This is a genomic window from Streptomyces sp. NPDC051976 (genome assembly GCF_040680795.1).
GTDB lineage: Bacteria > Actinomycetota > Actinomycetes > Streptomycetales > Streptomycetaceae > Actinacidiphila.
On record NZ_JBFAXL010000025.1, the window covers coordinates 55,807 to 110,440 of the forward strand.

Annotated in this window: 60 protein-coding genes, 1 tRNA gene and 1 pseudogene (2 of these 62 running past the window's edge); 37 read left to right on the forward strand and 25 right to left on the reverse strand. The window is 71.1% G+C overall.

Translation table 11 applies throughout. From position 1 onward, the window contains the following. Both AB0M29_RS23985 and AB0M29_RS23990 read left to right on the forward strand, forming a co-directional pair. On the forward strand, positions 1-909 hold the 3' portion of the coding sequence (locus AB0M29_RS23985; protein ID WP_365385785.1) for a PE-PGRS family protein. It extends 504 nt beyond the left edge of the window; only the last 909 of its 1,413 coding nucleotides appear in the window; its start codon lies off the left edge, out of view; its stop codon occupies positions 907-909. An 11-nt stretch (positions 910-920) separates the two neighbouring features. Next, positions 921-1,487 carry a hypothetical protein gene (locus AB0M29_RS23990; RefSeq protein WP_365385788.1) on the forward strand — a complete coding sequence of 189 codons (567 nt, stop codon included), beginning with the start codon at positions 921-923 and terminating at the stop codon, positions 1,485-1,487. Here AB0M29_RS23990 and AB0M29_RS23995 read toward each other — a convergent pair. From AB0M29_RS23995 to AB0M29_RS24005, 3 genes are all read right to left on the reverse strand, one after another. Then, a complete protein-coding gene (locus tag AB0M29_RS23995) occupies positions 1,425-2,282 on the reverse strand; it encodes a hypothetical protein (protein ID WP_365385790.1) in 858 nt (285 codons plus the stop codon). The two genes, AB0M29_RS23990 and AB0M29_RS23995, sit on opposite strands and share 63 nt — an antisense overlap. Next, positions 2,283-2,531, reverse strand: coding sequence for a hypothetical protein (locus tag AB0M29_RS24000; RefSeq protein ID WP_365385792.1), 249 nt, complete (start codon positions 2,529-2,531; stop codon positions 2,283-2,285). Positions 2,532-2,598: 67 nt separating this feature from the next. Then, on the reverse strand, positions 2,599-3,873 hold the full coding sequence (locus AB0M29_RS24005) for an MFS transporter (protein WP_365385795.1): 1,275 nt from the start codon (positions 3,871-3,873) through the stop codon (positions 2,599-2,601). 102 nt (positions 3,874-3,975) lie between these two features. Here AB0M29_RS24005 and AB0M29_RS24010 point away from each other — a divergent pair, with 102 nt between their 5' ends. Continuing rightward, entirely contained in the window at positions 3,976-4,737 is a 762-nt protein-coding gene (locus AB0M29_RS24010) for a phosphoglyceromutase (protein WP_365385798.1), read from the forward strand. Positions 4,738-4,824: 87 nt separating this feature from the next. On the opposite strand, the gene AB0M29_RS24015 is transcribed toward AB0M29_RS24010, so the two are convergent. Continuing rightward, positions 4,825-5,856, reverse strand: coding sequence for an FUSC family protein (locus AB0M29_RS24015; protein WP_365385800.1), 1,032 nt, complete (start codon positions 5,854-5,856; stop codon positions 4,825-4,827). A 620-nt stretch (positions 5,857-6,476) separates the two neighbouring features. After that, entirely contained in the window at positions 6,477-7,157 is a 681-nt protein-coding gene (phoU, locus tag AB0M29_RS24020; RefSeq protein WP_365385802.1) for a phosphate signaling complex protein PhoU, read from the reverse strand. Positions 7,158-7,339: 182 nt separating this feature from the next. On the opposite strand from phoU, the gene AB0M29_RS24025 reads away from it, so the two are divergent. Next, complete coding sequence (locus AB0M29_RS24025) at positions 7,340-8,635, forward strand: ATP-binding protein (protein ID WP_365385804.1); 1,296 nt, start codon at positions 7,340-7,342, stop codon at positions 8,633-8,635. Then, on the forward strand, positions 8,632-9,312 hold the full coding sequence (locus AB0M29_RS24030; RefSeq protein WP_093716893.1) for a response regulator transcription factor: 681 nt from the start codon (positions 8,632-8,634) through the stop codon (positions 9,310-9,312). The genes AB0M29_RS24025 and AB0M29_RS24030 overlap by 4 nt, the downstream gene beginning before the upstream one ends. Before the next feature lie 105 nt (positions 9,313-9,417). On the opposite strand, the gene AB0M29_RS24035 is transcribed toward AB0M29_RS24030, so the two are convergent. Next, positions 9,418-10,044 (reverse strand): DUF461 domain-containing protein, encoded by a 627-nt coding sequence (locus AB0M29_RS24035; protein WP_365385806.1) that lies wholly within the window; start codon positions 10,042-10,044, stop codon positions 9,418-9,420. Positions 10,045-10,594: 550 nt separating this feature from the next. Between AB0M29_RS24035 and AB0M29_RS24040 the strand changes: the two genes are divergently transcribed. From AB0M29_RS24040 to AB0M29_RS24070, 7 genes are all read left to right on the forward strand, one after another. Then, entirely contained in the window at positions 10,595-11,077 is a 483-nt protein-coding gene (locus AB0M29_RS24040) for a CarD family transcriptional regulator (protein ID WP_033174074.1), read from the forward strand. A gap of 343 nt (positions 11,078-11,420) precedes the next feature. Then, positions 11,421-12,152 (forward strand): 2-C-methyl-D-erythritol 4-phosphate cytidylyltransferase, encoded by a 732-nt coding sequence (ispD, locus tag AB0M29_RS24045; RefSeq protein WP_365385935.1) that lies wholly within the window; start codon positions 11,421-11,423, stop codon positions 12,150-12,152. Then, positions 12,142-12,705 (forward strand): 2-C-methyl-D-erythritol 2,4-cyclodiphosphate synthase, encoded by a 564-nt coding sequence (gene ispF, locus AB0M29_RS24050; protein WP_365385809.1) that lies wholly within the window; start codon positions 12,142-12,144, stop codon positions 12,703-12,705. The genes ispD and ispF overlap by 11 nt, the downstream gene beginning before the upstream one ends. An 11-nt stretch (positions 12,706-12,716) precedes the next feature. After that, on the forward strand, positions 12,717-13,106 hold the full coding sequence (locus tag AB0M29_RS24055) for a PPOX class F420-dependent oxidoreductase (protein ID WP_365385811.1): 390 nt from the start codon (positions 12,717-12,719) through the stop codon (positions 13,104-13,106). A 92-nt stretch (positions 13,107-13,198) separates the two neighbouring features. Then, entirely contained in the window at positions 13,199-14,593 is a 1,395-nt protein-coding gene (gene cysS, locus AB0M29_RS24060; protein WP_365385813.1) for a cysteine--tRNA ligase, read from the forward strand. 112 nt (positions 14,594-14,705) lie between these two features. After that, positions 14,706-15,665 carry a 23S rRNA (guanosine(2251)-2'-O)-methyltransferase RlmB gene (gene rlmB, locus AB0M29_RS24065; protein WP_365385815.1) on the forward strand — a complete coding sequence of 320 codons (960 nt, stop codon included), beginning with the start codon at positions 14,706-14,708 and terminating at the stop codon, positions 15,663-15,665. Between the two features lie 153 nt (positions 15,666-15,818). Beyond that, positions 15,819-17,504 (forward strand): DoxX family protein, encoded by a 1,686-nt coding sequence (locus AB0M29_RS24070; protein ID WP_365385816.1) that lies wholly within the window; start codon positions 15,819-15,821, stop codon positions 17,502-17,504. A 139-nt stretch (positions 17,505-17,643) separates the two neighbouring features. Here AB0M29_RS24070 and AB0M29_RS24075 read toward each other — a convergent pair whose 3' ends face one another. The 3 genes from AB0M29_RS24075 to ugpC form a co-directional block, all read right to left on the reverse strand. Then, the gene (locus tag AB0M29_RS24075; protein ID WP_365385818.1) at positions 17,644-18,390 is read right to left on the reverse strand and encodes a nucleotidyltransferase family protein; all 747 of its coding nucleotides are present in this window, start codon (positions 18,388-18,390) and stop codon (positions 17,644-17,646) included. 272 nt (positions 18,391-18,662) lie between these two features. Beyond that, positions 18,663-19,091, reverse strand: a complete 429-nt coding sequence (locus AB0M29_RS24080) for a hypothetical protein (protein WP_365385820.1) — start codon at positions 19,089-19,091, stop codon at positions 18,663-18,665. A gap of 268 nt (positions 19,092-19,359) precedes the next feature. Next, complete coding sequence (gene ugpC / locus AB0M29_RS24085; RefSeq protein ID WP_365385823.1) at positions 19,360-20,484, reverse strand: sn-glycerol-3-phosphate ABC transporter ATP-binding protein UgpC; 1,125 nt, start codon at positions 20,482-20,484, stop codon at positions 19,360-19,362. 183 nt (positions 20,485-20,667) lie between these two features. On the opposite strand from ugpC, the gene AB0M29_RS24090 reads away from it, so the two are divergent. After that, positions 20,668-20,741, forward strand: a tRNA-Thr gene (locus AB0M29_RS24090). Positions 20,742-20,853: 112 nt separating this feature from the next. Here AB0M29_RS24090 and AB0M29_RS24095 read toward each other — a convergent pair. The 4 genes and pseudogenes from AB0M29_RS24095 to AB0M29_RS24110 all read right to left on the reverse strand — a co-directional run. After that, positions 20,854-21,255: a DUF6193 family natural product biosynthesis protein gene (locus AB0M29_RS24095; protein ID WP_365385824.1), complete on the reverse strand. Its 402-nt coding sequence runs from the start codon at positions 21,253-21,255 to the stop codon at positions 20,854-20,856. 73 nt (positions 21,256-21,328) lie between these two features. Continuing rightward, positions 21,329-22,477 carry a tyrosine-type recombinase/integrase gene (locus AB0M29_RS24100; RefSeq protein ID WP_365385826.1) on the reverse strand — a complete coding sequence of 383 codons (1,149 nt, stop codon included), beginning with the start codon at positions 22,475-22,477 and terminating at the stop codon, positions 21,329-21,331. Next, the gene (locus AB0M29_RS24105) at positions 22,477-22,680 is read right to left on the reverse strand and encodes a helix-turn-helix domain-containing protein (protein WP_365385829.1); all 204 of its coding nucleotides are present in this window, start codon (positions 22,678-22,680) and stop codon (positions 22,477-22,479) included. Before AB0M29_RS24105 ends, AB0M29_RS24100 begins: the two co-directional genes overlap by 1 nt. 2 nt (positions 22,681-22,682) lie before the next feature. Further along, positions 22,683-23,321: pseudogene (locus AB0M29_RS24110) on the reverse strand (replication initiator); the annotation flags it as partial. Positions 23,322-23,501: 180 nt separating this feature from the next. On the opposite strand from AB0M29_RS24110, the gene AB0M29_RS24115 reads away from it, so the two are divergent. Further along, entirely contained in the window at positions 23,502-23,873 is a 372-nt protein-coding gene (locus AB0M29_RS24115; protein ID WP_365385831.1) for a hypothetical protein, read from the forward strand. A gap of 365 nt (positions 23,874-24,238) precedes the next feature. Here the strand turns inward: AB0M29_RS24115 and AB0M29_RS24120 are convergent, their stop codons facing one another. Beyond that, the gene (locus tag AB0M29_RS24120; RefSeq protein WP_365385834.1) at positions 24,239-24,565 is read right to left on the reverse strand and encodes a hypothetical protein; all 327 of its coding nucleotides are present in this window, start codon (positions 24,563-24,565) and stop codon (positions 24,239-24,241) included. Positions 24,566-25,090: 525 nt separating this feature from the next. Here AB0M29_RS24120 and AB0M29_RS24125 point away from each other — a divergent pair. The 5 genes from AB0M29_RS24125 (at position 25,091) to AB0M29_RS24145 (ending at position 29,143) form a co-directional block, all read left to right on the forward strand. Continuing rightward, a complete protein-coding gene (locus AB0M29_RS24125) occupies positions 25,091-25,315 on the forward strand; it encodes a hypothetical protein (RefSeq protein WP_365385835.1) in 225 nt (74 codons plus the stop codon). A 345-nt stretch (positions 25,316-25,660) separates the two neighbouring features. Beyond that, complete coding sequence (locus AB0M29_RS24130; RefSeq protein ID WP_365385838.1) at positions 25,661-26,167, forward strand: hypothetical protein; 507 nt, start codon at positions 25,661-25,663, stop codon at positions 26,165-26,167. A gap of 201 nt (positions 26,168-26,368) precedes the next feature. Further along, entirely contained in the window at positions 26,369-26,857 is a 489-nt protein-coding gene (locus tag AB0M29_RS24135; protein ID WP_365385841.1) for a hypothetical protein, read from the forward strand. 149 nt (positions 26,858-27,006) lie between these two features. After that, on the forward strand, positions 27,007-28,533 hold the full coding sequence (locus tag AB0M29_RS24140; protein WP_365385843.1) for a hypothetical protein: 1,527 nt from the start codon (positions 27,007-27,009) through the stop codon (positions 28,531-28,533). A 112-nt stretch (positions 28,534-28,645) separates the two neighbouring features. Then, positions 28,646-29,143, forward strand: coding sequence for a hypothetical protein (locus tag AB0M29_RS24145; RefSeq protein ID WP_365385845.1), 498 nt, complete (start codon positions 28,646-28,648; stop codon positions 29,141-29,143). 30 nt (positions 29,144-29,173) lie between these two features. Here AB0M29_RS24145 and AB0M29_RS24150 read toward each other — a convergent pair whose 3' ends face one another. From AB0M29_RS24150 to AB0M29_RS24160, 3 genes are all read right to left on the reverse strand, one after another. Then, the gene (locus tag AB0M29_RS24150) at positions 29,174-29,503 is read right to left on the reverse strand and encodes a transcriptional regulator (RefSeq protein WP_365385846.1); all 330 of its coding nucleotides are present in this window, start codon (positions 29,501-29,503) and stop codon (positions 29,174-29,176) included. After that, positions 29,500-29,964, reverse strand: a complete 465-nt coding sequence (locus AB0M29_RS24155) for a hypothetical protein (RefSeq protein ID WP_365385849.1) — start codon at positions 29,962-29,964, stop codon at positions 29,500-29,502. Before AB0M29_RS24155 ends, AB0M29_RS24150 begins: the two co-directional genes overlap by 4 nt. Before the next feature lie 65 nt (positions 29,965-30,029). Beyond that, positions 30,030-30,815: an oxidoreductase gene (locus AB0M29_RS24160; RefSeq protein ID WP_365385851.1), complete on the reverse strand. Its 786-nt coding sequence runs from the start codon at positions 30,813-30,815 to the stop codon at positions 30,030-30,032. Between the two features lie 309 nt (positions 30,816-31,124). On the opposite strand from AB0M29_RS24160, the gene AB0M29_RS24165 reads away from it, so the two are divergent. Further along, entirely contained in the window at positions 31,125-32,255 is a 1,131-nt protein-coding gene (locus AB0M29_RS24165; protein ID WP_365385852.1) for a serpin family protein, read from the forward strand. A gap of 100 nt (positions 32,256-32,355) precedes the next feature. Here the strand turns inward: AB0M29_RS24165 and AB0M29_RS24170 are convergent, their stop codons facing one another. From AB0M29_RS24170 to AB0M29_RS24185, 4 genes are all read right to left on the reverse strand, one after another. After that, complete coding sequence (locus AB0M29_RS24170; RefSeq protein ID WP_365385854.1) at positions 32,356-32,811, reverse strand: tellurite resistance TerB family protein; 456 nt, start codon at positions 32,809-32,811, stop codon at positions 32,356-32,358. A gap of 137 nt (positions 32,812-32,948) precedes the next feature. Continuing rightward, a complete protein-coding gene (locus AB0M29_RS24175) occupies positions 32,949-33,950 on the reverse strand; it encodes a zinc-binding dehydrogenase (protein WP_365385856.1) in 1,002 nt (333 codons plus the stop codon). A 102-nt stretch (positions 33,951-34,052) separates the two neighbouring features. Then, positions 34,053-34,541 (reverse strand): hypothetical protein, encoded by a 489-nt coding sequence (locus AB0M29_RS24180; RefSeq protein WP_365385858.1) that lies wholly within the window; start codon positions 34,539-34,541, stop codon positions 34,053-34,055. 145 nt (positions 34,542-34,686) lie between these two features. Then, a complete protein-coding gene (locus AB0M29_RS24185) occupies positions 34,687-35,262 on the reverse strand; it encodes a TerD family protein (protein ID WP_365385859.1) in 576 nt (191 codons plus the stop codon). A 173-nt stretch (positions 35,263-35,435) separates the two neighbouring features. On the opposite strand from AB0M29_RS24185, the gene arfB reads away from it, so the two are divergent. After that, entirely contained in the window at positions 35,436-35,873 is a 438-nt protein-coding gene (gene arfB, locus AB0M29_RS24190) for an alternative ribosome rescue aminoacyl-tRNA hydrolase ArfB (RefSeq protein WP_365385861.1), read from the forward strand. A gap of 64 nt (positions 35,874-35,937) precedes the next feature. On the opposite strand, the gene AB0M29_RS24195 is transcribed toward arfB, so the two are convergent. Beyond that, positions 35,938-36,456, reverse strand: coding sequence for a flavin reductase family protein (locus tag AB0M29_RS24195; protein ID WP_365385863.1), 519 nt, complete (start codon positions 36,454-36,456; stop codon positions 35,938-35,940). A gap of 336 nt (positions 36,457-36,792) precedes the next feature. Between AB0M29_RS24195 and cdgB the strand changes: the two genes are divergently transcribed. From cdgB to AB0M29_RS24210, 3 genes are all read left to right on the forward strand, one after another. Continuing rightward, entirely contained in the window at positions 36,793-38,451 is a 1,659-nt protein-coding gene (gene cdgB, locus AB0M29_RS24200) for a diguanylate cyclase CdgB (protein ID WP_365385864.1), read from the forward strand. Positions 38,452-38,618: 167 nt separating this feature from the next. Continuing rightward, positions 38,619-39,821, forward strand: a complete 1,203-nt coding sequence (locus tag AB0M29_RS24205) for a histidine kinase (RefSeq protein WP_365385865.1) — start codon at positions 38,619-38,621, stop codon at positions 39,819-39,821. A gap of 85 nt (positions 39,822-39,906) precedes the next feature. Further along, a complete protein-coding gene (locus AB0M29_RS24210) occupies positions 39,907-40,587 on the forward strand; it encodes a response regulator transcription factor (RefSeq protein WP_365385867.1) in 681 nt (226 codons plus the stop codon). A 66-nt stretch (positions 40,588-40,653) separates the two neighbouring features. On the opposite strand, the gene AB0M29_RS24215 is transcribed toward AB0M29_RS24210, so the two are convergent. Further along, entirely contained in the window at positions 40,654-40,977 is a 324-nt protein-coding gene (locus tag AB0M29_RS24215) for a helix-turn-helix domain-containing protein (RefSeq protein ID WP_365385869.1), read from the reverse strand. A gap of 249 nt (positions 40,978-41,226) precedes the next feature. Between AB0M29_RS24215 and AB0M29_RS24220 the strand changes: the two genes are divergently transcribed. After that, positions 41,227-42,201 (forward strand): zinc-binding dehydrogenase, encoded by a 975-nt coding sequence (locus tag AB0M29_RS24220; RefSeq protein ID WP_365385872.1) that lies wholly within the window; start codon positions 41,227-41,229, stop codon positions 42,199-42,201. 30 nt (positions 42,202-42,231) lie between these two features. On the opposite strand, the gene AB0M29_RS24225 is transcribed toward AB0M29_RS24220, so the two are convergent. Continuing rightward, positions 42,232-43,368 carry a beta-eliminating lyase-related protein gene (locus AB0M29_RS24225; protein WP_365385874.1) on the reverse strand — a complete coding sequence of 379 codons (1,137 nt, stop codon included), beginning with the start codon at positions 43,366-43,368 and terminating at the stop codon, positions 42,232-42,234. A 136-nt stretch (positions 43,369-43,504) separates the two neighbouring features. Between AB0M29_RS24225 and AB0M29_RS24230 the strand changes: the two genes are divergently transcribed. The 11 genes from AB0M29_RS24230 to AB0M29_RS24280 all read left to right on the forward strand — a co-directional run bounded on the left by AB0M29_RS24230 (position 43,505) and on the right by AB0M29_RS24280 (position 52,413). Then, entirely contained in the window at positions 43,505-44,287 is a 783-nt protein-coding gene (locus AB0M29_RS24230; RefSeq protein ID WP_365385877.1) for a maleylpyruvate isomerase N-terminal domain-containing protein, read from the forward strand. A gap of 221 nt (positions 44,288-44,508) precedes the next feature. Beyond that, positions 44,509-45,435, forward strand: a complete 927-nt coding sequence (locus AB0M29_RS24235; RefSeq protein ID WP_365385880.1) for a DUF2520 domain-containing protein — start codon at positions 44,509-44,511, stop codon at positions 45,433-45,435. Beyond that, complete coding sequence (gene panC / locus AB0M29_RS24240; protein WP_365385882.1) at positions 45,432-46,265, forward strand: pantoate--beta-alanine ligase; 834 nt, start codon at positions 45,432-45,434, stop codon at positions 46,263-46,265. Before AB0M29_RS24235 ends, panC begins: the two co-directional genes overlap by 4 nt. After that, a complete protein-coding gene (locus AB0M29_RS24245; protein WP_365385884.1) occupies positions 46,262-48,028 on the forward strand; it encodes an L-aspartate oxidase in 1,767 nt (588 codons plus the stop codon). Before panC ends, AB0M29_RS24245 begins: the two co-directional genes overlap by 4 nt. Then, a complete protein-coding gene (gene nadC, locus AB0M29_RS24250) occupies positions 48,025-49,059 on the forward strand; it encodes a carboxylating nicotinate-nucleotide diphosphorylase (RefSeq protein ID WP_365385886.1) in 1,035 nt (344 codons plus the stop codon). Before AB0M29_RS24245 ends, nadC begins: the two co-directional genes overlap by 4 nt. Positions 49,060-49,065: 6 nt before the next feature. Beyond that, a complete protein-coding gene (locus AB0M29_RS24255; RefSeq protein ID WP_365385887.1) occupies positions 49,066-49,860 on the forward strand; it encodes a type III pantothenate kinase in 795 nt (264 codons plus the stop codon). 137 nt (positions 49,861-49,997) lie between these two features. Further along, positions 49,998-50,705, forward strand: coding sequence for a hypothetical protein (locus AB0M29_RS24260; RefSeq protein WP_365385888.1), 708 nt, complete (start codon positions 49,998-50,000; stop codon positions 50,703-50,705). Positions 50,706-50,787: 82 nt separating this feature from the next. Then, a complete protein-coding gene (locus tag AB0M29_RS24265) occupies positions 50,788-50,964 on the forward strand; it encodes a hypothetical protein (RefSeq protein WP_365385891.1) in 177 nt (58 codons plus the stop codon). A 68-nt stretch (positions 50,965-51,032) separates the two neighbouring features. Further along, positions 51,033-51,428, forward strand: coding sequence for a BlaI/MecI/CopY family transcriptional regulator (locus AB0M29_RS24270; RefSeq protein ID WP_365385893.1), 396 nt, complete (start codon positions 51,033-51,035; stop codon positions 51,426-51,428). A gap of 9 nt (positions 51,429-51,437) precedes the next feature. Next, the gene (locus AB0M29_RS24275; RefSeq protein WP_365385895.1) at positions 51,438-51,956 is read left to right on the forward strand and encodes an amino-acid N-acetyltransferase; all 519 of its coding nucleotides are present in this window, start codon (positions 51,438-51,440) and stop codon (positions 51,954-51,956) included. 121 nt (positions 51,957-52,077) lie between these two features. Beyond that, the gene (locus AB0M29_RS24280; protein WP_365385937.1) at positions 52,078-52,413 is read left to right on the forward strand and encodes an Lsr2 family protein; all 336 of its coding nucleotides are present in this window, start codon (positions 52,078-52,080) and stop codon (positions 52,411-52,413) included. Here AB0M29_RS24280 and AB0M29_RS24285 read toward each other — a convergent pair. After that, positions 52,344-52,928, reverse strand: coding sequence for an SCO3374 family protein (locus AB0M29_RS24285; RefSeq protein ID WP_365385898.1), 585 nt, complete (start codon positions 52,926-52,928; stop codon positions 52,344-52,346). The genes AB0M29_RS24280 and AB0M29_RS24285 overlap by 70 nt on opposite strands. 420 nt (positions 52,929-53,348) lie before the next feature. Here AB0M29_RS24285 and AB0M29_RS24290 point away from each other — a divergent pair, with 420 nt between their 5' ends. Continuing rightward, positions 53,349-54,634: the 5' portion of an ATP-dependent Clp protease ATP-binding subunit gene (locus tag AB0M29_RS24290; protein ID WP_365385899.1), read on the forward strand. 1,237 nt of this gene lie beyond the right edge of the window; only the first 1,286 of its 2,523 coding nucleotides appear in the window; it begins with the start codon at positions 53,349-53,351; the stop codon falls past the right edge of the window.

Below are 54,634 nucleotides of genomic sequence, written 5' to 3' on the forward strand. Positions count from 1 at the left end.
CGGGTGATCTTTCACGGCACGGCCTTGACGAAGGTCCTCGTCGGGAATTCGTTCAAGAGGGGGTGGGGGGCGCGGTGGAAGGGGTGGGCGGCGAGTAGCTTGCAGCGCAGCAGCGTGGGGTGGGTCGAAGGCAGGGGCGACTGGCTGGCGGAATGGGACCCCAAGATCCGCTCCCTGAGTGCCCCAGGCTCGTGGATGCCCAGCAGGCTCACGGCGTCTCTGGTGCGTATTCCGGGCACGGGTGGGATGATCGCTGACCGCACGGGAGACGTCTGGAACGTGCTCCGGAGCCAAAGCTTCATGGATGTACCTCTGCTGGGGAACATCACCGTGAACAGGGCGATCGACTTCGTGGCCGGATCCGACAGACTGGCAGCCCAGTTCGGCGGCCTGTCACACGCAGGCACAGAGGTCATCCGAGCAGGCTCGGCCAGCCTTTACAAGGTCACGAGGAACGCCTTCGAGGCAGCTCGTACGGGTGACGAGGCCGAGGGTATTTCCGCTGCAAGCCGTAGTGCCTCCCTCCTTCGCGGGCTCACTGTCGCCAGCAAGGTCGCCGGAGCGTTCCGGGGCGTCGGCATCGTCAGTGGCGTCGCCTCCACGGCCTTCAGTTCGGCGAATCTCGTATCTGATGGCAACCCGATCAAGGCGTACAAGCGCAAGGGCACGAGCTATGTCGCCGACGTCGCCGATGTCGGCTTCAACGCGTCCCTTACGTCGGCCATGATCGCACCGAACCCGGTGAGCTTCGGGTTCGTCATCGCGACTGGCACGATCTACGGGACGGCCGAAGTCGTGCAGCACTGGGGTGACATCCCCAAGGCCGCGCATTGGGTGGACCACACTGCGAGCGACATCGCTGGAGAGGCCAAATCCGTGGCGAAGAAGCTCAACCCGTTCGACTGGTGAGGGAAAGCACAATGGGCGACTTCACGTTCGAGTTGGAGCCATTCGAGAACGGTGCTCAGCGCGGAAAGCGCGGCACTGTGGGACCGTTCGGGGACGTCATGGTCTTCTACGTCAAGCCCGTTCGGCAGCAGTCGCAGGCGATGCCGAGAACGGAACTGATCGCTGAGCGTTTGCCGCAGACTTCCGTCACTGGGGTTGGTGCGTGCGGACGACCTTCGCTGACCAGGGCAGTGATGGAGGTCGGTGATGTCGCGGTGACGCTGAAGTACAACTCGTTCGGGATCCGGCGTGCGTCGCGCGCACTGCACATCACGTACGCGAACCGGGATTACACCTACACCTACACGAAGAGCATGGACATCGAGCTGCGCCGTGAGGGAGCGCGCGTCGCCATCAAGCGGGGCAGGTTCGTCCAGGGCGTCGGCCGCTATCGGACGGGATCGGTTAACGGCGCTGTGGACGAGGTCGACCTTGCTATCGCGATCGTCTTCGAGGCCGTGGACACCGATTCCCTGTCATTGGGGACCGCGCTCGCCTCGGCGCCGTTCCGAGGCGGTGCCGAGCCCGTCGGCGAGTAGTCCCTCACTCTCGTCGACCAAATCCCCCTCCCCCGGGAGCAGATCCCCCAGCCGTTCCCAGATCTCCGCCGCTGTCGAGCGGGTCAGACGCAGGGGGGTCGTAGGGGAGAGCCGTCCGGGAAGGACCGGCTCTTCGGGGAGGTCGCGGATCCAGTAGCCGAGGGGGCCGCAGTCCCAGACGGCGAGGGCGCGGAGGTGGGCGGCGGGGGCGCCGTCGTGGGCGCCGTCCCAGACGGTGGTGACGCGCCAGGTGGAGTTGAGGGCGGCGACGAGGTCGGCGAAGAGGGAGAGGGCGGGTTCGGCGAGGCCGCCCGCCGCGGAGGCGACGTCGGCGTCCGGGGACCCGGCGAGGGCGGCGTCCAGGGCGCCCATCGTGGTCTCGATACGGCGGACCGGCGGATCGACGGCCTCGGCCGTACGGAGGTTGACCTTGCGGGCGAGTTCCCAGACGAGGGTGCCGGGCTCGATGGCGAGGTATTCCGACTCCTCCTCGCCCGGCCAGCCGTCGTGGGCGACGACGGTGCGGCGGCCGACGACCACGCCGTGGGTCACGGGGCCGTGCTCGCCGGTGACCTCGACCTGGATCATGACCATGGGGTCGGCGAGGGTGGTGAGCAAGTCACTTAATAAAGGCGAGAGTTCGCCCTCCTGGCCGACCAGGCCGAGCTGCTGGAGTTCACCCAAAGAGGGGACGAACTCCGCGGGCGGACTCTCTCCGTCCATCAGGTGACCGAGTACGGAGATGTGCCGGTCGGCGAGCCGGAAGCGGGCACGCGCACTGTCGTAGGACGGCATCTACCTGAGGTCCCTGGCCTTCTGCTCGCAGGTCCGCGCCTCGCCGCGCAGGCTGTCCGCGACGGACCGGCACTTCGTACGCCACGCGCCCAGATCACCGCGGATGCGGTCGGCGTGCGGGCCCGACCAGTCCTTCATGGTCCGGGTGGCGAACGTTCTGACCTGGTCGGGGAGTGCCTCGACCTCGTCGGCGAGGCTGCGCAACGCACTTGCCCGTGTGGTGAGTTCCTGCGCGCCGGGTGATCCCACGGGCGCCCCCTCCCTGAACGCCCCCGCGCCAGAACCGTCAACTCCCATAATAATGGGCGATTGCGGGCTATGAGGAGGACGTCGTGCGGGCGGCCGGGGCGGTGTCGAGCGGGCCCGAGACGATGACGGTCGGGCGGGGGCGGAGCAGCAGGTAGTAGCCCGCGCCCGCGACGCTGCCGACGAGCGCGCAGCCCACCCAGACCGCGTCGCGGCCGAGGTGGTCGAGGGTGAGGCCGCCGACCAGCGGGCCCGCGAAGGTCGCGGCGGACCAGGACAGGGTGTACATCCCCTGGTAGCGGCCGCGGGCGGTGGCGGGGGCGAGGTCGGCGACGACCGACATCGAGGCGGGCGCGTGCACGATCTCGCCGAGCGTCCAGACGACGACGGTGAGGGCGTAGAGGCCGACGGAGCCGGCGAAGGCGGTGAGGCCCATGCCCCAGGCGAGCAGGAAGGAGCCCGCGGCGAGCAGGCCCGCGCTGGAGCGGGCGCGCAGCGCGCGGGTGACGGGGATCTGGAGCACCACGATCACCAGGCCGTTGATGGCGGCGACCAGACCGTACTGGCGGGCGGTGAGGCCGTGTGCGCCCATGTCCACAGCGAGGGTGGACGAGCCCTGCTGCATTACGGAGCCCAGGAGGAAGGTCAGGCCGACCAGGGCCATGAAGCGCTGGTCGCGCAGCACGGCCATCAGCCCGACGTGGGGTTCCGAGGGGCCCGACGCCTTCCCGACGTCGGCCGCATGGCCCTCCCACCGCGGCAGCGTCTCCTTCACCTTCGCGAAGACGAGCACCGCGCACAGCACCGTGGTGAAGGCGTCACCGAGGAACAGCCACAGGTAGCCCGCCGAGGCGATGAACCCCGCGGCGGCGGCCGAGACGCCGAAGCCGATGTTGATCGCCCAGTAGTTGAGGGAGAAGGCGCGTACCCGGTCCTCGGGGCGTACGAGATCGGCGAGCATCGCGGACAGCGCGGGGCGGGAGGCGTTGCTGGTGAGGCCGACGAGGGTGGCGACGACGGCGATGGCCAGCGGGTGGGTCACGAAGCCGAGCACCGCGGTGGTGACGGCGCCGCCGAGCTGCGCGACCAGCATCGTCGTACGGCGGCCGATCCGGTCGGCCAGCACGCCGCCGACCACGGCGCCCGCCGCGCCGCCGAGCCCGAAGAGCGCGGCGACCAGGCCCGCGTACGAGGCGGAATAGCCGCGCTGCACGGTCAGGTAGAGGGCGAGGAAGGTGACGACGAAGCCGCCGAGACGGTTCACGAGGGTGCTGGTCCACAACCACCAGAACTGGCGGGGGAGCCCTGAGACCGTCTCCCTCACCGCACGACTCACGGCCGTCACCGCATCCCCCTCAGTCCAGCGTTGGTAATGGTCCCTGCCCTCTCGCGCAGATTACACAGGGCGGCCGACGGGCGCCAGGGGATTTCGATTAGGCTCAGGCCCATGGCTGCTGCTCCGTACAAGCTGATCCTGCTCCGCCACGGCGAGAGCGAGTGGAACGCGAAGAACCTGTTCACCGGCTGGGTGGACGTCAACCTCAACGACAAGGGCGAGAAGGAGGCGGTCCGGGGCGGCGAGCTGCTCAAGGACGCCGGGCTTCTGCCGGACGTCGTCCACACCTCCCTCCAGAAGCGCGCCATCCGCACCGCGCAGCTCGCGCTGGAGGCCGCTGACCGCCACTGGATCCCGGTCAACCGCACCTGGCGGCTGAACGAACGGCACTACGGCGCCCTCCAGGGCAAGGACAAGGCCCAGACGCTGGCCGAGTTCGGCGAGGAGCAGTTCATGCTCTGGCGCCGCTCGTACGACACCCCGCCGCCGCCGCTGGCCGACGGCACCGAGTTCTCGCAGAGCGACGACCCGCGCTACGCCACCATCCCGCCGGAGCTGCGCCCGCGCACCGAGTGCCTCAAGGACGTCGTCGTCCGGATGCTCCCGTACTGGTACGACGGGATCGTCCCCGACCTCCTGGCCGGCCGCACGGTCCTCGTCGCCGCCCACGGCAACTCCCTGCGCGCCCTCGTCAAGCACCTCGACGGCATCTCCGACGCCGACATCGCGGGCCTCAACATCCCCACCGGCATCCCCCTCGCCTACGAGCTCGACGCCGACTTCCGCCCCGTCACCCCCGGCGGCCGCTACCTCGACCCGGACGCTGCCGCGGCGGCCATCGAGGCCGTGAAGAACCAGGGCAAGAAGAAGTAGGAAACGCGATCATGCCTCCCGCCCGCGCGAATGGCGCGGGAGGGAGGCATTTTCACGACCTGGGCGGTCACCCGTCTGCAGGGTGGCTCAATGAGTGCGGGCGGTGCGCTTGCCGAGCAGACCGGCCAGCAGCATGACGAGCACACCGATCCCCACGCCGCAGAACGTCCACAGAATCCGGTAGCCCTCGGCGGAGTAGTCGGAGGGCTGCGTGAGATCGATCAGGACGAGCGCCCCCGCCGCGATGGCCGCACAGTAGAGCGCGTAGTTCAGGAAGCGGATCCCCACCCCGTGCATGAACAGCACGAGCGCGACCACTTCGAGTCCGCGGTCGACGGCGAACAGCCGCAGTCCGTGTTCACTGGTGGGGATCAGCAGCAGCAGGCCGGCCGCGACGGCACCGATCAAGGCGCCGGAGAGGCGCTGCACGGCGAAGAGCGTGCTCTGCTCCAGGCTCGGTCTCAGCGCGATCATGGTCGCGATCGGCAGCCAGAGGCCGTGCGACAGGTTCAGCCCGAACGCGAGCGCGATCGTGCCGGCGATGGCCAGGGCGCGGATCACCGCGAACATGACGACCGGGCGGGTCAGCTTCCGGGGCGACGTGTCGCCGGGGAGTTCCGCGATCGGCTGGGGCTGGTCCCCGCGCCCGAGGATCAGCCATACGAGGAACGCCACCACGATCCACAAGGCGGACCCCCCGGCCCAGGCGACGACCTGGGCCCAGGTGTAGTTGGTGACGCGGGAATGCTGGTGGAGGCTGAACGCGAGCGAGAGCGCCAGGATGAACCAGACGTTGAGCAGCAGGGCGGTCACGAATCTGCGCACCCCGAAAGCGACCGCCAGCCCGGCCACCAGGGTGACGGCGAAGGCGACCAGTACCAGCCAGCCCCAGGCCTCCCCGCCGATGCCGAACCCCAGTGCGGTCAGTCCCGCTCCGATCAGCGCGAAACCGGCGACGTGTGAGGCACGGTGCCCGAAGCCCCCGCCCGGGTCGGCCAGCCAGGCGAACAGCAGACCGAACAACGAGCTGAGCAGGTACTGCTCGTACCCGATCGCCCAGAAGACGATCAGTGGCACCAGCGCGATGTCCAGGAACAGCACCGCTCGCGGCCAGTTCACCTGATCGGGGTGGAGCTCGAACACCTTCGACGCCCAGTCCCTGACCTTCCCCGTGTGAACGGGCTGTCCCTCTGGTGCGCTCGTCCTGGCCATCGTCACCCTCACCGCCGGATATGTCGCCCCTGTTCGGTATTCTCCGATTCCAGCGGCAGCGGCGCAGGGCGACCCGCCGCCCCGGGCCCGGGCCAAGAAGAAGAGGCGGCGCCACGGCATGCCAACGCCCCCTGACCGCCGCGGGTGTTCGCGGGAGGCAGGGGGCGTTGGTGGGCGTGGTGGTTACGGGGCGCAGCCGCCGCATTGGCATGCGCCGCCGGACTGGCATCCGCAGCCGCAGCCTGAGCCGCAGCCGCACGCGCCGAGCAACGGAAGCGGGACCCGGGACTGCGGGGCTCCGTCGAGCGGGGACGGGTCGTGTACGGGCTGTGGTGTGGGGGATTCCTGCATCAGTACACCCTCCTCAGGCTTGCCTACACACCAGTGAACGGCACGGCCAGCAGCGCATCAACGGCGCACGAGGGCACTGCGGCGCCATCCGGCCACCCCGCACGCCCCCGTCCCGCCGTCGGGCTCCGGCCGCGCCCGGCCCGCCGCCCTCCGCCGCCCTCCGCCGAGCGTGAGCGCTACGCGCCCTCGACCTGCGTCGGCGCCGGCGTCATCTCGTCCGCGTGCTCGCCGGTCACCAGGTAGACGACGCGCTTGGCGACGGAGACGGCGTGGTCGGCGAAGCGCTCGTAGTAGCGGCCCACGAGGGTGACGTCGACGGCGGTCTCGATGCCGTGCTTCCAGCGGTCGTCCAGAAGGTGCTGGAAGAGGGTGCGGTGGAGTTCGTCCATACGGTCGTCGTCGGCCTCGAGCTGCAGCGCGTCGTCGACGTCCTTGCTGACGATCACCTCGGCGGCCTTCGCGACCAGCCGCTGGGCGAGCTGGCCCATCTCCAGGATGGTGCTGTGCAGGTCGCGCGGCACGGCGGAGTCGGGGAAGCGCAGCCGGGCGAGCTTGGCCACGTGGCGGGCGAGGTCGCCGGAGCGCTCCAGGTCGGCGCTCATGCGCAGCGACGTGACGACGATCCGCAGGTCGGTGGCGACCGGCTGCTGCCGGGCGAGCAGGGTGATCGCCCGGTTCTCCAGCTCACGCTGGAGGTCGTCGACCTTCTCGTCCGCGGCGATCACGCTCTCCGCGATCTTCAGGTCCGCGTCGAGCAGCGCGGTGGTAGCCCGGCCGATGGCGGAGCCGACGAGCCGTGCCATCTCGACCAGCCCGTCACCGATCGTGTCGAGCTCCTCGTGGTATGCGTCCCGCATCGCGTTCCTTCCCTATGTACAGAGGATTCTCCTCCACGCTGCCACGCTGATGGTCGTACGCGTACCAGCCGCGCACCCGGAGTGAATCACCACCTACGTGAAGGTGAACTCTTGGCAACGTGCGTCCGAGAGGTAGCTCTCAGGGTTGTGATTCGCTTGTCGGACCCACCTAACCTGGGGCTATGGACGTGAACGCGGCAGTCGCCGCAGCCAGTGCGATCGCCGGTCTGCTGACCGGTGTGATCGCCGTGCTCGCGTTCCGCTGGAGCGAGCGGGAACAGGCCCGCCCCACGCGTACCTCCCTGCACACCGACGCGGTACTGCCGCCCGGCGTGGACACCGTGCTCTCGGTGCTGCGCTCGTCGGCTGTCGTCCTCGACGAGGGTGACACAGTGGTGAAGGCCAGTTCCGCCGCATACGCCCTCGGGCTGGTACGCGGCGGCCGGCTGGCCGTCGACCAGATGCTGCAGATGGCCCGCGAGACCCGGCGGGACGGCGAGATACGGCAGGTGGAACTGGACCTGCCACGCCGTGGTGCCGGGCGCGGCGAGGGCCTGGCGGTCTCCGCCCGGGTCGCCCCGCTGGGCTCCCGGCTGGTGCTGCTGCTGGTCGAGGACCTCACCGAGGCCCGGCGGATCGAGGCGGTACGCCGGGACTTCGTGGCGAACGTCAGCCATGAGCTGAAGACCCCCGTCGGAGCGCTCTCGCTGCTCTCGGAGGCCGTCATGGACGCCTCCGACGATCCCGAGGCGGTAAACCGTTTCGCCGGTCGGATGCAGATCGAGGCCACCCGCCTGACCAGCCTCGTGCAGGAGATCATCGACCTCTCCCGGGTCCAGGACGACGACCTGCTCGACGACGCCGAGCCCGTCGCCGTGGACGACCTGGTCGCGGAGGCGGTCGACCGCTGTCGGCACCAGGCCAACACCAAACAGATCACCATGGCCACCGGAACCACCCCTGACCTGCACATCTGGGGCAACCGTGGCCAGCTCGCCGCAGCTCTCGGCAACCTCGTCGAGAACGCGGTCAACTACAGCCCGGCCCGTACCAGGGTCGGGATCGCCGGGCGCCGGATCAACGCCCCGGGCGGGGACCTCATAGAGATCTCCGTGACGGACCAGGGCATCGGCATCTCCGAGAAGGACCGCGACCGGGTCTTCGAACGCTTCTACCGGGTGGACCCGGCGCGTTCGCGGGCCACCGGCGGCACCGGGCTCGGCCTGTCCATCGTCAAGCACGTGGCCGCCTCGCACGGCGGAGAGGTCACGGTATGGAGCGCTGAAGGCCAGGGCTCCACCTTCACCCTGCGGCTTCCCGAGGCCGGGATCGCCCGCGACCGCGCACTGCCGCCCGGCACCGATCCCGAGGCCGAGGCGGACGCCTACGCCGACAACGAGTCGGCCGACGAGCCGTCGGACGACCAGCTCTTCCCCTCTCTCCCCGAACACACCCCCGCCCCGGAGGTCCTTCCGTGACACGCGTACTCGTCGTCGAGGACGAAGAGTCCTTCAGCGACGCGCTGTCGTACATGCTCCGCAAGGAGGGCTTCGAGGTCGCCATCTCGGCGACCGGGCCCGACGCGCTGGACGAGTTCGAGCGCAATGGCGCCGACCTGGTACTGCTCGACCTCATGCTGCCGGGGCTGCCCGGCACCGAGGTCTGCCGCCAGCTCCGGCTCAAGTCCAATGTCCCGGTGATCATGGTCACCGCCAAGGACAGTGAGATCGACAAGGTCGTCGGCCTGGAAATAGGCGCGGACGACTATGTGACGAAGCCGTTCTCCTCGCGGGAGCTCGTCGCCCGCATCCGCGCGGTGCTGCGCCGCCGCGGGGAGCCCGAGGAGATCTCGCCGGCCGCGCTGGAGGCCGGTCCGGTACGGATGGACGTGGACCGCCACGTCGTCACCGTCTCCGGGGGCAAGGTCGACCTGCCGCTCAAGGAGTTCGACCTGCTGGAGATGCTGCTGCGCAACGCGGGCCGCGTGCTGACCCGTATGCAGCTCATCGACCGGGTCTGGGGCGCGGACTACGTCGGCGACACCAAGACCCTGGACGTCCACGTCAAGCGGCTGCGCGCCAAGATCGAGCCCGACCCGGGCGCGCCGCGCTACCTGGTGACGGTCCGCGGCCTGGGCTACAAGTTCGAGCCGTAAGCCGCGGAACCGCACGAGCCGCGGGACCGGCGGCACGGGGAGCACGGGGGAAGCAGAAGGGCCCGGAGGCGGATTCGCCCCGGGCCCTCAGTGCTGCCGTGAACGCTACTGCTTGGTGGTCGTCGTGTCCGTCGGCGTCGCCGTGCCCTTGGGGGTGGCGGTGCCCTTCGGGGTGGCGGTGTCGGACGGCGTGACCCGCGCGCTGGGCGACGGGGCGGCCGTGGTCGGGATCGAGGCGGGGCCGTAGGGCTCCCAGTAGCCGGTCGCCGGGATCACGTTGAGCGGCAGCGCGACCGCGCCCGTGGTGCTGAAGTTGAACACCGCGTTCTGCACGTCGCCGTCCTGGAACGCCTCACCGCTGTTCTCCACGACCGCGGCCGGGTTGCCGCTCCCGCCGAGCAGGACGGAGCCGCCCGCGGGCACGGTGATGGTCTGGCCGCCGTCCGCGCCGACGAGCTTCGCCGGGGTGCCGGAGCCGATCTGCACGGCCTGCAGCGTCTGGTCGGTGGTGCCGTTGTTGAACAGCCGGGCCGAGATGGTGGCCGGGCCGCTGCCCGAGGTCTGGGTGAGGATGACCCCGTTCTGCACCCTGATGTTGCCGACCGTCACGGCCTGGCTGTCCGGGCGCACATGGTTGGTCTGTGCTCCGTTTCCGGCGGCGCATGCGGCAAGCGGGGCGAGCGAGAGCGCGAGTACGGCGGCGAGTGCGCCGCGTCGGAAGCTGCGGACCACGGCGGCGGCATCTCCTTGGCAGGTTCGGAAGCTCTTCCAGCGGCCCGAGGGCCGGTCCGGTCGATCACAACGCCCGGACTGGCCATAGATTACCGAGCCGTTGAGACGCCCACACACCGGGTGGCCCCTCAGCGGCCCCGGCTCACCCGACCGGTGGCAACGTGGCGCCTCTCACAGATTGCATTCCGGCATTCCCGCACGGTGATTACGCGGCCTCCGCCATGATCGACGCGGACGGTTTTCCACGACTGTGCAAAATTGGATCACCTGGCGGCCGGTTCCCGAACGGAGTAGCGAAGATCCACTCGTCCGGGAGAGACAAATGGGGACGTAATGCCCCTTGTTCAGGGTCTCGTGGCGCTGTAACGGGTACGTTTCACCCCCGCCGCATACCCGCTCCCACCTGCGAATACCTCGCCGCAGAGGCACCCTCCAGCACGTCCCGGGGGCCGTTGTCAAGCCCTGAGATATGCCCTGACCTGCGAAAACGCCATTCAGATGAGGCCGTTCCCGTGTTACCCTGGATAGCCACGGAAGGGGTACCTGTCACATGACGTTCAAGGTTGGCGACACCGTGGTCTATCCCCATCACGGGGCCGCGCTGATCGAGGCAATCGAAATTCGCCAGATCAAAGGCGTGGACAAGACCTACTTGGTGCTCAAGGTCGCCCAGGGCGACTTGACGGTACGTGTGCCCGCGGACAATGCGGAGTTCGTCGGCGTACGCGACGTGGTCGGTCAGGAGGGTCTGGACCGGGTCTTCGAGGTGCTGCGCGCGCCGTACACCGAGGAGCCCACCAACTGGTCCCGGCGATACAAGGCAAATCTGGAGAAGCTCGCCTCCGGCGATGTCATCAAGGTCGCAGAGGTAGTGCGCGACCTGTGGCGTCGTGAGCGCGAGCGCGGCCTGTCGGCAGGCGAGAAGCGCATGCTCGCCAAGGCCCGGCAGATCCTGGTCAGCGAACTCGCACTTGCGGAGAACACCAACGAGGACAAGGCCGAGGCGCTGCTCGACGAGGTCCTCGCGTCCTAAGATCCTCGGCGCGCCCACCCGTGCCATCGAGGTTCTCGTTCAGCGACACGACGACTGTCGGCGCACACGCATCCGTACGGGCCCGTACGGATACATCCGCCGCTGACACCGCCGCGACGTACGGCGACGCAACTCCTGCCCCGGAACACTCCGGGGACCACCGCAGCACCCGGTCGGGCATGACGACCGGGTGCTGCGGCATGCTTGTCCACGCGTACGCGTGTACGTGCCGCCCACCGGTGCACCGGGCAGCGCAGCATTCCCACGGACTTCACGGAAGGGGTCCGCAGGAACGCCTCGTGCCCGGCACTCCCCTGGCCTTGGCCGGGGGTACCTCCAGGCGATACCCATCTCATACAAGGACACAAACCTGCGTACCGCAGCAGTCATTCCCGCCGCCGGACGTGGCGTCCGGCTCGGCCCCGGCGCGCCGAAGGCGCTGCGCACCCTCGGCGGGGTGCCGATCCTCGTGCACGCCGTCCGCGCCATGGCCCGCGCCCGCACCGTCTCGGTGATCGTCGTGGTCGCCCCGCCCGAGGACACCGCGGATGTCAGAGCCCTGCTCGACGCCCACGGCCTGACCGAGTCCACCGACATACGCGTCGTCCCCGGCGGCGAGGAGCGGCAGCACTCGGTGCGGCTCGGCCTCGCCGCGCTCCCCGACGACGTCGACGTGGTCCTCGTCCATGACGCCGCCCGCCCGCTGGTGCCGGTCGAGACCGTCGAGGCCGTGGTCGACGCGGTACGCGGCGGCGCCCCCGCCGTGGTGCCGGCGCTGCCGCTGGCCGACACCGTCAAGGAGGTCGAGCCGACCACCCACCTGGTCACCGGCACCCCCGAACGGGCCCGGCTGCGCGCCGTGCAGACCCCGCAGGGCTTCGACCGGGCCACCCTCGCCAAGGCGCACGCGACCGTCACCCGCGACGTCACCGACGACGCGAGCATGGTCGAGCAGCTGGGCGTCCCCGTCCTGGTGGTGCCGGGCCACGAGGAGGCGTTCAAGGTGACACGTCCGCTGGACCTCGTACTCGCCGAGGCCGTACTCGCCCGCAGGAGGGCCACCGATGGGTACTGAGCCGCTCGCCATGCCGCTGCCGCTGCCCCAGGTCGGCATCGGCAGCGACATCCACGCCTTCGAGGAGGGCCGCGAGCTGTGGTGCGCGGGACTGCTCTGGGAGGGCGAGGGGCCGGGGCTCGCCGGGCACTCCGACGCCGACGTGGTCGCGCACGCCGCCTGCAACGCGCTCTTCTCGGCCGCCGGGCTCGGCGACCTCGGCGCCCACTTCGGCACCGGGCGCCCCGAGTGGTCGGGCGCCTCCGGCGTCACCCTGCTCACCGAGGCGGCCAGGATCGTGCGCGACGCGGGCTTCGCCATCGGCAACGTGGCGGTGCAGGTGATCGGGCAGCGCCCCAAGATCGGCAAGCGCCGCGAGGAGGCACAGGCCCTGCTGTCGGCCGCCGTCGGCGCCCCGGTCTCGGTCAGCGCCGCCACCACCGACGGACTCGGCTTCACCGGCCGCGGCGAGGGCCTGGCCGCCGTCGCCACGGCGCTCGTCGTACGCGACCCGGCATCGTCCCCCGGCGGACGGGTGGACGACAATGCCGGTGACCACCCGTACGGCAGGTGAAAGGACCCCTCATGGCCGCCCTCTCCGAGCAGGCACGCGCCCTCATCGACGGCAAGAACTTCGCCACTGTCGCCACCATCCAGCCCGACGGCCGGCCGCAGCTCTCCGTGGTCTGGGTGAAGCGGGACGGCGACGAGGTGCTCTTCTCCACCCTCGAAGGCCGCAGGAAGCACCTCAACCTGGTCAGGGACCCGCGGATCACGCTGCTGGTCTACCCGGCGGACAACCCGTACGCCTACCTGGAGGTCCGCGGCACCGCCACGCTGGTCAGCGAGAACGCTCCCGAGCTGATCGAGGAGCTGAGCCAGAAGTACACGGGCGAGCCGTTCAGGAAGGAAGGCCCCGAGGCCGTCCGCGTCATCGTCCGCGTCGCGGCCGACCGCGTCGTCGAGCACGGCTGAGCGGACCCGCGCGTCCCGCGTAATGTCACCGTTGTGTGTGCCCTGTGCCAGAGGGCACAAGGCACACGCTCCGGGCCACTACCCTAGTTGGCGTGACTATTCGCCTGTACGACACCAACGCGCGCCAGGTCCGTGACTTCGCCCCGCTCACGCCGGGCCGCGTCTCGATCTACCTGTGTGGCGCCACCGTGCAGGCGGCCCCGCACATCGGCCATGTGAGGTCCTACCTCAACTTCGACATCATGCGCCGCTGGTTCCTCCACCGGGGCTACGACGTCACCTTCATCCGCAACGTCACCGACATCGACGACAAGATCATCGCCAAGGCCGCCGAGCAGAACCGGCCCTGGTGGTCGATCGGCTACGAGAACGAGCGCGCCTTCAACACCGGCTACGACTCGCTGGGCTGCCTGCCCCCGACGTACGAGCCGCGGGCCACCGGTCACGTCCCCGAGATGATCGAGATGATGCGCGGCCTGATCGAGCGCGGCCACGCCTACGAGTCCGAGGGCAACGTCTACTTCGACGTGCGCTCGTACGAGGGCTATCTCTCGCTGTCCAACCAGGAGCTGGACAATCTGCGCCAGCCCGAGAGCGAGGGCGAGACCGGCAAGCGCGACCAGCGCGACTTCGCCATGTGGAAGGCCGTCAAGCCCGGCGAGCCGTCCTGGGAGACGCCCTGGGGCCGCGGCCGTCCCGGCTGGCACCTGGAGTGCTCGGCGATGGCCCACAAGTACCTGGGCAGCGCCTTCGACATCCACGGCGGCGGCATCGACCTGATCTTCCCGCACCACGAGAACGAGATCGCCCAGGCCAAGGCGTTCGGCGACGACTTCGCCGCCTACTGGGTGCACAACGCCTGGGTCACCATGAGCGGCGAGAAGATGAGCAAGTCGCTCGGCAACTCGGTGCTGGTCTCCGAGATGACCAAGCGCTGGCGGCCCATCGTGCTGCGCTACTACCTGGGCACCCCGCACTACCGGTCGATGATCGAGTACAGCGAGGAGGCCCTGCGCGAGGCCGAGTCCGCGTTCGCGCGGATCGAGGGCTTCGTCCAGCGGGTCACCGAGAAGGCGGGGGAGACCGTCCCGCCCGCCGCCGACGTGCCGCCCGCCTTCGCCGAGGCGATGGACGACGACCTGGGCGTCCCGCAGGCGCTCGCCATCGTCCACACCACCGTCCGGCAGGGCAACAGCGCCCTCACCGCCGACGACAAGGAAACCGCGGTCGCGCGCCTGGCCGAGGTCCGTGCGATGCTCGGAGTACTGGGCCTCGACCCGCTCGACCCGCAGTGGGTGGGCGGCGACCACGGCGACGACCTGCACGGCGTCGTGGACTCCCTGGTCCGGCTGGTCCTCGACCAGCGGCAGTCGGCCCGCGCCCGCAAGGACTACGCGACCGCCGACGCGATCCGCGACGAGCTGGTCCAGTCCGGTCTGGAGATCGAGGACACGCCCTCGGGCCCGCGGTGGGTGCTCCGAGGGTGAAGCGGCGCCGGTAGGGGCCGACCGGCAGGGCGTCCGCCCCGTCCGCGGATGCGGCCCACCCCCAGTACGTAGTGATGTCTGACGAGTTTGACCGAAGAAGTGAGAGTGCCCCATGGCCGGGAACAGCCAGCGCAGGAACCGCCGTACGTCCAACAAGAAGGGCGCCACGGTCGGCAGCGGCGGGCAGCGGCGCAGGGGCCTGGAGGGCAAGGGCCCGACGCCGCCCGCCGAGGCGCGCAAGGGCCACAAGAAGAACCGCATCGCGAACGCCGCGGCCAAGCGGACAGTCTCGGCGCAGTCCCGCCGCCCGTCGGGCCGCGGCTCCAAGTCCACCTCCGAACTGGTCGTCGGCCGCAACCCGGTGGTCGAGGCGCTGCGCGCCGACATCCCGGCGACCGCGGTCTACGTCCAGCAGTTCATCGAGAACGACGACCGCGTCCGTGAGGCGCTGCGGCTCGCCACCGACCGCGGCGTACCGCTGCTGGAGGCGCCCCGGCCCGAGCTGGACCGGCTCACCGCGGGCCTGAACCACCAGGGCCTGGTGCTGCAGATCCCGCCGTACGAGTACGCGCACCCCGACGACCTGACCGCCGACGCGCACGACAGCCGCGAGGAGCCGCTGATCGTCGCCCTCGACGGCGTCACCGACCCGCGCAACCTGGGAGCCGTCGTCCGCTCGGTCGCCGCGTTCGGCGGACACGGTGTCGTGGTCCCCGAGCGCCGCGCCGCCGGCATGACCGCGGGCGCCTGGAAGACCTCCGCGGGCACCGCCGCCCGGGTCCGCGTCGCCCGCGCCACCAACCTCACCCGCACCCTGGAGGCGTACCAGAAGGCGGGCCTTGTGGTGGTCGGCCTGGCCGCCGACGGTGACGTCGAACTGCACGAGCTGGAAGCCCTGTCGGGCCCGGTCGTCATCGTCGCGGGCAGCGAGGGCAAGGGCCTGTCCCGGCTGGTCGGCGAGACCTGCGACTACCTGGTCCGCATCCCGATGCCGGGCGGCGCCGCGGAATCCCTCAACGCCGGTGTGGCGGCGGGTGTCGTGCTGTACGAGGCGTCGCGCCGGCGCGCGTGACGCGGGGTCCGCGGCCGGTGTGACGTCTGGCTCGGGGCGGGTGTGACGTCCGGCTCGCGGACGGCGTATTTCGGGGCAAGTCAACGGGGTTGACGGGTCTCGGACATCCGGGACGTTCCGAGGCAGTGTCCTAAACGTGTGTCACTCGGTTAGATGAGTGTGGACACCAGAACACCCCGCACTCCCACGGGGGGAGGGTTGCCCGGCTTCGACGAGCCTGCTGCATCGATGAGCATGGCACGAGTGCCGAGCGATCCCGCCCAGGTCATCGTCAACCATGCGAGCTTCAGGGTGCAGCTCGGCGCGACCTCGGCCCGTGCCCTCAGTCTCGACGACACCGCGAGGATCCCCGTCGTACCCCGACACCCCGCGACGGCCGGTGCCGGCGCGGGCCGCCGCAAGCTGGCGCCTGTCGTGTGGTCCGGGCACAGCGCGCCGGGCGATCCGGCCGCAGGAGAGCTGCTGCGCGCGGTCCGCCGCGCGGGCGCCACCGTCGGCGGAGGGGGAGGCGGCGGCGAGCCGATCGCCGGAGCCACCCAGGTGCTGCCGCGGATCGACGAGACGATGACGCGGCCGCCGACAGTGGTGGGCCAGCGGGCGGCGCAGTCGCCCACCGGCCTGCTCAGCGGCGTACGCCCGGCACGCGGCGCCTACGACGAGGACGGACCGGACGAGCCGGAGGTCGGCTGGACCGGCGGCGCGGGCGGTGAGGACGACGGCCGCGAGGCGGAGTTCGACAACCGGCCGCGCAACCGCCGCGGTGAACCCGTACGCCAGGCCTGGTACCCGGGCCACCGGATGAACCTCGGCATCGTGCTGCTGCCGCTGCGCATCTTCCTCGGCTTCGTGTGCATCTACGCGGGCATGGGCAAGCTCTGCGACCCCGTCTACTTCGACGGCGGCAAGCGCGGCTCCATGGTCAAGTGGCTTACCTCGCTGCACCCGTGGGCCCTGGCCGAGCCGCTGCGCGACGCGGCGCTCAACCACCCGGTGGGCGCGGGGCTCAGCATCGCCTTCCTCCAGGTCGTCGTCGGCGTGCTCACCATCTGCGGTCTGTGGCAGCGCGTGGCGGCCGTGTTCGGCGCGACCCTGTCCATCGCCCTTCTGGTGACGGTGAGTTGGCGGACCGTACCGGTCTACGACGCCCCGGACTTCATCTACCTGGCCGCCTGGAGCCCGCTGATCATCGCCGGCGCTCCCGTCTACTCGATCGACGGCCACCTGGCCAGCGACGCCTGGCGGCGGCTCGGTCCGCGGGTCCCGCTGTGGGACCTGCGCCGCCGCGTGCTGCGCCGCGGCGTGGTGCTGGCCACCGTGATCGCCGGTCTGACGCTGATCGTCGGCTCGGTGCTGGGCGCGGCCGTCCGCGCCACCAGCACCCGGCACGACGACCGGCCGGGCCCGACCGTGGCGCCGACCAACAACCTGCCCGGCTCCCCGCTGCCCGAGGTGGCGGGGGACGGCGGCACCCAGGGCGCCTCGCCCTCGCCGTCGGAGTCCGCGCAGGCGAGGAAGAAGCACCACAAGAAGGCCGTCCAGACGCCGGCCACGACGTCCGGCAGCACCTCGACCGGCGGCACCAGCCCGACCCGGGGCCACGGCGGCACCAGCAGCACCACGCCCGGCGGCTCCGGCGGGTCCAGCGGCACCTCGCACGTCCCGGCCCCGCCGCCGCCGACCGCGCAGGCGCCCGCCCCGCCGCCGCCCGCGTCCCCCAAGCCCACCCAGGGCGCGATCGGCGGGCTGCTCGGCAGCCACTCGCCGACCGGGCTGCTGCTCGGGATGGGTCACCAGGGCAGCGACGGCGGCGCCACCGGCACGCCCCCCGGAGGCGCCTGACAGCCCCCCGTCCCCTCCCGCGGTCGGCCCCTGGCGGCGGACCCGACGACGGCGGCCCGTACCGGCCCTTCCCCGGTACGGGCCGCCGTCGTGTGTGCGGTCCGATGGTCTGTCGCCGGTGCCTACTCCCGGGCCGCTGCTACGACTTGAGAGCGCCCAGCTCCTTCGCGGCCTCGGTGAGGTCCTTCGCGGTGTCGATGGCCCGCCAGTAGGCGCCCTGCGGGATCGGGAACCCGGCGAGCCTGCGCTCGCGGGCCAGCCGCGGGAAGGTGGTGCGCTCGTGGTCGCCCAGATCGGGCAGTTGGGCGGCGAAGTCGGGCGCGAAGACGTAGACGCCCGCGTTGATCAGGAAGGGCGACGGGGGCGCCTCGATGAAGTCCATCACCTGGCCGAACTCGTTGGTCTCCACGGCGCCCCACGGGATGCGCGGGCGGGCCAGGGCCAGGGTGGCGGTCGCGTCCCGCTCCTCGTGGAAGGCGGCCATCTCGCGGAGCGAGAAGCGCGTCCAGATGTCGCCGTTGGTGGCGTACCAGGGCTCGTCGGCGCGGGGCAGCGAGGCGGCCGCGTACTTCAGGCCGCCGCCGCGGCCGAGCGGCTGGTGCTCGACGACGGTCGTGACGTTCAGCGGCAGCGGTGTGCTGTCCAGCCACTCCTCGAGCACCTCGGCGAGATGCCCGCAGGAGACGACGGCGTCGGTGACGCCCTCCGCGGCGAGCCAGGCGAGTTGATGGCCGATGATCGGCGTCCCGGTGCCCGGGATCTCGACCATCGGCTTGGGCCGGTCGTCGGTGTAGGGCCGCAGCCGCGAGCCCTGGCCTCCGGCGAGGAGCACGGCCTGGGTGACCGGGGTGACGTCATGGGTGGTGGGGTGGTCGGCGCGCGTCATGCAGCGCACCTTATGCGACGGCGGAGGCGTGGGCCGTCGCGGCGGTCAACGCGTCGAGGTGGCGCGTCGAGGTGGCGGGTCGACGTGGGGGCGTCCGGCGCGGACATGCGTGCGGACGTACGCGCAGACGTACGGGGTGGACGGCCGCGCCGGACGTCCGCACGTACCTGCGCACGTACCGCGTCGGCCGGACGGACCGCGGGGTCCGTCCGGCCGGGCGTGCTCGTTCCGGTACGGGTGCTGGTGCGCGTGCGGGTGCGGGTGCCGCCGCGTCAGCCGACGGAGGCGACGCCGGTCGCGAAGGCCGTGTCGCACACCGGGCGGGACCATGCCTGGGCGCGCTGCGTGGCGCCGTCGTACTTGGCGACGGCGGCCCGGCCGAGCGAGCGGGCGATCGAGGCGCAGTACCGCGCGAGCGACGGCTGGTGGGCCATCGCGACCTGCAGATGGGTCAGGGCCACTCCCGGGTCCTTGTCCTGGAGTTCGGCCAGCAGACGGCGGCGCAGCACCTCCTGCGGCGCCCTGGACACTTCCTTGCCGGCGACCTCGTCCTGCGACTTCGCGGAGGCGGTCAGCACCTGCGCGTCCGAGGATGAGGCGGCCCACGGGACGCGGGTGACGGCGAGCGTTCCCGACAGGACGAGAACGACCGGAAGAACGAGCGCGAATGTCTTGCCGAGACGGCGAGCTACCTGGTTCACGCATCGGATCGTAGCGACTGGTAATGATTTGGCGACATTTAGTCACCCTGACGAGGGAGTGAAATCGCTGAGCCGGGTGTTCGGGTGTTGACGAACATACCCGAAAGGCCGGATATGCGTATGTATTTGTCGACACCGTATACGAGCGAAGCCCGAAGACCCCCGCCGAAGGCCGACGGCCCGGCGGTAGCGGATCGGTGAGGATCCGTACCGCCGGGCCGTCGGCGTGCGCTCTGTCGGCAGGCGCTGGTGCCCTGCCGTGGTGGCGTCAGTCGCTGAGGCGCTCGCCCGAGGAGGTGGCGAAGACGTGCGTCTCACCGGCGCGCGGCACCACGTGCAGCACGGAACCCTTCTCAGGGATGGAGCGGCCGCCGACGCGGATCACGACGTCCTTGTGCTCGCCGCCGACCTCGGCGGAGCCGTAGACGAAGCCGTCGGCGCCGAGCTCCTCGACGACGTTCACCGTCACGGCCAGGCCCGCCGGGGCGTCCTTGGTGAGGGTCTTGGCGGTGTTGTCGCCGTTCACGATGTCGAAGTGCTCGGGACGGACGCCGACGGTCACCGTACGGTCGCCCTTGTCGGCCGCCGCCTGCACCGCGTCACGCTCGACGTTCACGATCGCGTTGCCGAACTTCACGCCGCCGTCGATGATCGGCACCTCGATGAGGTTCATCGCGGGGGAGCCGATGAAGCCGGCCACGAACAGGTTCGCGGGGCGGTCGTACATGTTGCGCGGGCTGTCGACCTGCTGCAGCAGACCGTCCTTGAGCACCGCGACGCGGTCGCCCATGGTCATGGCCTCGACCTGGTCGTGGGTCACGTACACCGTGGTGACGCCCAGGCGGCGCTGCAGGCTGGCGATCTGCGTACGGGTCTGCACGCGGAGCTTGGCGTCGAGGTTCGACAGCGGCTCGTCCATGAGGAACACCTGCGGCTCACGCACGATCGCGCGGCCCATCGCCACACGCTGGCGCTGACCACCGGAGAGCGCCTTCGGCTTGCGCGCCAGGTACTCGGTGAGGTCCAGGATCTTGGCGGCCTCTTCGACCCGCTTGCGGATCTCGGCCTTGTTCACGCCCGCGATCTTCAGGGCGAAGCCCATGTTGTCCGCGACGGTCATGTGCGGGTAGAGCGCGTAGTTCTGGAACACCATGGCGATGTCCCGGTCCTTCGGCGGCAGGTGCGTGACGTCGCGGTCACCGATGCGGATGGCGCCGGCGTTGACGTCCTCCAGACCGGCCAGCATGCGGAGCGAGGTCGACTTGCCGCAGCCGGAGGGCCCGACCAGAACCAGGAACTCGCCGTCCCCGACCTCGATCTCCAGCCCGTCCACGGCGGGCTTGTCGCCACCGGGGTAGATCCGTGTCGCCTTGTCGAACGTGACAGTAGCCATAGCTGTGCTGTCCCTTCACCGGCAGGAACGTGCCGGACGATCCGAGTAAAGGAATGGAGTGGTCCAGTCCACATCAGAGCGGACTCCCGGTGACGCTACCTGGCGTTCCGCTGCTTGTCACCAGCCCACCGCCCCCGATTTTCCCCCCACCCCCCTCCCCCCGCCCGCTACACTTTCCCCCGCGCCTCCTTAGCTCAGCTGGCCAGAGCACCGCTCTTGTAAAGCGGGGGTCGTCGGTTCGAACCCGACAGGGGGCTCAAGGGAAAGGGCCAGGCCGGAGTGTTGTCTCCGGTGCCTGGCCCTTCGTCGTGCCCGAGGGCGTGCCACTCACGTGCCAGTCCAGGGAGCGCTCCACCATGCGGCCCCGGATCAGCGGTCAGGTTCAGCGTCCCCGCTGAGCCTTGCCGCGTGCTTGGCCAACTCGTGTTTGTTGCCGATGAAGGCAGGCCCGCAGCCGGGCGGCAGGCGTTCAACAACCGTGGCGACAGCCGCCTCAGCCGTGGCAGCAGGGCCTACCACCTCTGATCGGGACGGACCTGCAACGAGGAAGCCGCCGCCCTTCAGCGGGGCGATGTAGGGGATGTCCCAGGTCTGCGGATACTCCGTGCACCGGCTGAAGTGCAGTTCCCACATACCGACCCAGGGGGAGAGCTGCCGGAGCCGAGGCTCGGCATACGCAGCCTGCACCAACCTGTGATCCACCCGATCGCTGATGAGCAATTCTTGCCATGCCGACTCGACGGCATCCACCTCTGACGCGCCTTCTGCCATGTCGGCATTGTGTCTGTCGTCAAGCGCCACGGACCAGCCCGAGGCAGGAGGCTCGAAACTGGTCCGATCCCGGTCATGCATCCTCGTGCCTGGGCGACGTGCCCGTGGGGGTCGCACTCCGGATCATGGCGCCGAGGCGATCCGCGATGGCTCGGTCCCGGTCGCTGGTCATGTGCTGATAGATCAGCGCGGCCCGCGTGGTGTTGTGCCCCATCCGCGTCATGAGTTCACGGGTGCTGGCCCCCGCGTTCGACGCCAGGGTGTTGCCGGTGTGACGCAGATCATGAAAGTGCACGTCGCCGGAGACACCCGCCTTCTCGCGCGCGGCGATCCAGTCGTCCCGGAAGTTGCTCCGCCGCAGCAGTCCGCCCTTCGGCCCCTGGAAGACGTGTCCGTCCTGCCCCTTGCTCGCGTAGCGCTCCAGGTGGTGCAGCACATCGGGCAGCAGCTCCGCGGGGAAGGCGACCGGCCGCACGCCAGCGGCTGACTTGGGAGCCTTGTCGGCCAGTTTGCCGCTCTGCATCTCGGACTGTGCCCGACGGACATGGACGACCAGCCTTTCGGTGTCGATGTCCCGGCGCCGCAGCGCCGCCAGCTCCCCGAATCGCAGCGTCGTGAAGGCCGCAACCAGAACCAGGAGCCGGTATCGGTCCAGCACCGCATCAGCAACGGCGTAGACCTCGGCCACGGTGAGGACGGGTCGCTCCGGCACGTCGTACCGGTCGGCGCCCTTGATCCGGCACGGATTGCGGCGGATCAGTTCGTCATCCACGGCCGTGTTCAGGATCGCGCGCAGAAGCTGATACGCCTTGACCATGGTCGGCTCACCAACGCCGTCAGCCAGCAGCCGCGTGCGCCAGGCCCGCACAGCAGGGGTCTTGATGTCGGCGACCGCGCCAGCTCCGAAGGTCGGTTTGATGTGGAGCCGGATCACCGACTCATTGCGTTCCCGCGACCGGTCGGCCAGTTTACGATCCCGTAGCGAGGCGTCCGCGAAGTCGCCGAACCTGACCTTCCCGGCGTCGGGATCGGCCCACTGGCCGCGCGTGATGTCTGCCTCGATCAGGGACAGCGCCACCTCGGCATCCGTCTTGGTGGGGTACGTCGTCTCCGCCGACCGGAGTTGACCCGTCCCCGGGTCGCGGTACCGCACCTGCCAGCGTCCCGAGCGCAGTTGCCGCACGGAGCCGAACCGCCGACGAGAGCCCTTGCCGTTCGTCATCAGGCCACCACCCGCAGACCACGCACGACCGGCGAGACCGTGTTGGCCAGCACCCAGGCGTCCAAGGCGCTCTCGGGGATGCGGACGTGTCGGCCGACCTTGACGAAGGTGATGCGCCGTTCCTCGATCAGGCGCCGGGGGAAGCGCACTCCGGTGCCGAGGCGATCGGCGACCTCCCCAACGGTCAGAAGTCGATCAGCCATGGTCACCACTCCTCATCGTCGGCGAGTTCGGCGAGTGCTTCGCGTGCTGTCTGTCGTCCCTCGGTGATGTCGCGGTGGATCTGTGCGGCGAGCCAGGACTCACCGGGGGTGTGGCCGTGTCCGGCGTAGGCCCAGTGCGCGAGGGTCAGCGTGGAGCCCTCCGGGGTGTCGTCCAGGTCGGGCAGGCACCGTTCCCGGCGTTCCTGGCGGGCGCGGTAGTCGGCGCGGACCTGGCGGAGCGCCCCGAGGGTCGTGCTGTAGTGGCGGGACTTGGTGGAGAAGTGGCCCCGGAAACCGAGCATGTGAGCCCACTGGGCGAGCTTGCGGTCCGGGTGGTCGCCGTCCAGGTCGAAGCAGGCTTCGATCAGGCGCCGGGCATGCAGGGGCAGCGTGGGCAGCTTGTCGAGTTCCGGGAGCTCCCCGATCCGGCGGTCCACCGTGCCGGTGGTCTCGGCTGCTTTGGTGGCGTACTTGGCCACGTACGAGGCCACCGCTTCCTCTGTCAGCTCCTGGCCGTCGCCCGCGGTGCTGCCGATGGGCTTCACGTCGACCTGAGCGCCCCAGCGCAGCACCAACGCAGGGCGGTCACCCGAGGCCGCCACGGGCACGGTCACGCGGGCAGCAGCCGCCGTGATGGCCTCGTGCGCGCGCCCGCGAGGGGAGGCTGGCAGCATGAGCTTGTGCCGAGGCTCGGTAGTTGTCACCGACGGCACCGAATAGCCTGCGCAGGAACCAAGCCGAAGCAGCCGGACAGTCACCAGAGAGGCGCTGCAGTTGTCACACCCGACCGATCGCCGGTGCTCTTGTCACCAGGACGTAGCGTGACGCGCGACGACCTCATTGGCATGATCGGCGAACAGACTCCGGCGTGCGGACCCGCACGCGATGCTTTGATCGCCGGGGGTAACTTCGTCATCTGGGACGGCCTAACCCCCGCCAATCAGCACGCAGGTGTCTTCCGGCGTCGGCTGCGCCGCTCCGAGCAGCGTGGCCACGCGTTCGAGGGCCTTGCCGCCTCCGTCGACATCTTCCAGCAGGCCGGGGACGAACTCCTCCGCGCCGGCTGCATTGAGCCGGTGGACAAGTCGCCGGTGTTCATGATCTTTCTGGACTCTACAGCGACTGCAGTGGTGGCCTGCAATCGCATGCGTCGGCCCACCACCCCGCAGACGCCGGCAGACGCCTCCGAGTGACAACAAACGCGCCTTTGTGGCAACTATCGCGCTTCGGCTCAGAGGTGATCCCGCACAGTCGAGGTCCAAGCGGTGCCTCCGGCGGGCGCGCTCAGGCTCCGAGATGGACCAAGGCCCGGCCGGCGACCGCGCGTTCGTCGTGGGAGGGGTGCGGGAGGTTCCATCCCGCCAGCCATCGACCCGGGCAAGCCGAGCAGTCGCGGCCCAGGGCGTCAAGGTCGTTCGTACAGTGGCGCGCTCCACCTTGACGCCCTGAACCACGCCTGCTCCACAGGAGTGCGGGCCGACGGCAGACGGGATGGGAGCAGGGCAGGTGGCTTGACGTTGAGTCCCGACGTCCGACGAGCTCAGTCCCCGAAGTACACCTACGCATGGTGGGAGTCATCCTGGGGGTCCTGACTCCGCTGACGCGCCAATGACGACGGGCGAGCAGAGAGACGCAGTTCACCGCCCGGATGGAAGTCCAAGGTCACAGCGTCGAGAAGAGTCCCGATCGGCGGGAACTCATCCGGGGTGAGGTGTCTGTCCTCGTCGGTCAACAGCACGAAGTCGATGAACGCCGGGACGTCAGACCGGGGCTCAGTGATGGCGACATCGACGCCGAACCGCCCCCGGTGTCCGATCACCTCGCATCGGACAATCTGGAACTGCCGAAGTCCGCTTGTCGACCAAGGTCGGCTCTCGTCTGTCATGGGTCTTCATCTTCCACGAGCTCGACCTGGCTTGGACGGGCGGGCAGTCCCCGTCTAGTCAAAGCAGCTAGGGACTGTGCGCACATGGACCCCAGCGCCTTTCCGACAGGCCCCCTATCCACCGAAGACGCCAGCAGTTCGTCAACCTCCTGCGCCGCTTCATGGCGCACGAACTCGACCAGTTCGAGTTCCTTGTGACCGAGACCGAGTGCGGACCGGTCTACGCGATCTTCTCGAACAAGCTCCCCGAAGGTTGGCCAGCCGAGGCGTTCAACTCGTTCTAACGCGATCAGGGGCCCGTGCCCCGCGTGCCCGCTGCGTGCCCGTCTGGCGGGTACGCAGCAGGGTCTCACGGGGAACACAAGCGGGCCGTGCACCCCGAGGGCCCTGTACGGGGCCGTACGAGGCCAGCACAGGACCACCGCACTGGTCTTCCAACCAAGTGCCCAACATGCAGCAAGAGAGTATTAGGGAAAGCTAGGACATCCCACGCCCACGCCCTACCCTGCTGCCCAGGGGGTGCATATGAGTGACCGAGACCTATCCGAGTATGAGCGGATGTGGACCCGCGAACGCGACCTGTGGGTGCTCTTTCGAAGCGATACCGGCTACCTGCCCATCCTCAAAGGCAGTCCGCCAATGGCCAAGGTGATCTGCGACCAGGAGCTGGAAGAGCTTGTGGTTTCCAGGATGATCGCCGCAGGAGTGGCAGTCGTAGCCGACCTGGGCGACTGTCAAGCCGTCGGGTGATGTCTCAGCGTGCCACTACCGCGCCAGATGGGGCGGGGAACCACGGGGAACAGAGGCGAACGGCGGGGGACGATCCCGGCGTCAGCTCAGCAAGCCGAAACGCAGGTCACGGGACCGATCGGCTACCCGCTCTTGTAAAGCGGGGGTCGTCGGTTCGAACCCGACAGGGGGCTCTCTGCAATGACCAGGACGAAGCCCCGGACCCATCAAGATTCGGGGCTTCTGCGTGCCGGATGACATCCCGGGCTGACGTCAACGGGGGCGGTCAGCCGAGGCGAGGCGAGGCGACGCTGCGAGGATCGAGCGCACGCCGCAATCGTCGCCGACGGGGGAGGGGCTGCGGAAGTGACTGAGGACGAGGCGATCGAGCAACTGCGGATGATCGCCCTCTCGCAAGCGATCGGGCACTTCACCAGCTCCGACGTCCTCATCCAGGCGGGCCTTGACGCGCTTCTGGCGGGGGCCGATACACCGTCCCTGCCGCTTCTCGCCGGGCTGGGGCGTCGAGAGGGGCCGGAGGCCCATGAGCTGTTCGACCAGGTGGTAGAGGAGCTGGGCTTCACCTTCGAGGAGCTGCCGCCGGATGCCGCGGCAGCCAGGTGGACGGTTGCCTATGTGCTGGCCGAGCAGATCTCGGAAGGGTTTCTGGATCCTGCCGAAGGCGCCGACCTGATCTGGGTGGAGGCTGCCCTGGAGCTGGGTTACCCGGTCGAGTTGCGGCCGTTCGTCCAGTGCGCCATGGAACTGGCCGACTGGGACGAGGAATGGAGTCGGCCGGTGGACGAGATCCGCAAGCAGGCGCTGCAAGCCGCCCGCGAGTTCTTGGACAACCGGCCGCCGACCACCACGTAGCTCTGAGGTGCCGAGCGTCATGGAACTGGATCGGGCGAAGGTCTCGCCCGCCCGGGCGCTTGGGTCTCTGCCGTCCGGCACACATTCAGCACACCTCGCGCCTGGCGTGGCACGGGAGGCGACCGCGCCCGACTCCGCCCCCGCAGGAGTCGGGCACGTTCGGGCAGGGAAGGAACCACCGCAAAGGGGAGCGGGGGGCGTATGAGTGCTGAGCTCTTGATGGCCGGGAGTGCGACCGTCATCGCGCTGGGGTCGTTGTGGGTGTCGGTCGTGCAGTCCCGAAGTACGATCCGGCACAACCGGGAGTCGGTGCGGCCGCTGATCCAGTTGAGCCAGGTGCGGCACACGCCCGACCGCCGGGCGGGTCTGCGGGCGGTCAACGCGGGGCTCGGGCCCGCGCTCATCACCAGCACCGAGGTGTATTTCGACGGCGCACACGTGGGGCAGTGGAATCTGTCGGCGTTCCGCCACGTCTTCGCGGGCGCGCCGCGGGAACCGGCGATCTCGGCGCTCTTCACCGGCTGCACGGTGCTCACCGGCAAGAACACGTATCTCCTGCTTCTCGACCCGTACGACGACACCGCCGACGCCTGGTTCTGGGACGTGGTCGCCAACCGGCTGCGGATCGAGATCCACTACGAATCCCTCTACGGCGGCGAGGACTTCCACGCGGTGCCGCCGCCGCTGTGACGCTCCGCCGGTGGGCGGCGGTGCCGGATGCGGCGTTTGTGGTACGGCGTCGGCTTGTGTCCGGCATCCTCTGTGTATGTACGCGGCGGGCCGCGGGTGCGGGCCGTGGGGGGCTTGATTCGCCGTGACGTGGGTGGGGGGAAGTGCCGGTGGGTGTGCGGGCGAGGGTGCTGGCCGTGTGGGTGGTGGTGCTGTGTGCGGCGGCGTTGCTGCCGGGGGCGGCGGGGGCCGACACCGGAGGTGTGCCCTGGTCGTACCGGGCGATCAAGGGGAACGCGGGGGAGTGCCTGGCGATCTCGGCGTCGGGGTACGACTTCACGTACTCCTGGACGACGCAGGACCCGGTCTGCCGGCCCAAGGTGGCGTTCGACGAGCACTCGTTCCAGGTGTGGCAGTACCTGCCGCAGACGGACAACCCGTCGATCGCGTACGTACACCCGCAGGAGGGGCCCTACCAGGTCACCATGCCGGGCATCGGGCTGTACGGCGTCACCATCAGCTCCAGTGATCCGCGGGGGACCTGGTTCCCCGCGACGACCGGGCTGGTCGCCGTGGGCACCGACAGCGACGGCGACATGGTGCCCGACGCGATGGATCGCTGTCCCACGGTGCCCGGCGTGGACCAGGACGGCTTTCCGATGATCGACGACCCGGACCGGATGGGCTGCCCCCACCGTGCGCTCGTGGTCGACGCGGGGACGGACATCGCACTGTCCGGGCAGGACACCACCACCCTCAAGGGCACGGCCGTCGAGGACGAGCTGCCCCCCGGCGGCTCGCTGAGCAGCGAATGGTCCACGGTCTCCGGGCCCGGGAGCGCGGTCTTCGCGAACCCCGCGTCGCCCGGCTCGGCCGTTTCCTTTCCGGCGCCGGGCCGGTACGTACTGCGGCTGACCGCCTCCGACGGCCAACTCACCGCCCACGACGACCTCGTGGTCACCGTCACCGAGCGGTACCGCGTCGAACTGCGCGCCTGGATACCGCAGCCGCGCGTCGTCGACCCGGTCCACCCGATACCGGAACCCATGCTGCACATCAACAGCATCGACTCCCTGCACGCGTGCGGCCCCGTGCCCGGCCCGCTGTGGCAGTCCTCCACCTTCCGCGGCGACAACCACCGCGGCTTCGACGGCAATTACCGGGGCCGGGTGTGGGCGGAGTTCACCTGGGACGGTACGGCCGTCTCCGCGGTCACCTTCACGCAGGACCCGGTCCAGCTCTTCGGTGTCACGCACCGGGACTTCGTGATGGAGCCCGTCGGGGGCGTGGCCAGGACGTGCACCGAGTCCGCGCGCGCCACGCAGGCGGCGACCGTCACCCCCGTCGGCACCACCGGCCTCCACCTCGACCTGCACACCTCCAACCCCCTGGTCGACTGGTTCCCCCGGATCGGACACGCGCCGGCCATCGACTCCGACCTGTGGATCAGCTTCCCGTCCCGCAGCCGGATCACCTTCACCGCCAAGACCGACGAGTTCCCCGACCACGGCTTCCGGGCCTGGCGCAACGGCAAGCCCTTCTACACCCGCGCCGTCAACCAGGCGGCCTGCGTGAACACCGTCGGCCTCAGCGGCGCCTGGAACCTCTTCCAGCGCCTCACCTCCCAGACCAACAACGGCACTTGGACCAGCGGCACCCGCGCCGCCCCGCACACCTACGACAGGGTCTGCACCTGAGCGCTGGGGCGGCACTGGGCGCTCTTGTCCTCGGCCAGGGTGTGCGCGACCAGTCGCGACGTACCTCGCCGCGTACGGCGCCTGACCGTCGCTTCCCGTCTATCGTCCGGGGATGGTGAGCGAGGAGGAACTACGGGCGGGGTTCGGCCCGCCGCGCGGATACTCCGGGGTGGACGCCTGGGAGGAGTTGGAGGCCGTGGCCGGGCCTCTGCCCACGGACTACAAGGAGTTCGTGGCCGCGTACGGCCCCGGTGTCGTGGGGGCGTTCCTGCGCGTGCTGCATCCATCGTCCGCGGGATTCGGGATGATCGAGACGATCGAGAGCATGGCCCCGCTCCATCAGTCGCTCGTCCCGCACAAGATCCCCCACGCCGTCTTCCCCGCCGAGGGCGGCATGGTCCAGTGGGCGACCACGCTGGATGCCGACGCCTGTTTCCTGGTGCCCGGGTCCACGGGGAAGTGGGGCATCGGCGTCTGGTTCCGGCAGCGGGCCCAGTGGGAGGAGTACGAGGGCGGTGTCCCGGCCTGGTTGCTGCGGCAGGCCGAGGGCACGCTGATCATCGACGGTCTGCCGTTGAGGGAGTACGGCGGCTTCCTCCCCGTGGACTGAACGCCGTCCCTCCCGCGGACACCGTGGCCGCTAGCCGTCCGCAGGTTGCGGATCCGCGGGATTCGGGGTGGTGGCGCTCGTCACGATTTGCTGGAGGGCGGCGATGTGGCCGTCGAAGGCGGCGCGGCCGGGTGGGGTGAGGCGGGCGCGGACTTTGCGGCGGGTGCCGGTGAGGCGGCGCTCGGTGGTGACGTAGCCGGCCTCTTCGAGGGTGGTGAGCTGTTTGGAGAGGGCCGAGTCGGAGAGGCCCAGCCGGTCCTTGAGGTAGGCGAACTCGGCCCAGTCGGCCGCCGCGAGGGTCGCCACCAGCGACAGCCGGGTGCTGGGGTGGATCAGCTCGTCGAACCGCGGGTCGGTCATGCGTGCGCCCAACGCCGAAGGACGCGCAGGATCTCGGGGCCGCCGAAGCCGACGATCGCCGCGACGAAGACCGCCGCCCAGATGCCGGCGTGGTCGGCGCCGTCGGCGTCGAGACCGAGGGCGACGCCGATCGTGAGGCCGATGAGCCCGATCAGCATGCCGATGACGACGAGCGGGATACGGCGGCTCGCGACCGCCCGGCTGACCTGCAGCCGGTCGGTGCGGCGGCGGCCGTCCAGGAGGCGCGGGGCGAGCGTGCCGTGGACCGCGCCGAAGGTGACGGTCGCCATTCCGGCCAGCCAGGCCGGTGTCAGGTTGCTGAGAACGCCGAGCAGGACCCAGCCCCCCGCCATGGCCCACCAGTAGCCGCGCGGCAGACCGACCTCCTCCGCCACCTGGCCCCGGGCGCGGTCGACGGCGTCGAGGGCGGTGCGGGCTTCCTCTGGAGCGATGTGGTCCATGGCCACACCTCACTTTCCTAGTGGGAAAGTAAGCGTCCCACTTTCCCACTAGGAAAGTCAAGGTCCTACCAGGTGGGGATGAAACCGCCGTCGATGGTGAGGTCGCTGCCGGTGACGTTCGCGGCGCGGTCGCCCGCGAGGAAGAGGACCATCTCGGCGACTTCCGCGGGGCGGGAGAAGCGCCCGGTGGGGATGGCGGCGGACGCCTGGCTCACCACGTCCTCGGGACGGATCCCGGCGTTCGCCGAGATCGTGGCGGCCACGCCGTCCCCGCCGAGCCACAGGTCGGTCTCCACGGGGCCGGGGCTGACGGTGTTGACCCGGACGCCCTTGGCGGCGACCTCCTTGGAGAGGGCCTTGGAGAAGGCGACGAGCGCCGCCTTGCCCGCGCTGTAGTCGATCACCATGGGGTCGGGCAGCGTGGCGTTCACCGAGGCCACGGTGACGACGGAACCCCGGCCCGCCTCCAGCATCAGCGGCAGGGCGGCGCGGGTGACGCGTACCGCCGTGAGGAGGTTGAGGTCGACGGTGCGCGCCCAGTCCGCGTCGGTCACCGACAGGAAGCCGCCGGTACGGGCCGGGGCCGAGCCGACGTTGTTGACCAGGATGTCGACGCGGCCGTCCGCCGCCGCGACGAGACGGGCGGCGTCCTCGGGGACGCCCAGGTCGACCGCGACCCAGGTGACGGACCCCGTGTCGACGAGCGCGTCGAGGCCGTCGGAGGTGGTGCGTGATCCCGCGACCACCTTCGCGCCGGCGGCCGCGAGGGCCTGTACGACGGCCAGGCCGATGCCCTTGCTCGCGCCGGTCACCACGGCGGTCCTGCCCTGGAGTTCGTTGTTCGCGTCCATGGGTCCTGCTCTCTTCTCCAGGCCGCTACCGCGGCTTTCGAGGCGGCGTCGCCGCCAACACCGTACGGTCCGTCGTGGAGCGCGTCCCGCAGCGACGCCCGGGGCGCATAGGGTCGCCCCGGGGGCCTTCCCCCGTACGGGGAACCACCGGGAGCCGGGGGGGTCGGCATGACGGAGCCAGCGTCAGGAAGCGCGGCGGGAACGCCGCCGGAAGCACGGTCAGGTACGGGGCCGTCAGATACGGGACCGGCAGGTACGGGGGAGCCCGCCGCGACGACCGCCACCGCGGCAGGCGTCCTCGCGTCGTACGTGCCCGCCGTCCGCGCGCTCGCCGAGCGGTGGCTCGTGGCGGTGGAACGGGATCCGGACGTACGGGCGGCGGGCGGGGACTTCGCCTGCTCGCCGACGGGCGTGTGGCTGACGCTGTCGGCGGCAGCGGCGGGCGCGCGGGGCGGGACCGCGCGGGAGCTGGAGGGGCTGCTCGGAGCGGCCGGGGCGCGGGCGGCCCAGGCCGCGTCCGACGCGACCCGGGCGCTGGCGGAGACGGACGCCGTGGCCGTCGCCACGGGGATGTGGTCGCGGACGCCGGTCTACCGCGCGTTCCGCGAGTCGCTGCCCGACATCCGCTTCGGGCAGTTCGACCCCGCCGACCCGTCGGCGGTCGACGCGTGGGTACGGGAGGCGACCGGCGGGCTGGTCGGGCGGCTGCCGGGCGCCATGGCTCCCGACACGCTGCTGCTCCTGGTCAACGCGCTGGCGCTGAAGGCGAAATGGGCCGCGCCGTTCAAGCGCCAGGACACCAAGGACCGGGCCTTCACCGACGCGAGCGGCGTGGCACACCAGGTGCCGACGATGTTCAAGCGGCTGCCGCAGCCCGGTCACGCGTGGACGGTGGAAGGACCGTCCGGCGACACCGTGGAGGTGGTCGCGATGCGCTGCCTGGAGCGGCCGGGACGGCAGCCGGGGCAGGCGGGCGCTCCGGCGCAGGTGAGTTTCGTGCTCGGCGCGCCCGGGCGGACGGCCGCCGAGGTGCTGCCCGCCGCATGGGCACCCGCCGGGCGGCGGCGCCCCGTCGAGGCGGACCGCGTCACCATCGCGCTGCCGCGCCTCTCCCTGCGTACGCAGCTGGACGTGGCCCGGCACCTCGAACCGCTGGGCGCGGCCCAGGTCTGCTCGACCCACGCCGACTTCTCCGGGCTCTCGCCGGAACCGCTGCGGATCAGCGCCGTCGTGCAGGAGTCCCTGGTGAAGGTCGACGAGCTGGGAGTCGAGGCGGCGGCCCGCACAGAGGGGCACTTCACCACCCGCAGCGCGCAGACCGCCGTCCCCCGGATCCGCCACATCGCCTTCGACCGCCCGTTCGGCATCGTGATCTTCGACGGCCCCAGCGGCATCCCGCTCTTCACCGCCTGGCAGGCGTCCGCCCCACGGGCGGACTGAGGAGCGCGTCCAGGGCGGGTCTTCCGGGAATTCCGCGCGCCCCGGGCGCGGCCTGCTTCGGCCACCCGGCCGGTTCGCCGGCTGGGTGGCCGTCACGGCGTCAGAGGTCGAACTCCTGGGGGTTGAGGCCCACCGCGAAGCACGCCTCGCGGACGACGGCCTGCTCGGTCTTGTCGAAGATGCCGTCGGCGCCGCCGATGACGATGCCGATCTGGATGACGGCACGCGCCTCGGTCGGCTTCTTCTGGACCTTGGCGATCTCCTGCAGGATCGCCACCTTGCCGAAGTCGAAGTCCGAGGTGAGCTTGGTCAGGTATTCGTCGAAGCGGCGCTGGAGGTCGAGCGCGGGGAAGTTCTGCAGCACGTCGTTGGTGCCGATCAAGGTGGCCACGCGCTGCCGCTCGGCGGGGTCGATGGAGCCGTCGGCCGCGGCGACGAGGGCGCACATGGCCATGCTGGCGTCGCGGAAGGCACCGCTCTTCAGGTCGTTCTTCTTCGCGTTGAGCTGGGTCTGCATCGTCTGTGCGGACTCTTTGAAGCGGTCCCAAAGGGCCATGAGCGGATCTCCTCGGCATGGTGCGGGGTGTGCGGCGTTTCCGGTCTGAGAACTCTCGGGGAGCGTAAAGGAGTTCCCAAGCCGGACGAGGCGAATACAACCACGGGCCCGTGGCGGCGCCTCCGAGGACCCCAGCCCTACGCCAGCAGGACGACCTTTCCCATGGTGGCCCGGGACTCCAGCGCCCGGTGGGCGGCCGCCGCGTCGGCCAGCGGGAAGGTCTCGACGGCCGGTACGAGACGGCCGTCGGCGGCCGCGGCCAGCGCCTCGGTCTCCAGGCCGCGCATGCCCTCGGGCGTGCCGGTGAGCTTGAGCAGCGCCGGGCCGACCAGGACGTGCGAGGTGATGCCGCGGGCGGCGAGTTCGCCGTCCGCGAACTCCACCGGGCCGCCCGCCGCCCAGCCGTAAACGAGGTGGCGCCCGCCGGGGGAGAGCAGGCCCGTCGCCGCGTGGCCGAGCGCCCCGCCGACCGCGTCGAGCACCACCGTGACGCCCCCCAGCCCGCGCGCGGACAGGAAGTCGCGGACGTCTCCCGTCCAGCTCTCCCGGGCGTAGTCGACGGCCAGGTCGGCGCCCAGCGAGCGGACCCTGGCGGTCTTCGCGGGGCCGCCCGCGGCGCCGACGACGGTGGCGCCGAGCCGCCGGGTGTGCTGGACCAAGAGAGTGCCGATGCCGCCCGCCGCCGCCAGCACCAGGACGGTGTCGTCGGCGGTCAGGCCCGCGAGCCGCAGGAGGCCGACCGTGGTCCGCCCGGTGCCGATCATGGCGACGGCCTCGGGGAAGCCCAGGCCGTCGGGGAGCCGGTGGACGCGGGCGGCGTCGGTGACGGCGAGTTCGGCGTAGCCGCCGGGCACCATCCCCAGGTGCGCGACGACGCGGCGGCCGAGCCAGTCCGGGTCGGCGCCCTCGCCCAGCGCGTCGACCACGCCCGCCACCTCGCGGCCCGGAACGGTCGGGAGCCGCGGCGCGGGCATCGGGCCGTCGCCGTACTTCCCCGCCCGCAGGGTGGTGTCGATCAGGTGCACTCCGGCGGCGGCGACCGCGATCCTGAGCTGCCCGGGGCCGGGCACGGGGTCGGCGACCTCCTCGTAGCGGAGGTTCTCCGGTGGTCCGAAGGCGTGCAGGCGTACGGCGTGCATGGCGGGTCTCCCGTGGGTCGCGCGGTGGCGGTGCGCTGCCCACTCAACAACCTCAAGTGGACTTGAGGTCAAGCCCGTTCCGCGCCCGGGGACGCGGGTGCGTCACACCCGCGGGAAGCGGGCCAGCAGGGCCCACACCGCCGGGTTGCCGTCCAGGCCGTCGTGCATGTCGGTCAGGTCGGCGACCAGGTCGTGCAGGAAGTCCCTGGCCTCCCGGCGCAGTTCCGCGTGGTGCAGCACCAGCGGCGGCTCGTCGGGCTCCCAGTCGGCGGTCACGTCCACATGCCCGAAGCGCCGTACGAACCGCAGTCGGTCGGTGGACTCGGTGAAGTCGAACTCCGCGTACTGCGGCCTGGCCGCCCGGCCGCCCCGGGGATCACGGTCCAGCTCCTCCACGATGTCGCACAGCGCCCAGGCGAAGTCCAGCACGGGCACCCATCCCCAGCCTGTGGACAACTCCCGCTCGCCCTCGGCCACGTACACGTCCCCGCAGAACAGGTCGTGGCGCAGCGCCCGCACGTCGGCGCGCCGGTAGTCGGTCTGCGGCGGGTCGGGGAAGCGGCGCGAGAGGGCGTAGCCGAGGTCGATCACCCGGCTGATGGTGTCATGGGCGTACGACGGCGGGCGGCCCCGTACCGCGGAGGTGAGTCCGGGTAGGGGGCCGCCCGCGGGCGCGCCGCCGTGCAGGGCGCGGAGTCCTCGGAGGTTCCCCGCCGGGAACCTCGGGAGGGTGTCGTCAGAGGTTGACGCCGAAGTCGGTGGCGATGCCGACCAGGCCGGAGGCGTAACCCTGGCCCACGGCGCGGAACTTCCACTCGGCCCCGTTGCGGTACAGCTCGCCGAAGACCATGGCGGTCTCGGTGGCCGCGTCCTCGCTCAGGTCGTAGCGGGCGATCTCGGCGCCGCCGGCCTGGTTGATGATGCGGATGTAGGCGTTGCGCACCTGGCCGAAGTTCTGGCTGCGCGCCTCGGCGTCGTAGATCGAGACCGGGAAGACGATCTTGTCGATGTCGGCGGGCAGGCCCGCGAGGTTGACGTTGATGGCCTCGTCGTCGCCCTCGCCCTCGCCGGTGCGGTTGTCACCGGTGTGCACGATGGTCTGGTCCGGCGTCTGCTTGTTGTTGAAGAAGACGAAGTGGCCGTCGGAGTAGACCTTGCCCGTGGTGTTGACCGCGATGGCGCTCGCGTCCAGGTCGAAGTCGGTGCCGGTGGTCGTCCGCACGTCCCAGCCGAGGCCGACAGTCACGGCCGTCAGACCGGGCGCCTCTTTGGTGAGCGAGACGTTGCCGCCCTTGGACAGGCTTACAGCCATGGGGAGTCCCCTTTGTGATCGGTCGTAGGTGTTGCCGACGAAACTACCGTCATCCGTCAGAACGCGGTCAGAGGATCGTACGGTTCCGTAATCCGCCGACTTTCCCTCCTCCGTGGCGCGTAGCGGAACCGGTCGCGAAAACCCTGTGACGTACGGGGCGGGGAGGCGGGATCATGGGACACATGTCCGGGCCACTCGTCATCCGCGGTTCGGTCTCCGTCCCGGAGGCCGAGCTGATGTGGCGTTTCTCGCGTTCGTCGGGTCCGGGCGGCCAGCATGTGAACACCAGCGACTCGCAGGTGGAGTTGCGCTTCGACCTGGCGCGTACGCAGGCGCTGCCGCCGGTGTGGAAGCAGCGGGCGCTGGAGCGGCTCGCGGGGCGGCTGACCGGCGGTGTGCTGACGGTCAAGGCGTCCGAGCACCGCTCGCAGTGGCGCAACCGGGAGGCGGCGGCGGTCCGGCTGACCGCGCTGCTCGCCCAGGCGACCGCGCCGCCGCCCAAGCAGCGGCGCGCGACGAAGATCCCCCGGGGGATCAACGAACGGCGGCTGCGCGTGAAGAAGCAGCGCAGCGAGACCAAGCGGGGCCGTGCCAACGGGAGCTGGGACTGATCCCGGCGGATTCCCGGCAGGTCCCCGGCGCGGACCGGGCGGTGTCCCGTCCGCCGTCGCGCCGTCAGTCCAGGTAGCGGTAGCGGCCGCGGAAGTACGTCAGCGGGCCGCCGTCCGCGCTCGGGGTGACCGCGCTGAGCACCCGGCCGATCACCAGGGTGTGGTCGCCCGCGACCACCCGCTGCTCGGTTTCGCACTCGAGTATCGCCAGCGCGCCGCCGAGGACCGGCGCGCCGGAGAGCGGGCCGCGGTAGTACGAGATGTCCTCGAAGAGCAGCCGGTCGCTGATCCGGCCGCGCAGCGCGAACCGCCCGGCGATGTGCCGCTGGCTCTCGCTGAGCACGGACGCCGCCCAGCGCGGCTGGCGCTCCAGCAACTCGTCCATCCGCGAGCCGTTGCGCACGCTCACCAGCACCAGGGGAGGCTCGAGCGAGACGGACAGGAAGGCGGTCGCGGTCATGCCCACGTCCTCCCCGCGCGGTTCGTCCTCGGCGTCGTGGGCGGTGATGAGCACGACTCCGGAGGCGAGTCGTTTCATCGCCTCGCGGAAGTCGTCGGTGTCTGCGGTCTCTGGCTGGGCCATGGTGGTCCCAGGATGCCGTCCGGGCGAAGTCTGAAGCACGCTCCCCACGTTACGGGTCGGTAGGAATCCACCGCATCGGACCGCGGACCGAGTCATTCCCCTTGTGGTCCTAGGTCCGGAGGTCTACGTTCTGTGTTCAACCGCTTACCAGATGATGTGACTTGAGTCACAGAGAGCAGGAATTGTTGACCCTCTGTACCGACAGCACAGCTCGCTGTGATTCAGTTGCCGATGTAACCAGTTGAGCTAGTGGTTCGACGACCGACCAGAGATCGACGACCAGAGATCGACGACCCGGAATTCACAGGAGTTGCTGTCGAGGGCTCGGAGAGAGGCATGGACACCGAGTCGGAGCCGTATGTCCGTCTCGCGACCCTGCGTCAGCTTCATCAGGTCGTGGCGGACCTGAACACAGCGCGGAGTCTCGCGGACACCCTGCAGGCAGTTGCCGACGGGGTGGTCAGAGGGCTGGGCTACGAGCTTGCCGCCGTCAACCTGGTGCGTCCGGACGGCGATCTCATCGTGGCCGCGTTCGCGGGCAGCGCGGCGGGCGAGGCACTGCTGGCCGGCCGGATCGGCTCCCGTACCGCCTGGGAGCGCCGGCTCACCATGGGCGAGCGCTGGGGGACCCTGCGCTTCATCCCGCACACCGAGGGCTGGGTGCTCATCGACGACGACGTGCCGCAGTGGCACACCGAGGGCCCGCTGCCCCGCTTCGCCGACGAATGGCACCCCGGGGACCGGCTCTACGCGCCCATGTACTCCTCGCAGAGCGTCGGCAGCGAGCTGATCGGCGTCATATCGGTCGACCGGCCCGCCAGCGGCAGGCACCCCGGCCCATGGGGCTGCGAGGCGCTGCAGATGTACGCCTTCCAGGCCGGAATCGCGATCAGCAACGCCCGGCTGCGCGCCAACATGCAGCGCGCCCTGGTCCGGCTGGAGCGCGACCAGCAGGCGCTGCGGGCCAGCGAGGAGAGCTTCCGGCAGGCGTTCGAGTACGCGCCCAGCGGCATGGCCATCGCCGAGATGGGCGGCGACCAGCACGGCAAGCTGCTGCGCGCGAACGACGCGCTCTGCCGCCTGCTGGGCAGGTCGGCGTCCACGATGCGCCGCTACTCCTTCTCCGACCTGGTGCACCCCGAGGACGTCGGGTTGCTGCTGCGCACCTCCGCCGAGGGCGGCCGGGCCGAGCTGCGGCTCGCCCGCAGGGACGGCACCTATGTGTGGGCCTCGCTGCGCAACTCCGTGGTCGCGGACACCGCCGACGGGCCGCGCTTCCTGCTCACCCACGTCGAGGACATCGAGGAGCGCAAGGGCCGCGAGCTGCAGCTCGCCCACCGCGCCAGCCACGACTCGCTCACCGGCCTGCCCAACAGCGCCGAGCTGCGCGCCCGGCTCTCCGCCCGGTTGTGCGCGCGCCCGCAGGACCGGGACGCCCGCGACGCCGCGCTCGCCGCGGAGGCCGAGGGACCCGACGAGTTCGCCTTCAGCTACGGGTACGGACCCGAGGAGCTGGCCTCGCCGCTGGACGCGATCGGCTACGACTCGCACAGCCATGTCACCGCCCCGGACGAGAACGACCCGGAGACCGCGGGCAAGGGCCTGGCGGTGCTCTTCTGCGACCTCGACGGCTTCAAGTCGATCAACGACCGGTTCGGCCACCACACCGGTGACGCCGTCCTCATCGAGGTGGCGCGGCGGCTGACCGGTGCGGTGCGCGACGGTGACACCGTTGCCAGGCTGGGCGGCGACGAGTTCGTGGTCCTGGCCGACGGGCTGGCCCCGGCCGACGCCGCCGATCTCTCGGTCCGGCTGCGCAACGCGATCATCCCGCCGATCCGCGTCGACGGCCGCGCCGTCCGCGTCGGCGCCAGCTTCGGCATCGGCTGGGCGGGCTGCGGGATGACCGCGGAAGAGGTACTGCACTCCGCCGACCAGCGGATGTACGTCGAGAAGCGGTCCCGCTCCCGCAGCGGCCACCGCCGCGCGGGCTAGATCACACCGGGGCCGTCGCCGGGCAGCCGCCCGGCGCCCGCCTGCGGGTTCCCCGCCGATCCCCGGTCTTCCCCCGAGGGCGGAGCTGCGACGTCCACCTTGCGGAGTACCAGAGATCGCTCCTCGGGCTGACCCCGGCACGGGTTCTGTTGCCTACGCTGGGTTATGTGCAGCGCATCTACGACTTTCTCCGCAGACACCCGACGTGGGTGGACGGCTTCTGGGCCGCCGTCCTCCTCGTGGTGTGCGCGGCGTGGGTCGCGCTGGCCCCCAACATGTCCCTCCACGCCCGGCTCGCCGCGATCCCGCTGTCCATCGCCCTCGCGGTGGTCGTCACGGTCCGCCGCCGGGCGCCGGAGAAGATGCTGCTGCTGGCCATCGGCGTCGGCCTGGCGCAGCTCGCGTTCAACGTGGAGACCAATCCGGGCGACGCCGCGCTGCTGGTGATCGTCTACACCTGCGCGTCCAACGGGGAGCGCTGGTCGTCCCGGCTGGCGCTGGTCGCCGGGCTCGCCGCGGCGCCGCTGTCGATGATGCGCTGGCCACCGCACGACGAGTCGTCGACCATCTGGACGACGCTGCTCCAGACCTTCTTCCTGGCCGTGATCTTCGCGCTGTCCTGGGTGGTCGGCGACCGGCTGCGCACCCGGCGGGCGTACTACGCGGAGCTGGAGGAGCGGGCCGCCCGGCTGCACCGAGAGCGCGAGGCCCAGTCCAAGGCCGCGGTCGCCGCCGAGCGGGCCAGGATCGCCCGCGAGCTGCACGACGTGGTCGCGCACAATGTGTCGGTGATGGTCGTCCAGGCCGACGGCGCCGCCTATGTGCTGGACGCCGCGCCCGACCAGGCCAAGCAGGCGCTGGAGACCATCTCCAGCACCGGCAGGCAGGCCCTGGCCGAGATGCGGCGGCTGCTCGGCCTGCTGCGGGCCGGTGACGACGCGGGCGGCGAGTACGTACCGCAGCCCGGCGTCGACCAGCTCGCCGATCTCATCGACCAGGTGCGCGGCGCGGGCCTGCCCGTACGGTTCGAGGTGGCGGGGGAGGCCCGGCCGCTGTCCAGCGGCGTGGAGCTGACCGCGTACCGCATCGTGCAGGAGGCGCTGACCAATGTGCGCAAGCACGGCGGCGACGGGGCCAGCGCCAGCGTCCTGCTCGACTTCGGCGACTCCGCGCTGGACCTGCTGATCGAGGACGACGGCCGGGGCGCCCGGCACGAGCTGTACGAGCAGGGCGGTCAGGACGGCCTCGGCCAGGGCCTGATCGGGATGCGGGAACGGATAGGCATGGTCGGTGGCACACTGGCCGCCGGGCCCCGGCCCGGCGGCGGCTTCCGGATCAGCGCGGTGCTGCCGCTGCGGACCGGGCGGTAGGAGCCGAGCGCGGGGTCCGGCGGAGTTCGGCAGGGTTCGGCAGGGGGGGCGTCGCCCGGCGGCGCACAACAGAAGGGCAGGAAACATGGCGATCCGCGTCATGCTCGTCGACGACCAGGTGCTGCTGCGCACCGGGTTCCGGATGGTGCTCGCCGCCCAGCCGGACATGGAGGTCGTGGCCGAGGCGGGCGACGGCGTGGAGGCGCTGGAGGTGCTGCGGCACACCAGGGTCGACGTGGTGCTGATGGACGTCCGGATGCCGCGGATGGACGGGGTGGAGGCCACCCGGCGGATCTGCGGCGGCGACCGCACCCCTGACGACGGCGGGCCCCGGGTGCTGATCCTCACCACCTTCGACCTCGACGAGTACGCCTTCACCGCGCTCAAGGCGGGCGCCAGCGGCTTCATGCTCAAGGACGTGCCGCCGGACGAGCTGCTCGGCGCCATCCGCGCCGTGCACAGCGGCGACGCGGTGGTGGCGCCCAGCACCACCAGGCGGCTGCTGGACCGCTTCACCCCGATGCTGCCCAGTTCCGGCGCCGACGAGCACAAGCAGGTCGACCGGCTCACCGAGCGCGAGCGCGAGGTGCTGCTGCTGGTCGCCCAGGGCATGTCGAACGGCGAGATCGCCCGCAAGCTGGTGCTCTCCGAGGCGACCGTCAAGACGCACGTCGGCCGCATCCTCACCAAGCTGGACCTGCGCGACCGGGTGCAGGCGGTGGTGCTGGCCTACGAGACCGGTCTGGTGCGGGCGGGCGGCGGCTGACCGCCCCGCACTCGCACCCGCACCCGCCCCCGCACCCGCCGCCGGGCTCCACGGGCCACCGCGGGCCTACGGCCGCAGGACCAGGGCGAGCAGGCCGGGGAAGCGGGCGTCGAATTCGGCGCGGCGCAGCCGGTTGAAGCGCTTGGGCCCGATGTCGCGCTGCTCCACCAGCCCGGCGGCCCGCAGGGCGGCGAAGTGGTGGCTGAGCGCGGCCTTGCCGACGGGCACGTCGAAGGAGCCGCAGCTGCGCTCCCAGTCCTGCGACCCGGCCAGTTCGCGGACCAGCTGGAGGCGTACGGGATCGGCGAGGGCGCCGAGCGCGGTCAGCAGCGGGACGTCGTCCGGGTGGACGTGCTCGGGGGCGGCCCGGTGGGCGCGCTGCACGGTCATCGGGACCTCCTGGCTCGTGGGGGGAATCACCGGCACGGATCACCGGTTTGCACCGCCGAAACGATGCGCCCGGGCGACGTACGGACGGCGTGCTCACGACGTACGCACGAAGAACGGACGAAGCAGCGGACCTGACACCGAACCGACTTGCAGACTGTTCGATGAAAACCATACACTCCTGAGTGTTCGCTTCTGATCAAACACTCCGATCCACGCGCATCGACGCGGAACCAGCAACGGGGGTACGACATGCGCGCCATCATCTTCGAAGAGTTCGGCGGTCCCGAGGTCCTCAAGGTCGTCGACCGGCCGGAGCCGCAACCAGGCCCGGGCGAGGTGTCCATAGAAGTCGCCTACGCGGGCGTGAACTTCGCCGACATCAAGGCCCGCGCGGAGGGCTACCGGGTGGAGAGCCTGCCCTTCCTGCCCGGCCTGGAGGTCTCCGGCCGGATCCGCGCCGTCGGTGACGGTGTCACCGGCCTCACCCCCGGCCAGGAGGTGGCCGCCTTCCTCAACGGCGGCGGCTACGCCGAGGTGACCGTCGCCCCCGCGGCGACCGTCTTCCCCGTCCCCGACGGCCTCGACCTGCGCACCGGCGCCACCCTGCCCAGCGTGCTGCCCACCGCGTACGCGCTGCTGCACGACGTGGCGCGGCTGCGCGACGGCGACACCGTGCTCGTCCAGGGCGCCGCGGGCGGCGTCGGCACGGTTGCCGGGCAGTTGGCCCGGCTCGGCGGCGCCGCGGCCGTCTACGGGGTCGTCTCCAGCTTCGACAAGGCCGAGCACGCCCTCAAGTCCGGCTACGACCAGGTCTTCCTGACCGAGTCGTTCGACACCGACGTCCGCGCGGCCACCGGCGGGCGGGGCGTGGACATCGCGCTCGACCCGGTCGGCGGTGAGACCTTCCGCCGCACCCTCGGCACGCTCGGCCGCTTCGGGCGGCTGGTCTCCTTCGGCAACGCCGGCTCCGAGGAGCCCTGGCAGATCGGCCCCGGCGAGACGTACCCGCTGTCCGTGTCGGTCGCCGGGTTCTCCATCCTCGCCATGGCCGCCGCCGACCCGGCGCGGTTGCGCCAGATCGCCGACCTGGCGTTCCGTACCGTCACCGACGGCGGCGTGGAGCTGCCGGTCAGCGCCGAGTTCCCGCTGGAGCGGGCCGACGAGGCGCACCGCCTGGTCGAGTCCCGCACCAGCACCGGCAAGCTGCTGCTCCAGGTCGGCTGAGGCCGCCCGTCCGGCACCGCGGGGCACGCCCTACGGCAGCCGGGCCACGAACTCCGCCGCCGCGTCCTTCACGTCCGCCGCCGTCCACTCCAGGGCGGCGGCGGACACCGTCACCTCCAGCATCGACAGGCCCGGCACGGCCGGTTCATGGAAGGTGCCGCGGCCGAAGAGCGCGGCCGGCGTCTGCTCGGCCTGGAGCGTCGCCGCCTCGTTCAGCACGTCCGCCGGATACGGCAGCCAGAGCTGGAACTGGTGGGTGTGCGGCTCGGCCGGGAACAGGTGCGGCCACACCGCACCCGCCTCCGCCAGGCCGTCGCGCAGCGCCCGCGCGACCACCTTGGCGTGTTCCACGTACGAGGGCAGCCGCGGCAGTTCGGTGCGCAGCCCCGAGAGCGCGGCGAGCGCGGCGGGGAACTGCTGGAAGAGCATGCCGCCGTAGCGGTGCCGCCATGCCTTCGCCTCCGCCACGACGTCGTCGGCGGCGGCCAGCGCGGCGCCGGAGATACCGCCCAGCGACTTGTAGAAGCTCACGTACACGCTGTCCGCGAGGGCGGCGATCTCCGGCAGCGGGCGGCCGAAGTGCGGTGTGCACTCCCAGAGCCGGGCGCCGTCGAAGTGGACGACCGCGTCCCGCTCGCGGGCGGCCGCGACGGTATCGGTCAGCTCGTCCCACGACGGCAGCACGAAACCGGCGTCGCGCAGCGGCAGTTCGAGCATCAGCGCGCCGAACGGCTCCTCGAAGTCCCGCACCTCCTCGGCGGTGGGCAGCCGGCGCTCGGTCGTCGGGTGCACCGGGCGCAGCCCGCTGACCGCGCGGAAGGCGCCGCGCTCGTGCATCTCGGGGTGGGCGAGCGGGTGCAGGGCGACCGTGGAGTTGCCGGTACGCCCGGCCCAGGCGCGCAGGGCGACCTGCTGGGCCATCGTCCCGGTCGGGAAGAAGGCGGCGTCCGGCGTGCCGAGCAGCTCCGCCACCCGCCGCTCGACCTCGGCGACGACGCCGTTGCCGTACATGTCCGGTGGCCCGTCCAGGTCGTACGATTCCTCCGCCTCCTCGGCCAGCCGCGCCAGCCGCTCCCGCAGCGAGTGCCGCTCCCCGTACATGAGCACCCGCTCACACCCGGCCACCGCCGCCGCCCGCCGCTCCCGGGCCTCCGCCACATCGCTCATGCGCCGATCCTCCCTTCCCGCCGCCGCCGACGCCCACCCAATTACCCCCGCCGCGCACGCGGGACCCCCGCCGCCCGTACCGGTGGGCCGGGAAAACCGCTGTCCGGCCACCCGTGCCCGGTGATACACACCCGGGGTGGAAAAGACTCTGGAGTTCCCCGATCTGCTGCGGCTGATCGACGAACGCTCAACCGCGTTCCGCGCCGCGGTCGCCGCCGCGCCCAGCCTCGACACGCAGGTGCCGACCTGCCCCGAGTGGACGCTGTCCGATCTGGTGCGGCACCTGGGGACGGGGCGCCGCGCCTGGGCGGCCACCGTCGCGGCGGGGCCCGACGCCACCGCCAAGGCGGCGCCCGAGGGCCCGGACGCACCGCGCGAGCGTGAGGCCCTGCTGGAGTGGATGGCCGCCTCGACGCGGGCGCTGCTGGACGCACTGCGCGAAGCCGGACCCGACCGCGGTTGCTGGACCTGGTGGGGCACCTCGCAGTCCCCGCAGACCTGCGGCGCCGTCGCCCGGCACCAGCTCCAGGAGGTCGCGATGCACACCTACGACGCCCAGCTCACCGCGGGCGACCCGCGGCCGCTGCCGGATCAGGTGGCGCTCGACGGCATCGACGAGTTCCTGCACACCTGTGTCGCGACGACGGATCCCTGGCCGCACGAGCCCGCGGTCGTCGACTACCACGTCACCGACGGCCCCTCCTGGCGCCTGTGGCTGTCCGGCGACGGCGCCCGCGCGACCCGCCTCCCCGTCCCCGGCACCGCCGCGGACGAGGCGCTGGAAGCGGCCGACGTCTCCGCCACCGGTACGGCCGCCGAACTGGTGCTGGCCTTCTACGGCCGTATCCCGGTCGACGCCCCGAAGGTGGACGGCGACATACGGATCTTCCACCAGCTGGTGGCCTGGGAGCCCGCGTAGGGCCTTCCGGCGATGTGACGCGCGAGCCCTCACAGGGGGAGCCCTCGTAAGGGGCGGAATCCGATGATTCCGCCCCTTACGTCTGCCCGGGGCGATCCAAGGCGCCGGATGTGGCGCAGCGCTCGTTCCGGGGAGCTGCCGGGGGGCGAGGGTCTTAGCGTAGGATTGACGAGAAGGCGTCCGGTACCCCGTGCGGACTGGAACGGGAAGGCAAGCGCAGCGTGAACGCATCGCAGAGTGCCGCTTCTGGGGCGGAGGGACGGCCGGCGCGGCTGGCTGTCGGAGTGGTCGGGGCGGGCCGGGTCGGACCCGCGCTCGCGGCGGCGCTGAAACTGGCCGGACACCGGCCGGTCGCCGCTTCCGGCGTGTCGGACGCCTCGCGGCGCCGCGCCGCGGCCCTGCTGCCGGACGTGCCGCTGGTCGAACCGGCGGCCGTACTCGCCCTGGCCGACCTCGTCCTGCTGACCGTCCCCGACGACACCCTGCCCGCACTGGTGACCGGACTCGCCGAGACCGGCGCCGTACGCCCCGGGCAGCTCCTGGTGCACACCTCGGGCCGCTACGGCACCGCCGTACTGGACCCCGCCCTGCGCGCCGGGGCGCTGCCCCTCGCGCTGCACCCGGCGATGACCTTCACCGGCACCCCCGTCGACGTACAGCGCCTCGCGGGCTGCTCCTTCGGCGTGACCGCCCCCGGCGAGCTGCGGATGGCCGCGGAAGCCCTCGTCATCGAGATGGGCGGCGAGCCGGAGTGGATCGAGGAGGCCGCCCGCCCGCTCTACCACGCCGCCCTGGCCATCGGCTCGAACCACCTGGTCACCCTCGTCGCCCAGGCGAGCGACCTGCTGCGGCAGGCGGGCGTCACCGAACCCGGCCGGATGCTCGGCCCGCTGCTCGGCGCCGCCCTCGACAACGCGCTGCGCTCCGGCGACGCCGCCCTCACCGGCCCCGTCGCCCGCGGCGACGCCGGCACCGTCGCCGCCCACCTGGAACAGCTGCGCGCCCACGCCCCCGACACGGTGGCCTCGTACGTGGCGATGGCCCGCGCCACCGCCGACCGCGCACTCGCCAACGGAATGCTCAAGCCGGAGTACGCCGCGGCCCTGCTCGGCGCGCTCGCCAACGACGAGGGGACCACGGCCTCATGACCCGACTCGTGCACCACGCCCGGGACCTCCCCCCGGCCGCGGCCGTCGTGATGACCATGGGCGCGCTCCACGAAGGCCACGCGTCCCTGATCCGCGCCGCCCGCGCCCACGCGGGCGACGGCCTCGTCACCGTCACCGTCTTCGTCAACCCCCTGCAGTTCGGCCCGAACGAGGACCTCGACCGCTACCCGCGCACCCTCGACGCCGATGTGGAACTGGCCGGCCGGGCGGGCGCCGACGTGGTCTTCGCCCCCGGCACCGACGAGGTCTACCCCGGCGGGCAGCCGCGGGTGCGGATCGCGGCGGGCCCCATGGGCACGGGGTACGAAGGCGCGTCGCGGCCCGGCCACTTCGACGGGATGCTGACCGTCGTCGCCAAGCTGCTGCACCTCACCCGGCCCGCCGCGGCGTTCTTCGGGCAGAAGGACGCCCAGCAGCTCGCGCTGATCCGCCGGATGGCCACCGACCTGAACTTCCCCGTCGACATCGTCGCCGTACCGACCGTCCGGGAGGACGACGGCCTCGCGCTGTCCAGCCGCAACCGCTATCTGACGGCCCAGGACCGCGCCCACGCGCTCGCCCTGTCCCGCGCGCTGTTCGCCGGCCGGGACGCGGCCGCGGACGGACCCGACGCCGTACGGAAGGCCGCCCTGGCCGCGCTCGCCGACGCCGACGGCCTCGCCGTCGACTACCTGGCACTCATCGACCCGGCCGACTTCACCGAAGCCGCCTCCGATCACACCGGGCCCGCCGTCCTCGCCGTCGCGGCGAAGGTCGGCAGCACCCGCCTGATCGACAACATCCCGCTGGAATTCGGAGCCGCCGAATGAACGCAAGCCGAACCGGTACCGCGGGTACCGGCATACGCCTGTACGCCCCCGCCCCCGGCTGGGTCCTCACCTCCGACGTGGTCGTGGTGGGGTCCGGAGTCGCCGGGCTCACCGTGGCGCTGCGCTGCGCCGCGTCCGGCGCCAAGGTCACCGTGGTGACCAAGGCGCACCTGGACGACGGCTCCACCCGCTGGGCGCAGGGCGGCGTCGCCGCCGCCCTCGGCGAGGGCGACACTCCCGAGCAGCACCTGGCCGACACCCTGGTCGCGGGCGTGGGCATCTGCGACGAGTCCGCCGTCCGCGCACTGGTCACCGACGGCCCCGACGCCGTACGCCGCCTGATCGCCACCGGCGCCCGCTTCGACACCGACGCCGAGAGCGGCCGCGTCCTGCTCACCCGCGAGGGCGGCCACCACCGCAGCCGTATCGCCCACGCGGGCGGCGACGCGACGGGCGCCGAGATCTCCCGGGCGCTGATCGAGGCGGTCCGCGAAGCCGGCATCGAGTTCGTCGAGAACGCGCTCGCCCTGGACCTGCTCACCGACACCGAGGGGCGCGCGGCCGGCGTCACGCTGCACGTCATGGGCGCCGGGCAGCGGGACGGCGTCGGAGCCGTACGGGCCCGCGCGGTGGTGCTGGCGACCGGCGGCATGGGGCAGGTCTTCTCGTCCACCACCAACCCCGCGGTCTCCACCGGCGACGGCGTGGCGCTCGCGCTGCGCGCCGGGGCCGAGGTCAGCGACCTGGAGTTCGTCCAGTTCCACCCGACCGTGCTGTGGACGGGACCCGAGGCCGAGGGCCAGCAGCCGCTGGTGTCCGAGGCGGTCCGCGGCGAGGGCGCCCACCTCGTGGACGCCGACGGCACCCGCTTCATGGTCGGACAGCACGAGCTGGCCGAACTGGCGCCGCGCGACATCGTCGCCAAGGGCATCATGCGCCGGATGGAGGAGACCGGCGCCCCGCACATGTACCTCGACGCCCGGCACTTCGGCGCCCAGATGTGGGCCGAGCGCTTCCCGACCATCCTGGCCGCCTGCCGGGCGCACGGCATCGACCCGGTCACCGAGCCCATCCCGGTGGCGCCCGCCGCGCACTACGCCTCCGGCGGCGTCCGTACCGACTTGCGCGGCCGCACCACCGTCCCCGGGCTCTACGCCTGCGGCGAGGTCGCCTGCACCGGTGTGCACGGCGCCAACCGGCTCGCGTCCAACTCGCTGCTCGAAGGACTGGTCTTCGCCGAGCGGATCGCCGCCGACATCGTCGCCGACCCGGCCGAGCCCGGCGAGCCGGTCATCCCCGAGCCCGCGCACACCCCGCTGCTGGCGCCCGAGGCACGCTACGAGGTGCAGCGGATCATGTCCGCCGGCGCCGGTGTGCTGCGCAGCGCGGAGAGCCTGGCCACCGCGGCGGGCGCGCTGGAGCGGCTGCACACCTCGGCCGTCGAGGAGTACGACAGGGACGGCAAGACCGCGGAGCCTTGCGTGGAGACCTGGGAGTCGACCAATCTGAGTCTGGTCGCCCGGGTGCTGGTCGCCGCCGCCCGGCGCCGCGAGGAGACCCGCGGCTCGCACTGGCGCCTCGACCGTCCCGACCGCGACGACCAGCAGTGGCGGCGGCATCTCGTCGTACGCCTCACCCCGCACCGCACGCTCGCGGTCCGCACCACGCAGACCGCGGACTTCCCGCCGACCCGCGGCGCCGCCGCGATCGGGGATGATGGGGCCGCGCCGCGCTCCGCACCCGCCTCGAAGGAGATCTCGTGAGTACCCCCGACCGTCCCCAGCCCGTCTCCCTGCCGCTGCCGCAGTTCGGCCCGCCGAGCGAGACCGGCGGTGGCGGCTGCGGTGACGGCTGTGGCTGCGGCGCGGACGACACGGGCGACGCGTACGGGCTCGACCCGCTGGAGTGCGGCCTCGACCCCGACCTGGCGCAGCTCCTGATGGACGCCGGGCTCGACCCGGTGCAGATCGAGGACATCGCGCACCTGGCGATCGAGGAGGATCTCGACCAGGGCGTGGACGTCACCACGGTGGCGACCGTCCCCGAGGAAGCCCGCGCCACCGGCGACTTCACCGCCCGTGAGGCGGGGACCGTGGCGGGCCTGCGCGTGGCCGAGGCGGTGCTGTCGGTGGTGTGCACCGACGAGTTCGAGGTCGAGCGGCACGTGGAGGACGGCGAGCGGGTCGTGGCCGGGCAGAAGCTGCTGACCGTCCGCGGCCGCACCCGCGACCTGCTGACCGGTGAGCGCAGCGCGCTCAACCTGCTGTGCAGGCTCTCCGGGATCGCCACCGCCACCCGCGCGTGGGCGGACGTGCTGGAGGGCACCAAGGCGCGGGTGCGCGACACCCGCAAGACGACCCCGGGCCTGCGGGCGCTGGAGAAGTACGCGGTCCGCTGCGGCGGCGGCGTCAACCACCGGATGTCGCTGTCCGACGCGGCACTGGTCAAGGACAACCACGTGATCGCCGCCGGCGGTGTCGCCCAGGCGTTCAAGCTGGTCCGCGAGGAGTTCCCCGACCTGGCCATCGAGGTCGAGGTCGACACCATGCACCAGGTGCGCGAGGTGCTGGACGCAGGGGCCGACCTGATCCTGCTGGACAACTTCACCCCCGCGGAGACCGAGGAGGCGGTGGCGATCGTGGCGAGCCGCGCGGCCCTGGAGTCCTCGGGCCGGCTCACCCTGGAGACCGCCCGGCAGTACGCCGAGACCGGCGTCGACTACCTGGCGGTGGGCGCCCTCACCCACTCCTCCCCGGTTCTCGACATCGGCCTCGACCTGCGAGCGGAAGCGTAGAGGCGGATGCTGCTCACCATCGACGTCGGCAACACCCACACCGTCCTCGGCCTGTTCGACGGCGAGGAGATCGTCGAGCACTGGCGGATCTCCACCGACCCGCGCCGCACCGCCGACGAGATGGCGGTCCTGCTGCAGGGCCTGATGGGCATGCACCCGCTGCTCGGCGACCTCGGCGACGGCATCGACGGCATCGCGATCTGCTCGACCGTGCCGTCGGTGCTGCACGAACTGCGCGAGGTGACCCGCCGCTACTACGGCGACGTGCCCTCGATCCTGGTCGAGCCCGGCATCAAGACCGGGGTGCCGATCCTGGTCGACCACCCCAAGGAGGTCGGCTCCGACCGGATCATCAACTCGCTGGCCGCCGTGCACCTGTACGGCGGCCCGTGCATCGTGGTGGACTTCGGCACCGCCACCACCTTCGACGCGGTCTCCGCGCGCGGTGAGTACGTGGGCGGCGCCATCGCACCGGGCATCGAGATCTCGGTGGACGCGCTGGGCGTGCGCGGCGCGCAGCTCCGCAAGATCGAACTGGCCCGGCCGCGCAGTGTCATCGGCAAGAACACCATCGAGGCCATGCAGTCCGGCATCCTCTACGGTTTCGCCGGGCAGGCCGACGGCATCGCCGAGCGGATGGCCCGTGAACTGGCCGACGACCCGGACGACGTCACCGTGATCGCCACCGGCGGCCTCGCCCCGCTGGTCCTCGGCGAGGCGTCGATCATCGACGCGCACGAGCCGTGGCTGACCCTGATCGGCCTGCGGCTGGTCTACGAACGGAACATCTCCACCACCTGATCTCCCCCGCCTTCACCACCTGCGGCGGAATTCCCCCGGGAGCACGGCCGGTCCGTCGGCGTGCGCGGATATCGCGCCGACGCACCGCGCATTTCGTATTGCGCGAAGTTTGTCCGCTTAGCACTTAAAATCCGACTATGCCCACGCCACACGGAAACCGAGGCGGGATGGCGTTCAGCGCGGAGGAAGTGCGCGTGCTGCGACGCGCCCTCGCGGAGGCCCTGCACCCCAGCCGGGCCGCCACCGTCGTTCCCCGCCCGGCCGAGTACGTACAGGACTACCTCCGGCTCGCCGCCGCCGTGGACGACGCGGCGGACGAGGCGGGGCGGCTGCGCGCCTTCCAGCTCGACGAGCTGAGCCGTTACCGACGGGCCCTGCCCGGGAGTGTGGCGGGCTACCTGGAGCGGCTCACCGCTGCCCTGGCCGCCGGATACCGACCGACCGCCGACGACCTGGCGGCGCTGCGCCGACTGCGCGCGCTGCCCAGCGGTACCCCGGAGCACCGGCGGCGTACCGCACTGCTGCGCCGCTGCGAAACCCTCGCAGAGAACGACGTACGACTGCGTCTGGAGGCACATATGACCGCGCCGCGCCGCCTGCTCGCCCTGCCGGGTGCCCGTCTCGCCGCCGAGCCCGACCCGGCGGAGAAGAAGCCCGCCCCGAAGGCCCCCTCGCCGCAGCCCCCGGCCCCCGGCCAGGACCCGGCCAGGAAGCGCCCGCCGACGCCGGCCGAGATCTGGCCGCCCGGCCGCCGCCCCGCCCCCGGGCGCAAGGGCGGCAAGGAGGAGGGCGACGGCGGTGAGCACGGCGTCCACGAGGCCGCGGGGGCGGTCCGTACCGCCTGACGGCGGCCGGTCCTGACGGCGGACGGCACAAAAGGTGCCTCCGCCGTCGGGCCCGTAAGGGGGCCTGGCTACCCTTATGGGCATGGACTACGTTTCCGCGATCGTTCCCCCGCTGGTGATGGCGATCCTCTTCACCGCCGTCATGGTCACGATCATCAAGAACCAGGGCGGGGCCAACAAGAGCAAGGAGGACGCGGCCGTGGACGCCGCGTTCGCCCGTGCGGAGGCCGCCCGGCAGGCGTCCGGGGACGAGCAGTAGCTCACCCGTAAGAGCGCCATAAGCGGCATTCCGGTCATTTGACCGGAGTTTCCCTTAGTATTCCGAGTGTGCCCCGTCCATTGGGAGACCTCGAAGACACCGTCATGACCAGGGTGTGGGAGTGGAACCGCCCGGTCACGGTTCGTGAAGTGCTGGAGGACCTGTCACAGGACCGTTCCATCGCGTACACGACGGTGATGACCGTAATGGACAACCTGCGCCAGAAGGGCTGGCTCCGCCGCGAGGCGGAAGGCCGGGCTTATCGTTATGAGGCCGTTTCGACGCGAGCGGCATACTCCGCCGCACTGATGAACGAAGCCTGGGCCGCGAGCGACAACCCCGCCGCGGCCCTCGTGCACTTCTTCGGCATGATGTCGCCGGAACAGCGTGAAGCGGTCCGTGACGCATTGCGCATCATCCAGTCCGTGGACCCCTCCGGCCCGCCGGAAGCCGAAGGGCGATAGCGTCCGCCCATGCCCCTCATGTCGAATGACGTCACCATCCGCCGGGCCCGCACCGGCGATGTCGCCGCGGTACGGCGGCTGCTGGACTCCTATGTCCGTGACAGCATCCTGCTCGACAAGCCGACGGTGACCCTTTATGAGGACATCCAGGAGTTCTGGGTCGCCGAACGCGACGAGGACGCGAGTGTGGTCGCCTGCGGCGCCCTCCATGTGATGTGGGAGGACCTCGCCGAGGTCAGGACCCTGGCGGTCGACCCCAGACTGCGCGGCAAGGGTGTCGGGCACCAGCTTCTCGCGAAGCTGCTGCAGACCGCGCGATGGCTGGGAGTGCGTCGTATTTTCTGTCTCACCTTCGAAGTGGACTTCTTCGCGAAGCACGGCTTCGTCGAGATCGGCGAGACCCCGGTGGACGGCGATGTCTTCGGCGAGCTGCTGCGTTCCAATGACGAGGGTGTCGCGGAGTTCCTCGACCTGGAGCGAGTGAAACCGAACACCTTGGGCAACAGCCGCATGCTTCTGCAACTCTGACCGTTCCGGTTTGTCCGGATCGCGCTACCTCGCGCAGACCTCTTCGTGCAAGGGGTTTGTGTTTTCCCGGGAAAGGCGCTTTGCTTTTACCGTTAATCCGTTTTCGATGAAAGGGAAGCCGGTGGCTCAGAAGGTTCAGGTTCTTCTTGTTGACGACCTCGATGGCGGCGAGGCGGACGAGACTGTCACGTTCGCTCTCGACGGTGTGACGTACGAGATCGACCTCACCACCGCGAATGCCGACAAGCTCCGTGGGCTGCTGAACCCGTACACGGACAGTGGCCGTCGGACCGGTGGGCGTGCCGGGCGGGGCCGTACCAAGGCCGTCCGCAGCGGGGGCTCGGGTCCCGACACCGCCAAGATTCGTGCATGGGCCAAGGAGAAGGGCTACGAAGTCAACGACCGCGGTCGTGTGCCCGCCACCATCCGTGAGGCGTACGAGAAGGCCCACGGCTGATCCTGGCTGCGCGACCGCAGCGTGATCCGGTGGCAGGCCGTCGCGAGCGCGGCCACCAACGCCGACAGGCCGACGGGCACCCCCGTTCCTTCGGCCCTTCCCGCGACATCCAGCGCGGGCACGGCGGACTCCACCTCGCAGCCCGGCCGGGGAGGCCGCAGCCACACCGGCGCAGTCCGGTCGAAGGCGGCCTCCCGGCGGCCCCAGTCGGGGTGCGCCGGTGCCCGCATGCGGTCACCGGCTCCCAGCGCCGTCAGGTCGAGCGGGATCCCTCCCCACTCCAGCCACTCCAGCAGTCCCGGCAGCTCCTCCGCGGATCCGGCCGCCACCAGCAGCCGGACCCGGTGGCCGTCCAGGGCCACGGGACCGAGCCGGTCGGGCTGCGGGAAACGGCTCAGCATCGCGAAGCCCGCCTCGGCCGGCGCGTCCAGCGCGTCGAAACGCACCCCGGTGACCAACCCCGGCGGCAGCGTCCCGGTGGTCGGCCACCCCAGCTCGTCCTCGTACCAGCCCATGTCGTATGCAACTCCCCGCCGCGACAAGGGTTACGTACCGTCCTGGGTGGAACACGGTGAGTATGCGCCGCATGCGTTCGATCCGGCGCAAGGTTGTTCGCCCTTAGCGCACTCGCCAGGCCGTTTCGGCATGGACTGTCAGTCGCGGAGGGTAAGAAGTACCTAGTGGGAAGGGCTGGTGTTCGAGCAGGCGGGGCGGGCGTTCGCCACGGGCGTACTCGATAAAGGGGTATTCGCCTGGCCTGCGGGAACATCGTCTCGCACCATCGAGGTTGTGGGAGTGACGTCAGCCGGTAGCGCAGCTCCCTCGCGCGAGCGGGGGTGGATACGTGAGCGGCGCCGCTGTGCGGGACTAGCATGCGGAAGGACAGGGAGGGGACCGACCCCTCACTGCCCGACCGCTCTGAGGAGCGATTAACGATGTTCGAGAGGTTCACCGACCGCGCGCGGCGGGTTGTCGTCCTGGCTCAGGAAGAAGCCCGGATGCTCAACCACAACTACATCGGCACCGAGCACATCCTCCTGGGCTTGATCCACGAGGGTGAGGGTGTCGCCGCTAAGGCCCTGGAGAGCCTCGGGATTTCTCTTGAGGCGGTCCGCCAGCAGGTGGAGGAGATCATCGGGCAGGGGCAGCAGGCCCCGTCCGGCCACATCCCCTTCACTCCCCGGGCCAAGAAGGTGCTGGAGCTGTCGCTCCGCGAGGCCCTTCAGCTCGGCCACAACTACATCGGCACCGAGCACATCCTGCTCGGCCTGATCCGCGAGGGCGAGGGCGTCGCCGCCCAGGTCCTCGTGAAGCTGGGCGCCGATCTCAACCGGGTCAGGCAGCAGGTCATCCAGCTGCTGTCCGGTTACTCCGGCGGGAAGGAGTCGGCCACGGCCGGCGGGCCGGCCGAGGGCACCCCCTCGACCTCGCTCGTCCTGGACCAGTTCGGCCGCAACCTCACCCAGGCCGCCCGCGAGACCAAGCTCGACCCGGTCATCGGGCGCGAGAAGGAGATCGAGCGGGTCATGCAGGTGCTGTCCCGCCGCACCAAGAACAACCCCGTCCTCATCGGCGAGCCCGGCGTCGGCAAGACCGCCGTCGTCGAGGGCCTGGCCCAGGCGATCGTCAAGGGCGAGGTGCCCGAGACGCTCAAGGACAAGCAGCTCTACACCCTGGACCTCGGCGCCCTGGTCGCCGGATCCCGGTACCGCGGTGACTTCGAGGAGCGCCTGAAGAAGGTCCTCAAGGAGATCCGCACCCGCGGCGACATCATTCTCTTCATCGACGAGCTGCACACCCTGGTGGGTGCGGGCGCGGCCGAGGGCGCCATCGACGCGGCCTCGATCCTCAAGCCCATGCTGGCCCGTGGCGAGCTGCAGACCATCGGCGCCACCACGCTCGACGAGTACCGCAAGTACCTGGAGAAGGACGCGGCCCTCGAGCGCCGCTTCCAGCCCATCCAGGTCGCGGAGCCGTCGCTGCCGCACACCATCGAGATCCTCAAGGGTCTGCGCGACCGGTACGAGGCGCACCACCGGGTGTCCATCACGGACTCCGCCCTGGTCGCCGCCGCGACGCTGGCCGACCGCTACATCTCGGACCGCTTCCTGCCGGACAAGGCGATCGACCTGATCGACGAGGCCGGTTCCCGGATGCGCATCCGCCGGATGACCGCGCCGCCGGACCTCCGCGAGTTCGACGAGAAGATCGCCGACGTGCG

Excerpts from the sequence above, each read along its gene's own strand:
- AB0M29_RS23990 (WP_365385788.1), top strand. The coding sequence starts at position 921 with ATGGGCGACTTCACGTTCGAGTTGGAGCCATTCGAGAACGGTGCTCAG.
- AB0M29_RS24040 (WP_033174074.1), top strand. The coding sequence starts at position 10,595 with ATGACGTTCAAGGTTGGCGACACCGTGGTCTATCCCCATCACGGGGCC.
- AB0M29_RS24175 (WP_365385856.1), bottom strand. The coding sequence starts at position 33,950 with ATGCACGCCGTACGCCTGCACGCCTTCGGACCACCGGAGAACCTCCGC.
- AB0M29_RS24025 (WP_365385804.1), top strand. The coding sequence starts at position 7,340 with ATGGACGTGAACGCGGCAGTCGCCGCAGCCAGTGCGATCGCCGGTCTG.
- AB0M29_RS24100 (WP_365385826.1), bottom strand. The coding sequence starts at position 22,477 with ATGACGAACGGCAAGGGCTCTCGTCGGCGGTTCGGCTCCGTGCGGCAA.
- AB0M29_RS24150 (WP_365385846.1), bottom strand. The coding sequence starts at position 29,503 with ATGACCGACCCGCGGTTCGACGAGCTGATCCACCCCAGCACCCGGCTG.
- AB0M29_RS24210 (WP_365385867.1), top strand. The coding sequence starts at position 39,907 with ATGGCGATCCGCGTCATGCTCGTCGACGACCAGGTGCTGCTGCGCACC.
- AB0M29_RS24145 (WP_365385845.1), top strand. The coding sequence starts at position 28,646 with ATGGTGAGCGAGGAGGAACTACGGGCGGGGTTCGGCCCGCCGCGCGGA.
- ispF (WP_365385809.1), top strand. The coding sequence starts at position 12,142 with ATGGGTACTGAGCCGCTCGCCATGCCGCTGCCGCTGCCCCAGGTCGGC.
- AB0M29_RS24225 (WP_365385874.1), bottom strand. The coding sequence starts at position 43,368 with ATGAGCGATGTGGCGGAGGCCCGGGAGCGGCGGGCGGCGGCGGTGGCC.
- ugpC (WP_365385823.1), bottom strand. The coding sequence starts at position 20,484 with ATGGCTACTGTCACGTTCGACAAGGCGACACGGATCTACCCCGGTGGC.
- AB0M29_RS24220 (WP_365385872.1), top strand. The coding sequence starts at position 41,227 with ATGCGCGCCATCATCTTCGAAGAGTTCGGCGGTCCCGAGGTCCTCAAG.
- AB0M29_RS24155 (WP_365385849.1), bottom strand. The coding sequence starts at position 29,964 with ATGGACCACATCGCTCCAGAGGAAGCCCGCACCGCCCTCGACGCCGTC.
- arfB (WP_365385861.1), top strand. The coding sequence starts at position 35,436 with ATGGGACACATGTCCGGGCCACTCGTCATCCGCGGTTCGGTCTCCGTC.
- AB0M29_RS24245 (WP_365385884.1), top strand. The coding sequence starts at position 46,262 with ATGAACGCAAGCCGAACCGGTACCGCGGGTACCGGCATACGCCTGTAC.
- AB0M29_RS24070 (WP_365385816.1), top strand. The coding sequence starts at position 15,819 with ATGAGTGTGGACACCAGAACACCCCGCACTCCCACGGGGGGAGGGTTG.
- AB0M29_RS23995 (WP_365385790.1), bottom strand. The coding sequence starts at position 2,282 with ATGCCGTCCTACGACAGTGCGCGTGCCCGCTTCCGGCTCGCCGACCGG.
- AB0M29_RS24215 (WP_365385869.1), bottom strand. The coding sequence starts at position 40,977 with ATGACCGTGCAGCGCGCCCACCGGGCCGCCCCCGAGCACGTCCACCCG.
- AB0M29_RS24095 (WP_365385824.1), bottom strand. The coding sequence starts at position 21,255 with ATGGCAGAAGGCGCGTCAGAGGTGGATGCCGTCGAGTCGGCATGGCAA.
- AB0M29_RS24010 (WP_365385798.1), top strand. The coding sequence starts at position 3,976 with ATGGCTGCTGCTCCGTACAAGCTGATCCTGCTCCGCCACGGCGAGAGC.
- AB0M29_RS24275 (WP_365385895.1), top strand. The coding sequence starts at position 51,438 with ATGCCCCTCATGTCGAATGACGTCACCATCCGCCGGGCCCGCACCGGC.
- cdgB (WP_365385864.1), top strand. The coding sequence starts at position 36,793 with ATGGACACCGAGTCGGAGCCGTATGTCCGTCTCGCGACCCTGCGTCAG.
- AB0M29_RS24255 (WP_365385887.1), top strand. The coding sequence starts at position 49,066 with ATGCTGCTCACCATCGACGTCGGCAACACCCACACCGTCCTCGGCCTG.
- AB0M29_RS24055 (WP_365385811.1), top strand. The coding sequence starts at position 12,717 with ATGGCCGCCCTCTCCGAGCAGGCACGCGCCCTCATCGACGGCAAGAAC.
- AB0M29_RS24120 (WP_365385834.1), bottom strand. The coding sequence starts at position 24,565 with ATGACAGACGAGAGCCGACCTTGGTCGACAAGCGGACTTCGGCAGTTC.
- AB0M29_RS24125 (WP_365385835.1), top strand. The coding sequence starts at position 25,091 with ATGAGTGACCGAGACCTATCCGAGTATGAGCGGATGTGGACCCGCGAA.
- AB0M29_RS24075 (WP_365385818.1), bottom strand. The coding sequence starts at position 18,390 with ATGACGCGCGCCGACCACCCCACCACCCATGACGTCACCCCGGTCACC.
- AB0M29_RS24185 (WP_365385859.1), bottom strand. The coding sequence starts at position 35,262 with ATGGCTGTAAGCCTGTCCAAGGGCGGCAACGTCTCGCTCACCAAAGAG.
- panC (WP_365385882.1), top strand. The coding sequence starts at position 45,432 with ATGACCCGACTCGTGCACCACGCCCGGGACCTCCCCCCGGCCGCGGCC.
- AB0M29_RS24105 (WP_365385829.1), bottom strand. The coding sequence starts at position 22,680 with ATGGCTGATCGACTTCTGACCGTTGGGGAGGTCGCCGATCGCCTCGGC.
- AB0M29_RS24285 (WP_365385898.1), bottom strand. The coding sequence starts at position 52,928 with ATGGGCTGGTACGAGGACGAGCTGGGGTGGCCGACCACCGGGACGCTG.
- AB0M29_RS24195 (WP_365385863.1), bottom strand. The coding sequence starts at position 36,456 with ATGGCCCAGCCAGAGACCGCAGACACCGACGACTTCCGCGAGGCGATG.
- AB0M29_RS24135 (WP_365385841.1), top strand. The coding sequence starts at position 26,369 with ATGAGTGCTGAGCTCTTGATGGCCGGGAGTGCGACCGTCATCGCGCTG.
- phoU (WP_365385802.1), bottom strand. The coding sequence starts at position 7,157 with ATGCGGGACGCATACCACGAGGAGCTCGACACGATCGGTGACGGGCTG.
- rlmB (WP_365385815.1), top strand. The coding sequence starts at position 14,706 with ATGGCCGGGAACAGCCAGCGCAGGAACCGCCGTACGTCCAACAAGAAG.
- AB0M29_RS24265 (WP_365385891.1), top strand. The coding sequence starts at position 50,788 with ATGGACTACGTTTCCGCGATCGTTCCCCCGCTGGTGATGGCGATCCTC.
- AB0M29_RS24170 (WP_365385854.1), bottom strand. The coding sequence starts at position 32,811 with ATGGCCCTTTGGGACCGCTTCAAAGAGTCCGCACAGACGATGCAGACC.
- AB0M29_RS24160 (WP_365385851.1), bottom strand. The coding sequence starts at position 30,815 with ATGGACGCGAACAACGAACTCCAGGGCAGGACCGCCGTGGTGACCGGC.
- AB0M29_RS24260 (WP_365385888.1), top strand. The coding sequence starts at position 49,998 with ATGCCCACGCCACACGGAAACCGAGGCGGGATGGCGTTCAGCGCGGAG.